Origin of the sequence: Mycobacterium intracellulare ATCC 13950, from assembly GCF_000277125.1 — a bacterium.
Lineage (GTDB): Bacteria > Actinomycetota > Actinomycetes > Mycobacteriales > Mycobacteriaceae > Mycobacterium > Mycobacterium intracellulare.
In genome coordinates this window covers 4339404-4396081 of record NC_016946.1, presented here as the reverse complement: position 1 = coordinate 4396081, position 56678 = coordinate 4339404, and the positions used below count along the sequence as shown (strand labels likewise).

The 56678-nt window shown below is 70.1% G+C and carries 54 protein-coding genes, 1 pseudogene and 1 riboswitch (1 of these 56 only partly in view); of the genes and pseudogenes, 28 read left to right on the top strand and 27 right to left on the bottom strand.

The genetic code is table 11. The features are described 5' to 3' along the window. On the top strand, positions 1–571 hold the 3' portion of the coding sequence (gene yhjD / locus OCU_RS45230; RefSeq protein ID WP_014381027.1) for an inner membrane protein YhjD. The gene continues 467 nt to the left of window position 1, outside the view; 571 of the gene's 1038 nt are visible here — the last part of the coding sequence; its start codon lies beyond the left edge, outside the window; the stop codon is at positions 569–571. Here yhjD and OCU_RS45225 read toward each other — a convergent pair. From OCU_RS45225 to OCU_RS45210, 4 genes are all read right to left on the bottom strand, one after another. After that, positions 568–882, bottom strand: a complete 315-nt coding sequence (locus OCU_RS45225) for a DMT family transporter (RefSeq protein WP_008260036.1) — start codon at positions 880–882, stop codon at positions 568–570. The two genes, yhjD and OCU_RS45225, sit on opposite strands and share 4 nt — an antisense overlap. Positions 883–895: 13 nt before the next feature. Further along, positions 896–958, bottom strand: a riboswitch (guanidine-III (ykkC-III) riboswitch). Between the two features lie 12 nt (positions 959–970). After that, on the bottom strand, positions 971–2074 hold the full coding sequence (nagA, locus tag OCU_RS45220) for an N-acetylglucosamine-6-phosphate deacetylase (protein ID WP_263650307.1): 1104 nt from the start codon (positions 2072–2074) through the stop codon (positions 971–973). Positions 2075–2088: 14 nt separating this feature from the next. Then, positions 2089–3441 carry a sugar porter family MFS transporter gene (locus OCU_RS45215; RefSeq protein WP_014381025.1) on the bottom strand — a complete coding sequence of 451 codons (1353 nt, stop codon included), beginning with the start codon at positions 3439–3441 and terminating at the stop codon, positions 2089–2091. A 6-nt stretch (positions 3442–3447) separates the two neighbouring features. Beyond that, on the bottom strand, positions 3448–4689 hold the full coding sequence (locus OCU_RS45210) for a D-alanyl-D-alanine carboxypeptidase family protein (protein ID WP_014381024.1): 1242 nt from the start codon (positions 4687–4689) through the stop codon (positions 3448–3450). 171 nt (positions 4690–4860) lie between these two features. Here OCU_RS45210 and OCU_RS45205 point away from each other — a divergent pair, with 171 nt between their 5' ends. Then, the gene (locus OCU_RS45205; protein WP_014381023.1) at positions 4861–5145 is read left to right on the top strand and encodes a hypothetical protein; all 285 of its coding nucleotides are present in this window, start codon (positions 4861–4863) and stop codon (positions 5143–5145) included. Positions 5146–5203: 58 nt separating this feature from the next. Here OCU_RS45205 and OCU_RS45200 read toward each other — a convergent pair whose 3' ends face one another. Next, positions 5204–6535: an aspartate aminotransferase family protein gene (locus OCU_RS45200; RefSeq protein ID WP_014381022.1), complete on the bottom strand. Its 1332-nt coding sequence runs from the start codon at positions 6533–6535 to the stop codon at positions 5204–5206. Positions 6536–6691: 156 nt separating this feature from the next. On the opposite strand from OCU_RS45200, the gene OCU_RS45195 reads away from it, so the two are divergent. Together OCU_RS45195 and OCU_RS45190 are read left to right on the top strand one after the other, a co-directional pair. Then, a complete protein-coding gene (locus OCU_RS45195) occupies positions 6692–7624 on the top strand; it encodes a sigma-70 family RNA polymerase sigma factor (protein ID WP_009954095.1) in 933 nt (310 codons plus the stop codon). 34 nt (positions 7625–7658) lie between these two features. Further along, positions 7659–8153 (top strand): PPOX class F420-dependent oxidoreductase, encoded by a 495-nt coding sequence (locus OCU_RS45190; RefSeq protein WP_014381021.1) that lies wholly within the window; start codon positions 7659–7661, stop codon positions 8151–8153. 130 nt (positions 8154–8283) lie between these two features. Here the strand turns inward: OCU_RS45190 and OCU_RS45185 are convergent. From OCU_RS45185 to sdhC, 5 genes and pseudogenes are all read right to left on the bottom strand, one after another. Next, positions 8284–8952 (bottom strand): annotated as a pseudogene (locus OCU_RS45185) (carboxymuconolactone decarboxylase family protein); the annotation flags it as partial. A gap of 11 nt (positions 8953–8963) precedes the next feature. Beyond that, the gene (locus OCU_RS45180; RefSeq protein ID WP_008260012.1) at positions 8964–9761 is read right to left on the bottom strand and encodes a succinate dehydrogenase iron-sulfur subunit; all 798 of its coding nucleotides are present in this window, start codon (positions 9759–9761) and stop codon (positions 8964–8966) included. Next, entirely contained in the window at positions 9761–11515 is a 1755-nt protein-coding gene (gene sdhA / locus OCU_RS45175; protein ID WP_008260011.1) for a succinate dehydrogenase flavoprotein subunit, read from the bottom strand. The genes OCU_RS45180 and sdhA overlap by 1 nt, the downstream gene beginning before the upstream one ends. Before the next feature lie 17 nt (positions 11516–11532). After that, positions 11533–12003 (bottom strand): succinate dehydrogenase hydrophobic membrane anchor subunit, encoded by a 471-nt coding sequence (locus OCU_RS45170; RefSeq protein ID WP_009954090.1) that lies wholly within the window; start codon positions 12001–12003, stop codon positions 11533–11535. Further along, positions 12000–12338, bottom strand: a complete 339-nt coding sequence (sdhC, locus tag OCU_RS45165) for a succinate dehydrogenase, cytochrome b556 subunit (protein ID WP_009954089.1) — start codon at positions 12336–12338, stop codon at positions 12000–12002. Before sdhC ends, OCU_RS45170 begins: the two co-directional genes overlap by 4 nt. Before the next feature lie 272 nt (positions 12339–12610). Between sdhC and OCU_RS45160 the strand changes: the two genes are divergently transcribed. From OCU_RS45160 to OCU_RS45150, 3 genes are read left to right on the top strand one after another with little or no spacing between them, the layout of a single operon-like run. Beyond that, complete coding sequence (locus OCU_RS45160; protein ID WP_009954087.1) at positions 12611–13012, top strand: cytidine deaminase; 402 nt, start codon at positions 12611–12613, stop codon at positions 13010–13012. Then, on the top strand, positions 13012–14295 hold the full coding sequence (locus OCU_RS45155) for a thymidine phosphorylase (RefSeq protein ID WP_009954086.1): 1284 nt from the start codon (positions 13012–13014) through the stop codon (positions 14293–14295). The genes OCU_RS45160 and OCU_RS45155 overlap by 1 nt, the downstream gene beginning before the upstream one ends. Then, complete coding sequence (locus OCU_RS45150; RefSeq protein ID WP_008260006.1) at positions 14292–15380, top strand: adenosine deaminase; 1089 nt, start codon at positions 14292–14294, stop codon at positions 15378–15380. The genes OCU_RS45155 and OCU_RS45150 overlap by 4 nt, the downstream gene beginning before the upstream one ends. 18 nt (positions 15381–15398) lie before the next feature. Here OCU_RS45150 and OCU_RS51540 read toward each other — a convergent pair whose 3' ends face one another. Continuing rightward, a complete protein-coding gene (locus OCU_RS51540; protein ID WP_041787104.1) occupies positions 15399–15842 on the bottom strand; it encodes a hypothetical protein in 444 nt (147 codons plus the stop codon). 88 nt (positions 15843–15930) lie between these two features. After that, positions 15931–16641, bottom strand: a complete 711-nt coding sequence (locus OCU_RS45140) for a GntR family transcriptional regulator (protein WP_014381019.1) — start codon at positions 16639–16641, stop codon at positions 15931–15933. Positions 16642–16788: 147 nt separating this feature from the next. Between OCU_RS45140 and OCU_RS45135 the strand changes: the two genes are divergently transcribed. Next, on the top strand, positions 16789–17808 hold the full coding sequence (locus OCU_RS45135) for a cupin (RefSeq protein WP_014381018.1): 1020 nt from the start codon (positions 16789–16791) through the stop codon (positions 17806–17808). A 48-nt stretch (positions 17809–17856) separates the two neighbouring features. Further along, positions 17857–18864: a VWA domain-containing protein gene (locus OCU_RS45130; RefSeq protein ID WP_008259993.1), complete on the top strand. Its 1008-nt coding sequence runs from the start codon at positions 17857–17859 to the stop codon at positions 18862–18864. Between the two features lie 32 nt (positions 18865–18896). Here OCU_RS45130 and OCU_RS45125 read toward each other — a convergent pair whose 3' ends face one another. The 3 genes from OCU_RS45125 to OCU_RS45115 all read right to left on the bottom strand — a co-directional run bounded on the left by OCU_RS45125 (position 18897) and on the right by OCU_RS45115 (position 22189). Next, a complete protein-coding gene (locus OCU_RS45125; RefSeq protein WP_014381017.1) occupies positions 18897–19880 on the bottom strand; it encodes a VWA domain-containing protein in 984 nt (327 codons plus the stop codon). A 26-nt stretch (positions 19881–19906) separates the two neighbouring features. Then, positions 19907–21196, bottom strand: a complete 1290-nt coding sequence (satS, locus tag OCU_RS45120) for a protein export chaperone SatS (protein WP_014381016.1) — start codon at positions 21194–21196, stop codon at positions 19907–19909. A gap of 102 nt (positions 21197–21298) precedes the next feature. Next, positions 21299–22189 carry an alkaline phosphatase family protein gene (locus OCU_RS45115; RefSeq protein WP_434555372.1) on the bottom strand — a complete coding sequence of 297 codons (891 nt, stop codon included), beginning with the start codon at positions 22187–22189 and terminating at the stop codon, positions 21299–21301. Between the two features lie 91 nt (positions 22190–22280). On the opposite strand from OCU_RS45115, the gene upp reads away from it, so the two are divergent. Further along, on the top strand, positions 22281–22985 hold the full coding sequence (upp, locus tag OCU_RS45110; protein WP_036459614.1) for a uracil phosphoribosyltransferase: 705 nt from the start codon (positions 22281–22283) through the stop codon (positions 22983–22985). On the opposite strand, the gene OCU_RS45105 is transcribed toward upp, so the two are convergent. Both OCU_RS45105 and OCU_RS45100 read right to left on the bottom strand, forming a co-directional pair. Beyond that, positions 22906–24489: a phospho-sugar mutase gene (locus tag OCU_RS45105; RefSeq protein ID WP_014381014.1), complete on the bottom strand. Its 1584-nt coding sequence runs from the start codon at positions 24487–24489 to the stop codon at positions 22906–22908. The genes upp and OCU_RS45105 overlap by 80 nt on opposite strands. 4 nt (positions 24490–24493) lie before the next feature. Continuing rightward, positions 24494–25321, bottom strand: coding sequence for a purine-nucleoside phosphorylase (locus OCU_RS45100; RefSeq protein WP_014381013.1), 828 nt, complete (start codon positions 25319–25321; stop codon positions 24494–24496). Between the two features lie 170 nt (positions 25322–25491). Here OCU_RS45100 and OCU_RS45095 point away from each other — a divergent pair, with 170 nt between their 5' ends. From OCU_RS45095 to OCU_RS45085, 3 genes are read left to right on the top strand one after another with little or no spacing between them, the layout of a single operon-like run. Then, the gene (locus OCU_RS45095; protein ID WP_026071215.1) at positions 25492–26106 is read left to right on the top strand and encodes a cutinase family protein; all 615 of its coding nucleotides are present in this window, start codon (positions 25492–25494) and stop codon (positions 26104–26106) included. A 47-nt stretch (positions 26107–26153) separates the two neighbouring features. Continuing rightward, positions 26154–27356 carry a M20 family metallopeptidase gene (locus OCU_RS45090; RefSeq protein ID WP_014381011.1) on the top strand — a complete coding sequence of 401 codons (1203 nt, stop codon included), beginning with the start codon at positions 26154–26156 and terminating at the stop codon, positions 27354–27356. Beyond that, positions 27353–28531, top strand: coding sequence for an amidohydrolase (locus OCU_RS45085; protein WP_014381010.1), 1179 nt, complete (start codon positions 27353–27355; stop codon positions 28529–28531). Before OCU_RS45090 ends, OCU_RS45085 begins: the two co-directional genes overlap by 4 nt. Here the strand turns inward: OCU_RS45085 and OCU_RS45080 are convergent. Together OCU_RS45080 and OCU_RS45075 are read right to left on the bottom strand one after the other, a co-directional pair. Next, the gene (locus tag OCU_RS45080) at positions 28528–29361 is read right to left on the bottom strand and encodes an alpha/beta hydrolase (RefSeq protein WP_014381009.1); all 834 of its coding nucleotides are present in this window, start codon (positions 29359–29361) and stop codon (positions 28528–28530) included. The genes OCU_RS45085 and OCU_RS45080 overlap by 4 nt on opposite strands. Positions 29362–29526: 165 nt before the next feature. Continuing rightward, positions 29527–30006: a gamma-glutamylcyclotransferase gene (locus OCU_RS45075; protein ID WP_009954068.1), complete on the bottom strand. Its 480-nt coding sequence runs from the start codon at positions 30004–30006 to the stop codon at positions 29527–29529. An 82-nt stretch (positions 30007–30088) separates the two neighbouring features. On the opposite strand from OCU_RS45075, the gene OCU_RS45070 reads away from it, so the two are divergent. The 8 genes from OCU_RS45070 (at position 30089) to OCU_RS45035 (ending at position 39064) form a co-directional block, all read left to right on the top strand. After that, on the top strand, positions 30089–31504 hold the full coding sequence (locus tag OCU_RS45070) for an NAD(P)H-quinone dehydrogenase (protein WP_014381008.1): 1416 nt from the start codon (positions 30089–30091) through the stop codon (positions 31502–31504). A 59-nt stretch (positions 31505–31563) separates the two neighbouring features. Further along, positions 31564–33318, top strand: coding sequence for a glycerol-3-phosphate dehydrogenase/oxidase (locus tag OCU_RS45065; protein ID WP_036459611.1), 1755 nt, complete (start codon positions 31564–31566; stop codon positions 33316–33318). Continuing rightward, a complete protein-coding gene (locus OCU_RS45060) occupies positions 33315–34196 on the top strand; it encodes a pseudouridine synthase (RefSeq protein WP_026071217.1) in 882 nt (293 codons plus the stop codon). The genes OCU_RS45065 and OCU_RS45060 overlap by 4 nt, the downstream gene beginning before the upstream one ends. Before the next feature lie 57 nt (positions 34197–34253). After that, entirely contained in the window at positions 34254–34541 is a 288-nt protein-coding gene (locus tag OCU_RS45055; RefSeq protein ID WP_009954619.1) for a CDGP domain-containing protein, read from the top strand. A 49-nt stretch (positions 34542–34590) separates the two neighbouring features. Continuing rightward, a complete protein-coding gene (locus OCU_RS45050) occupies positions 34591–35397 on the top strand; it encodes an MBL fold metallo-hydrolase (protein ID WP_014381005.1) in 807 nt (268 codons plus the stop codon). A gap of 225 nt (positions 35398–35622) precedes the next feature. Next, positions 35623–36753 (top strand): PPE family protein, encoded by a 1131-nt coding sequence (locus tag OCU_RS45045; RefSeq protein WP_014381004.1) that lies wholly within the window; start codon positions 35623–35625, stop codon positions 36751–36753. 142 nt (positions 36754–36895) lie between these two features. Next, on the top strand, positions 36896–38044 hold the full coding sequence (locus OCU_RS45040) for a PPE family protein (protein ID WP_014381003.1): 1149 nt from the start codon (positions 36896–36898) through the stop codon (positions 38042–38044). 12 nt (positions 38045–38056) lie between these two features. Beyond that, complete coding sequence (locus OCU_RS45035) at positions 38057–39064, top strand: magnesium transporter CorA family protein (protein WP_014381002.1); 1008 nt, start codon at positions 38057–38059, stop codon at positions 39062–39064. A 308-nt stretch (positions 39065–39372) separates the two neighbouring features. Here the strand turns inward: OCU_RS45035 and OCU_RS45030 are convergent, their stop codons facing one another. Continuing rightward, entirely contained in the window at positions 39373–39732 is a 360-nt protein-coding gene (locus OCU_RS45030; RefSeq protein WP_009954626.1) for a DUF732 domain-containing protein, read from the bottom strand. A 191-nt stretch (positions 39733–39923) separates the two neighbouring features. Between OCU_RS45030 and OCU_RS45025 the strand changes: the two genes are divergently transcribed. Further along, positions 39924–40841, top strand: coding sequence for an extracellular catalytic domain type 1 short-chain-length polyhydroxyalkanoate depolymerase (locus OCU_RS45025; protein WP_014383210.1), 918 nt, complete (start codon positions 39924–39926; stop codon positions 40839–40841). Here OCU_RS45025 and nei2 read toward each other — a convergent pair. The 5 genes from nei2 to hglS are packed head-to-tail and all read right to left on the bottom strand — an operon-like array spanning position 40838 to position 49703. Further along, positions 40838–41593, bottom strand: coding sequence for an endonuclease VIII Nei2 (nei2, locus tag OCU_RS45020; protein ID WP_014381000.1), 756 nt, complete (start codon positions 41591–41593; stop codon positions 40838–40840). The two genes, OCU_RS45025 and nei2, sit on opposite strands and share 4 nt — an antisense overlap. Position 41594: 1 nt before the next feature. Further along, entirely contained in the window at positions 41595–46199 is a 4605-nt protein-coding gene (locus tag OCU_RS45015; RefSeq protein ID WP_014380999.1) for an ATP-dependent helicase, read from the bottom strand. 36 nt (positions 46200–46235) lie between these two features. Beyond that, positions 46236–46895, bottom strand: a complete 660-nt coding sequence (locus OCU_RS45010; RefSeq protein WP_026071218.1) for a TetR/AcrR family transcriptional regulator — start codon at positions 46893–46895, stop codon at positions 46236–46238. A gap of 55 nt (positions 46896–46950) precedes the next feature. After that, positions 46951–48471 (bottom strand): L-piperidine-6-carboxylate dehydrogenase, encoded by a 1521-nt coding sequence (gene amaB, locus OCU_RS45005; protein ID WP_014380997.1) that lies wholly within the window; start codon positions 48469–48471, stop codon positions 46951–46953. Then, positions 48468–49703 carry a 2-oxoadipate dioxygenase/decarboxylase gene (hglS, locus tag OCU_RS45000; RefSeq protein ID WP_014380996.1) on the bottom strand — a complete coding sequence of 412 codons (1236 nt, stop codon included), beginning with the start codon at positions 49701–49703 and terminating at the stop codon, positions 48468–48470. The genes amaB and hglS overlap by 4 nt, the downstream gene beginning before the upstream one ends. A gap of 30 nt (positions 49704–49733) precedes the next feature. Between hglS and OCU_RS44995 the strand changes: the two genes are divergently transcribed. From OCU_RS44995 to OCU_RS44970, 6 genes are all read left to right on the top strand, one after another. Further along, on the top strand, positions 49734–50186 hold the full coding sequence (locus tag OCU_RS44995) for an Lrp/AsnC family transcriptional regulator (protein WP_008259938.1): 453 nt from the start codon (positions 49734–49736) through the stop codon (positions 50184–50186). 63 nt (positions 50187–50249) lie between these two features. Next, on the top strand, positions 50250–51602 hold the full coding sequence (lat, locus tag OCU_RS44990; RefSeq protein WP_041787223.1) for an L-lysine 6-transaminase: 1353 nt from the start codon (positions 50250–50252) through the stop codon (positions 51600–51602). Between the two features lie 151 nt (positions 51603–51753). Beyond that, entirely contained in the window at positions 51754–52137 is a 384-nt protein-coding gene (locus OCU_RS44985) for a hypothetical protein (protein WP_014380994.1), read from the top strand. 54 nt (positions 52138–52191) lie between these two features. Beyond that, positions 52192–52503: a protein UsfY gene (gene usfY, locus OCU_RS44980; protein ID WP_008259932.1), complete on the top strand. Its 312-nt coding sequence runs from the start codon at positions 52192–52194 to the stop codon at positions 52501–52503. 431 nt (positions 52504–52934) lie between these two features. After that, positions 52935–53372: an ATP-binding protein gene (locus OCU_RS44975; RefSeq protein ID WP_008259930.1), complete on the top strand. Its 438-nt coding sequence runs from the start codon at positions 52935–52937 to the stop codon at positions 53370–53372. Beyond that, positions 53369–54157 carry an RNA polymerase sigma factor SigF gene (locus OCU_RS44970; RefSeq protein WP_008259929.1) on the top strand — a complete coding sequence of 263 codons (789 nt, stop codon included), beginning with the start codon at positions 53369–53371 and terminating at the stop codon, positions 54155–54157. Before OCU_RS44975 ends, OCU_RS44970 begins: the two co-directional genes overlap by 4 nt. Here OCU_RS44970 and OCU_RS44965 read toward each other — a convergent pair. Together OCU_RS44965 and OCU_RS44960 are read right to left on the bottom strand one after the other, a co-directional pair. Beyond that, the gene (locus OCU_RS44965) at positions 54128–54562 is read right to left on the bottom strand and encodes an STAS domain-containing protein (RefSeq protein WP_029384334.1); all 435 of its coding nucleotides are present in this window, start codon (positions 54560–54562) and stop codon (positions 54128–54130) included. The genes OCU_RS44970 and OCU_RS44965 overlap by 30 nt on opposite strands. Positions 54563–54755: 193 nt before the next feature. Then, positions 54756–56558, bottom strand: coding sequence for an acetyl/propionyl/methylcrotonyl-CoA carboxylase subunit alpha (locus OCU_RS44960; protein WP_009953248.1), 1803 nt, complete (start codon positions 56556–56558; stop codon positions 54756–54758). Positions 56559–56678: the final 120 nt, after the last annotated feature.

Below are 56678 nucleotides of genomic sequence, written 5' to 3'. Positions count from 1 at the left end.
GTTCGCGGTGATCCTGGCCACCGTCGCGCTGACCACCGTCGGCCACGCCGCGCCGATGGCCGCGTTGCTGAAATGGCTTGGCGTGCCGCAATTCGCGGTGTTCGATTGGCTGTTCTGGCTTTTCTCGATCCTGATCGCGACCTTGGTGTCGTGGCTGCTGTTCACGTGGATGATCGCGCGCCTGCCCCGGGAGAAGGTCAGCTTCGTCGATTCGATGCGGGCCGGGCTGATCGCGGCCGTCGGCTTCGAAGTGTTCAAGCAGGTGGGGTCGATCTATTTGAAGACGGTGTTGCGCAGCCCCGCGGGCGCGGCGTTCGGCCCGGTGCTGGGGTTGATGGTGTTCGCTTACATCACCGCCTATCTCGTGTTGTTCTGCACTGCGTGGGGGGCGACGGCATCCACCGACCCGCGCGACCGCCCTGTGGAGCCCCCGGCCCCGGCGATCATCGCGCCGCGGGTGCACATGGACGAAGGTCTGAGCACCCGCCAGACGCTGACCGCAATGGGGCTGGGAGCCGTTGGGGCGCTGGCACTTTCGCGGATCGCAGGGTTGGCCCGCCGTGGCCGCTAGCTGACCAACTTCAAGCCCGCGATGCAGGCCACGATGCCGCCGATCAGCAACAGCTTGGTCAACGACGCCGGTTCCTCGCCGATCAGCGCCGCGTAGCCCACCGTCAGCACGGCCCCGACGCCGACCCAGACCGCGTAACTGGTTCCGACCGGCAGCGTGCGCATCGCGGTCGCCAGCCCGGCCATCGAAAGCGCCAGTGCGACAACGAAGACCAGCGAAGGGCCGAGCCGGGAGAAGCCGTCGGACTTGTTCAGGGCGGTCGCCCACACCGCCTCCAGGACGCCCGACGCGATCAAGACGAGCCATGCCATTGCGCACCTCCACGGCGCCCGTCTTGTCGCTGGCCGGGTACGGGGCCCCTCGTCCGGTGTCAGGTGCTGACGTCTCCGATGTTAACGCTCAGAGCCAGTCGCCGCGCACCATGACGTCGCTCACCCGCAGATCACGGTCGAGCACCACAAGATTGGCGTCGTAGCCGGGCCGCAGGCTACCGACCCGTTCGAGCCCGAGCGCGCGCGCCGGGGTCGCCGACGTCACCTGAACCGCCGCGGCCAGCCCGGCGTCGCGGTTCGCGCCGAACCCGGCCACGGCGCGAAAGAGCCGATCCATGGTGGCCGTGCTGCCCGCGATCGTCGACGTCCCCTGCACCCGCGCGACGCCGGAGACCACGTCGATGCGCACCGCGCCGAGCCGATACGCGCCGTCGGCGCGGCCCGCCGCGGCGATCGCGTCGGTGATCACGGCGACGCGGTCCGCGCCGGCGGCCTCGATCACCGCGCGCGCCACGTCCGGGTGTAGGTGCACGCCGTCGGCGATGAGCTCGACGGTCACCCGTGGGTCCCGCAGCAGCGCGAGCGCCGGGCCGGGCTCCCGATGGTGCAGCGGCGGCATGGCGTTGAACAGATGCGTGCCGACCGTGGCGCCCAGCTCGATGGCGCGGCGGGTCTGCTCGTAGGTCGCGTCGGTATGGCCCACCGCCACAACGACTCCCGCGTCCAGGAAACGCCGGATGGCGGCGTCGGCACCGGGCAGCTCCGGCGCCAGGGTGACCATCTTGATCGCGTCGCCGGCGGCGGTCAGCAGCGCATCGATCTCGTCGGGGTCCGGGTCGCGCATCTGGGTGCGGTCGTGGGCCCCGCACCGTGCCCGGCTCAGCCAGGGGCCTTCGAGGTGGATCCCCGCGATCGTGCCACTCCTGGTGGCGTCGGTGAGCGCGCGCACCCCACTGAGCAATTCCGGGGGAGCGGCGGTCACCAGGCTGGCCAGCGTCGTGGTGGTGCCGTGACGCAGGTGGAAGGCGGCGGCCTTGCCGATGCCGTCGGCGTCGGTGTAGGAAGCGCCCCCGCCGCCGTGCACGTGCATGTCGATAAATCCCGGCACCACAGTGCAATCGGGGTAGTCGCGGTCGGGCGGGCGCGGCGGCGGCCCGGGCGCGGCGGCCGCGATCCGCCCGCCAGCGGTCTCGAGCCAGCCCGGTCGGCAGAGCCGCCCGTCCACGACCATGGTTCCCGCGGCGATCAGTCCCACCGGCCGCCGTTCTCCCAGAAGTGGCGGATGTCCTCGAGCTGGCGGCCCTTGGTCTCCGGCGCATACCGATAGACGAAGACGAACGCGATCAACGCGAGCGCGGCGAACGCCGCGAAAGTCCCTGCGCCGCCCAAGGAATGCAGCATGGTCAGGAAGACGGCGGCGATGATGGCGTTGGCCACCAGGTTGGAGGTCAACATGGTGCTCGACCCGATCGAGCGCAGCCGGGACGGGAAGCTTTCGCTGGCGTACACCCAGCCCAGGGAGCCGAAACCCATGGTGTAGCCGAAGATGAACAGCAACACGCCGGCGAACCCGGCGACCGCGCCGCCGATCCCACGGCCGAACACGGCCATCAGCACGACATCGGCGCCGATCATCATCGCGGTGCCGCACAACAGGATTGGCCGCCGGCCCACCCGGTCGACCAGCAGCAGCGCCGTGCCGACGGCGGCCAATCCGGCCACCTGGACCAGCGCCGGCAGACCCAGCAGCGCGAAATTTCCGGTGAAGCCCATGGCCTCGAAGATCCGGGGGCTGTAGTAGATGATCGCGTTGATGCCCGTGATCTGGATCAGGAAGCCGAGAACGACGACGAAGACAGTCGCCCGAAGATAGGGCCTGCGAACCATTTCCGGCAGCATCTCGGAGAGCCGGCCGCCACCTTCGCTGACCGCCCGGCCGATATCGGCCAGCTCGTCGTCCACCCGCGCGTCGGGCTCCACCCGCAGCAGCGCCCGCCGGGCGTCGTCGACCCGGCCTTTGAGCACGTACCACCGGGCCGTATCGGGCATCCGAATCACCAACGGCGCCAACAGCAGTGCGGGCACGCACGCCAACCCCAGCATCCACCGCCAGCTGTGCGTGCCGGCCAGCAGGTAGCCGGTCACGTATCCGACAATGAGCCCGCTGACGATCGCCAGCTGGTAAGCCGTCAGCAGCGAGCCACGCACCGCCGTCGGCGCCGATTCCGCCACGTACACCGGGACGACCACGACCGTCACGCCGATGGTCAGCCCGACGAGCAGGCGCGCCCCCAGCAGCATCGTCAGCGACACCGAGAACGCGGCCAGCAGCGCGAAAGCCGCGTAGGCGAACAGGATCAGCACGACCGAGCGTTTGCGGCCGATCACGTTGGCCAGCACACCGGCGCCGAGCGCCCCGATGATCTGGCCGATCACCACCATCGTCGTCAGCAGTTCCTGTTGCCGCGTGGACAGCCCGAAATCCTCGGTGACGAACAACTGCGCACCGGCGATGATGGACAGGTCATAGCCATAGATGACGCCCACGCTGGCGGCGGTCAGCCCGACCAGCAGGCCGCGCCGCGATCCGGTGCCCACCGGCGCTCAGCGGTGTTGGGGTCGGCGGTTCATCGAGCGTGCGGCCATGATCAAGCTAAACACGATGATGGCGCCGATGACAGCGACGCCCACCCGGACCGGCATGGCGTCCGCCGAGCCGATGATCGCGCCGGCCGCGGCGTTATTGGCGAGCCGGTCGGCGGCGGTGTCGCTCTTGGCGGGCGCCAGCGACGGGTCGGGAGCGACCAGCGAGCCGACCTGCGTGCCCTGCGGGGTGGCGAACCCGTAGTCCAGCAGATGGGCGGCCTGTTCCCACGGCGCGATCGGTTGCCGCGTCCCGTGCAGCAGCACCGCCACCAGCCGCCGCCCGTCATGGTTGGCCGCGCCCACGAACGTCTGGCCCGCGTCGTCGGTGTAGCCGGTCTTGCCGCCCAGGGCGCCGGGATACTTGTAGAGCAGCTGGTTGTCGTTCTCCAGCTCGTAGCCGGGGTGGTCGCCGTGGCCGGGGAAGTCGAACGTCCGGGTCGCGACGATGTTGGCGAACGTGGGGTTCTGCCACGCGTAGCGATAGAACAGCCCGATGTCGTAGGCCGAGGTGCTCATGCCGGGCGCGTCCAGCCCGGACGGCGTCGCCACCCGGGTGTCCTGGCCGCCGAGCTTGGCGGCCAGCACGTTGATCTTCTCCAGCGCTTGCTGCATGCCGCCGAGCTGCATGGCCAGCGCGTGGGCGGCGTCGTTGCCGGAGTGCATCAGCAGCCCGTGCAGCAGCTGGTTGACGGTGAACACGCCGCCTTCCTGGACGCCGACCTTGGTGCCCTCGGCGGCCGCGTCGTCGGCGGTTCCGGCGACCGACTTGTTCAGGTTGAGCGTGTTGATGGCGGCCATCGCCACCAACACCTTGATGATGCTGGCCGGGCGGTGCCGGCCGTGCGGGTCTTTGGCGGCGATGACCGCGCCGCTGTCTAGGTCGGCCACCAGCCAGGCCTCGGCGGACACGTCGCCCGGGAGCGGCGGCGTGTTGGGCGCGGCGACAATGCCGCAACTGGCCAGGGCGTCACCCCCGACCGGCTTGGCGGGCACCGCCAGCGGGATCGGGGGATCCCCGGCCGTGGGGACCTCCGACGAGTCCACCGCCGGCGGGGTGTTCACCTTGTACGGGCAGCTCGCGGGCGCGGCGTTGGGTTCGGCGCCGGGTTCGGCCTTGGCGGGGGGCAAGGCAATCGTGGCGGGAGCCCAGGCCACGAAACCCGCTGCGACCAGGCACGACATCGAACGTAGGAAGCTCATCGTCTGTGCACATTAAGCGATCGGGGGCCCGAATTCGGGGAGCCGCGCTGTGACTGATGAGACGGAAGTTACTCAGCCTGGGCGGCCGGCACGGGATACGCTGGGCGCGCGGTCCGCGGGAAAGCGCCCGCCCGCACCGACTTCAGAGGATTCGCCATTCCCGACGACCGATTGTGGGCCAGGCTGCGGCGCCGGCGCGACGGCGCGGCCGGTGTCGCCCCGCGCGCGCTGAAGGATCTGCTCAAACAGGTGGAGAAGGCGACCCAGGTGCGGCGTTCCGGGCTCGATCAGGTGCTGGCGGAACTCACGCTGCATCGTGATGCTGCCACCGAGCCGGAGCTGCGCTCGGCACTGGCATGGTTGTGCAACGCCGTCTCGCGGTTCGGGCGCAATCCGAGCGCCCCGCACGTCCGCGAGGTGATGCTGGCCGCCGACGCGGTCAGGCGCGCGGGCTAGTGTCTGGTGGCGATCGCAAGCGCGGCGAAGCCGGGCGCAGCGGGTCGCCACCATCCGGCTAGAGCCGCGCCGACTCCTCGTGCAGCACCTCGCGCAGGATGGCCTCGATGGTGTCGAACTCGGCCTGGCCGCTGATCAGCGGCGGCGCCAGTTGAATGACCGAATCGCCACGGTCGTCGGTGCGGCAATACAACCCGGCATCGAACAGTGCCGAGCCCACCCGCGCCAGCAGCGGCCGGCGCTCGTCGTCGCTGAACGTCTGCTTGGTCGCCTTGTCCTTGACCAGTTCCACGCCGTAGAAAAACCCCTCGCCGCGCACGTCGCCGACGATCGGCAGGTCGTAGAGCTTTTCCAGGGTGGCGCGCAAGGCCGGCGCGTTGGCCCGGACGTGATCGTTGAGCCCCTCGCGCTCGAAGATGTCGAGGTTGGCCAGCCCGACGGCCGCCGAAACCGGGTGGCCGCCAAAGGTATAGCCGTGCGGGAACATCGTCGCGCCGTCGTTGAACGGCTCGAACAGGCGCTCGCTGGCGATCATTGCGCCGATCGGTGAGTAGCCCGACGTCATTCCCTTGGCGCAGGTGATCATGTCGGGCACGTAGCCGAAGTCGTCACAGGCGAACATCGACCCGATGCGGCCGAACGCGCAGATCACCTCGTCGGAGACCAGCAGCACGTCGTATTCGTCGCAGATTTCCCGCACGCGCTCGAAATAGCCTGGGGGAGGCGGGATGCTGCCACCGGCGTTCTGCACCGGTTCCAGGAATACCGCCGCCACGGTGTCGGGGCCCTCGAACTCGATGGCCTCGGCGATGCGGTCCGCGGCCCACTGCCCGAAGGCTTTCGGGTCGGTGCGCAGCGGTTCCGGTGCCCGATAGAAGTTGGTGTTGGGCACCCGGAATCCGCCGGGCGTCACCGGTTCGAAGGGCGCCTTGTACCGGGGCAGCCCGGTGATCGCCAGGGCGCCCTGGGTGGTGCCGTGGTAGGCGACCGATCGCGAAATCACCTTGTGCTTACCGGGTTTGCCGGTGAGCTTGAAGTACTGCTTGGCCAGTTTCCACGCGGTCTCGACGGCCTCGGTGCCGCCGGTGGTGAAGAAGACGCGGTTGAGGTCACCCGGGGTGTAGCCGGCGAGGCGCTCGGCGAGCTCGATCGCCGTCGGGGTGGCGTATCCCCACAGCGGAAAGAACGCCAGCGTGCCCGCCTGCCGGACGGCGGCCTCGGCGAGCTCGGCGCGGCCGTGACCGACCTGCACGGTGAACAGCCCGGATAGGCCGTCGAGGTAACTCTTGCCGCGGTCGTCGAAGATGGTGACGCCGTCGCCGCGGGTGATGATCGGCGGCGTGATTCCCGGGCCGTGCCGGGAGAAGTGCAGCCACAGGTTGTCGGTCATTGGTGGTGAGCGTAGCGCCCGCTTCGGGCTCGGCTGGATTGCCCGACTCCTCACTCGCGCCGTTTCGGCGCTCGCCGTCGCCGGGCTTGGTTGGATTGCCCGACTCCTCACTCGCGCCGTTTCGGCGCTCGCCGTCGCCGGGCTAGGCTCGGCGATATGACCTCAGCGCAACAGGTCAGCGAATTCGAGTCGTTGCGACCGCATCTCATGTCGGTCGCCTACCGGCTGACCGGCACGATCGCCGACGCCGAGGACATCGTCCAAGATGCCTGGCTGCGCTGGCACCGCCAGGACCCCGACAAGGGAACGCAGATCACCGACCTGCGGGCGTGGTTGACCACGGTGGTGAGCCGGCTTGGTCTGGACAGGCTGCGCTCGGCGGCGCACCGGCGCGAGACCTACACCGGAAACTGGCTGCCCGAGCCCGTCGTCACCGGATTCGGCCCGCCTGCTTCCGAAGCCGACCCGCTGTCCGCGGTGGTGGCCGGCGAGGACGCCCGGTTCGCGGCGATGGTGGTGCTGGAGCGCCTCTCGCCCGACCAGCGGGTCGCGTTCGTCTTGCACGACGGGTTCGACGTGCCGTTCGCGGAGGTTGCGGAGGCGCTGGGTACCAGCGAGGCCGCCGCCCGGCAGCTGGCCTCGCGGGCCCGCAAGGCCGTCGCGGCCGAGCCACCGCCCGAACCCGACCCATCGCACAACGAGGTGGTGGGAAAGTTGTTGGCCGCCATGGCCGCCGGCGATCTGGAGGCCGTGGTCTCCTTGCTGCACCCGGACGTCATCTTCACCGGCGATTCAAATGGCAAGGCGCCCACGGCCGTTCACGTCATCCACGGCCCGGACAAGGTGGTCCGGTTCATGCTCGGCCTGGCAAACCGCTACGGGCCCGCCTTCTACACGTCCTATCAAGCAGGACTGGTCAACGGCGAGCTGGGCATCTACACCGCCGGCTTCCCCGCTGCCGACGGCTACCGCGAGATGTGCCCGCGGATCATGGCGATGACGGTGCGCGACGGAAAGGTTTGCGCCTTATGGGATGTCGCCAATCCCGAGAAGTTCACCGGCTCTCCGCTGCGGCGCGAGCAGCCGTAAGTCAGTCGAGTCAGGCGCAGATTGGAGAGAGCACATGGGCGGCAGCGTCACCGAAACGATGGGCAAATTGATGTTCCGCGGTATGGACATGATGCGCCACCGCAGCGCCTTCGACGTCGGCGCTGCGACCCCGCAAGGTAAGGACTTCACCGGTTTCGACAAAACGCGGCAAATCTTGTTGGTGACGTTCAAGCGTTCCGGCGAGGCGATGCCGAGCCCGATCAACCACGGTGTCGCCGACGGAAAGATCTACGTGCGAACGGATGCGTCCACCGGAAAGGTGAAGCGGATCAACAACAATCCGCGTGTCGTTGTGGTGCCCAGCAGTCTTCGCGGCAAGCCAAAAGGGCAAGCGGTCGCCGGAAAGGCCAGGATCTTGCCCGAGTCCGAACACGCCCACGCGTACAAGGTGATTGCGGCGAACTGGAGCCTGCCGATGAAGTTATTCGAGCGCGGTCTGGACAAGGGCAGCGCGGCGCTCAGTATTCCGACCACCTATATCGAGATCGAGCCCGCCCAGGAGGGCTGATCAGCCCACGCCCTGGTTTGCTAGCCAACGGGCGACGACCCGCTGCGCCCGGCTACGCCGCGCTTGCGATCGTCGCTAGCCAACGGGCGACGACCCGCTGCGCCCGGCTACGCCGCGCTTGCGATCGTCGCTAGCCAACGGGCGACGACCCGCTGCGCCCGGCTACGCCGCGCTTGCGATCGTCGCTAGCCCAGGGAATCCGGCACGCGTCACCCGAATTGAAGCCTTGCTCGGTGATGCCCAGCGCGGTGTTCACCCGCGCCCGCATGTTCTCCAATCCAATTTGATAGGTCAGCTCGAACACCCCGGCATCGCCGAAGCGGGCCCGCAGGTCGTCGACCTGCTCGTCGGTGACGGTGTGCGGATCTGTGGTCATCGCGTCGGCATAGGCGATGGCGGCACGCTCGTCGTCGGTATAGGCCGGCGAGGTGGCGTAGTTGTCGATCTCCTTGAGCCGCTCCACGTCCAGGCCGTCCAGGCGCTGCAGCATCGATCCGAAGTCGACGCACCACGAGCAGCCGATCTGGCGCGCGGTCCACAACACCGCCAGCTCACGCACGCTGGCCGGCAGGGTTTTCGACGCCCGCTCGACCATCGTTTCGTGCATGGCGCTCGCGGTCATCAGCTTGCGATGATGCGCGGCCACGGCGAACGGCTCGGGAACTTGGCCGTAGCGACGCTTGGCTATCCGGTACATGGCCCGGATCAGCAATCCGGCGCGCTTGGGGGGCAGGGGCTCGATGCGGGTTTTCTGTGTCATACCCCTCAGACGAGACAGCCCGGCGATGTGTGACGAGCAGACGCGGCAGGTCAGCGCGAGAACATGATCGCGCGCTTGACCTCCTGGATCGCCTTGGTGATCTGGATACCGCGCGGGCAGGCCTCGGTGCAGTTGAACGTGGTGCGGCACCGCCACACGCCGTCGACCTCGTTGAGGATGTCCAGGCGCTCGGCGGCCGCCTCGTCGCGGCTGTCGAAGATGAACCGGTGGGCGTTGACGATCGCGGCCGGGCCGTAGTAGCTGCCCTCGTGCCAGAAGATCGGGCAGCTGGTGGTGCACGCCGCGCACAGGATGCACTTGGTGGTGTCGTCGTAGCGGGCGCGGTCGGTCGGGCTCTGAATGCGTTCGCGCGTCGGCGGGTTGCCGGTGGTGATCAGGTACGGTTTGACCGCGCGGTAGGCGTCGAAGAACGGCTCCATGTCGACCACGAGGTCCTTCTCGACCGGCAGCCCGCGGATCGGCTCGACCGTGATGGTCAGCGATTTGCCCGCCTTCTTGGGGAGCAGGTCGCGCATCAGCACCTTGCAGGCCAACCGGTTGACACCGTTGATCCGCATGGCATCCGACCCGCACACCCCGTGCGCGCAGGAGCGCCGGAAGGTCAGCGTCCCGTCCAGGTAGCTCTTGATGTAGATCAGCAGGTTGAGCATCCTGTCGCTGGGCAGGCAGGGCACCCGAAAGCTTTGCCAGCCACCGGTTTCCGCGTAGGCATCGGGCTGGTCGGGGTTGAACCGGGCGATCTTGACGGTCACCATCACCGCCTCGTCGGGAACCGGCGGAAGGGGCGGTTCCAGACTTTCGGCCTGCGGCTCTGCAACGTCCGTCATCAGTACTTCCGTTCCTTGGGTTCGTAGCGCGTCTGCACCACGGGCTTGAAGTCCAGCGCGATGTCGCTCAAAAGGTCGGTGCCCTGCTTATAGGCCATGGTGTGGCGCATGTAGTTGACGTCGTCGCGGTTGGGGTAGTCCTCGCGGGCGTGCCCGCCGCGGGACTCCTTGCGGTTCAGCGCGCCGACCACGGTGACCTCGGCCAGCTCGAGCAAGAAGCCCAGCTCGATGGCCTCCAGCAGGTCGCTGTTGAATCGCTTCCCCTTGTCGTGCACGGTGATTCGCGAATAGCGCTCCTTCAGGGCGTGGATGTCGGTCAGCGCCTGCTTGAGCGTCTCCTCGGTGCGGAACACCGCGGCGTTGTTGTCCATCGACTGCTGCAACGCGTTGCGGATGTCGGCGACGCGCTCGTTGCCGTGCTCGGAGAGGATGTCGCCCACCCAGCCGACGACCATCGCCGCCGGATCCGGCGGCATGTCCACGAAGTCGTGTCCCCGTGCGTAATTGGCGGCGGCGATGCCGGCCCGGCGGCCGAACACGTTGATGTCCAGCAGCGAGTTGGTGCCCAGCCGGTTGGCGCCGTGCACCGACACGCACGCGCATTCGCCCGCCGCGTACAGGCCCGGGACCGTGGAGGTGTTGTCCCGCAACACCTGTCCGGTGACGGTGGTCGGGATGCCGCCCATCACGTAGTGACACGTCGGGTACACCGGGACCAGCTCCTTGACCGGGTCCACGCCCAGATAGGTGCGGGCGAACTCGGTGATGTCGGGCAGCTTGGCCTCGAGCACGTCCTCGCCGAGGTGCCGGACGTCGATGTATACGTAGTCCTTGTGCGGGCCGGCGCCGCGGCCCTCCAGGACTTCCAAAACCATTGAGCGAGCGACGATGTCGCGCGGTGCCAGGTCGACGATCGTCGGTGCGTAGCGTTCCATGAACCGCTCACCCTCGCCGTTGAGCAGCCGGCCACCCTCGCCGCGCACGGCCTCGGAGATCAGGATGCCCAAACCGGCCAGGCCGGTGGGGTGAAATTGGTGAAACTCCATGTCCTCCAAGGGAAGTCCCTTGCGGAAGACGATGCCGATGCCGTCGCCGGTCAGCGTGTGCGCGTTGGAGGTGGTCTTGTACATGCGGCCCGAACCGCCGGTGGCGAGCACGATCGCCTTCCCGTGGAAGACGTGGATCTCGCCGGTGGCCAGCTCGTAAGCGACCACGCCGGTGGCCACCGGCCCGCTCGGCGTCTGCGTCAAAACCAGGTCCAGCGCGTAGAACTCGTTGAAGAACTGCACGTCGTGCTTTACGCAGTTCTGGTACAGCGTCTGCAGGATCATGTGGCCGGTGCGATCGGCGGCGTAACAGGACCGGCGCACCGGGGCCTTGCCGTGGTCGCGGGTGTGTCCGCCGAACCGGCGCTGGTCGATGCGGCCCTCGGGGGTGCGGTTGAACGGCATCCCCATCTTTTCCAGGTCGAGCACCGCGTCGATGGCTTCCTTGCACATGATCTCCACCGCGTCCTGGTCGGCGAGGTAGTCGCCGCCCTTGACGGTGTCGAAGGTGTGCCATTCCCAGTTGTCCTCTTCGACGTTGGCCAGCGCCGCGCACATGCCGCCCTGGGCGGCGCCGGTGTGGCTGCGGGTGGGGTAGAGCTTGGTCAGCACCGCGGTGCGCACCCGGGGACCCGCTTCCACCGCGGCGCGCATCCCTGCGCCGCCCGCGCCGACGATCACCACGTCGTACCGGTGTTGCTGGATCACGGGTCAGCCTCCCTCCGTCAGGCGTGAATGTTGGGGTCGAACGTCAGCAGCACGTAGGTGCCCAGCACCAACGTGAACCCCATCGACAGCAACAGCAGGCTGTTGAGCCAGAACCGGGTGCTGTCCTTGCGGCTGTAGTCGTCGATGATCGTGCGCAGGCCGTTGCCGCCGTGCAGCTGCGCCAGCCACAGCAGCGCGAGGTCCCAGAATTGCCAGAACGGCGACGCCCAGCGCTGCGCCACATAGTTGAAGTCGATGCGGTACACGCCGTTGTCCCACATCAGCATGATGAACAGGTGGCCGATCGCCAGCACGAACAGCGCGATGCCCGAGAACCGCATGAACAGCCAGGCGAACTTCTCGAAGTTGGGGATGCCGGCCCGGCGCCGCGGCGAGCGGGGATTGTCCAGGCTGGCGGGCCGGTCGTAGCTGCGTTGTTTGACCGGCGCCGTCTGGCCGCGGGTCAGCTGAAGGTCGGGGCTGCTCATCGGAAGTGCTCCATCATGTGGATGACGGTCACGACGCCGGCCGGGACCATCAGCAGCAGGAACACGACGCCGACGACCCAGAACATCAGGCGCTGGTAGCGCGGGCCCTCGGACCAGAAGTCGATCAGGATCACCCGGATCCCGTTCAGGCCGTGGAAGAGCACCGCGGCGATCAGGCCGTATTCCATCAGGCCGACGATGGGCATCTGATAGTCGTGGATCACCGCGTTGTAGGTCTGGGGGCTGATCCGCAGCATCGCCGCGTCCAGGACGTGCACGAACAGGAAAAAGAAGATGGTCGCGCCGCTGATGCGATGCAGCACCCACGACCACATGCCGGGATCGCCCCGGTAGAGGGTCCGCGGCGGCCTGCGTTTGCGCGAGGTCGCCGGTGCGGGTGCCGCCGGATCCGCGGTTGTCGGTTGTGTAGTCACCCCAGTCCTCACCAGCCTTCTTGCGACCTTCTTGCGACGTTGCGCGACAGTCACGCCGGGCACTTGAGCTTAGCTCGCGCACGGTGTGGCTTGCGTCAATGTCCGTCAAGCGAAATGCCGTTTTGCGGCTAGGGTGACTGTCGGAAACGGCCACCGACGAGCGGGGTTGCGCGATGCCGGAGATCGACTGGAAAAGGTTGCGGGACAAGGCAATCCAGGTATCCGAAGGGGCCTATGCGCCGTACTCGCGGTTCGCAGTGGGTGCGGCCGCGCTGGTCGACGATCACCGCGTGGTCACCGGGTGCAATGTGGAGAACATCTCATATGGCCTTGGTCTCTGTGCCGAGTGCGCCGTGGTGTGCGCCCTGCATTCCACCGGCGGCGGCCGGCTGATCGCGCTGGCGTGCGTGGACCAGCGCGGATCGGTGCTCATGCCGTGCGGGCGATGCCGCCAGGTGCTGCTCGAACACGGCGGTCCCGAGTTGCTGATCGACCATCCGCGCGGGCCGCGCCGGCTCGGCGACCTGCTGCCGGATGCCTTCGGTCCCGACGACGTGGCCGCCGGGCGTCGCTGATGCCGCCCGCCTTTGATGCGCCCACGGTGATCAGGACCAAGCGCGACGGCGGCCGGTTGTCCGACGCCGCCATCGACTGGGTCGTCGACGCCTACACCGCCGGCCGGGTGGCCGAGGAGCAGATGGCGGCCCTGCTGATGGCGATCCTGTTGCGGGGCATGGATCGCGGCGAGACGGCCCGGTGGACGTCGGCGATGCTGGCCTCGGGCGAGCGGCTCGACTTCGGCGACCTCGGCGTGCCCACGGTCGACAAGCACTCCACCGGCGGGGTGGGGGACAAGATCACCCTGCCCCTGGTGCCCGTCGTCGCCGCGTGCGGCGCCGCGGTGCCGCAGGCGTCGGGCCGCGGGCTCGGCCACACCGGCGGCACGCTGGACAAGCTGGAATCCATCGCCGGATTCACCGCCGCGCTGTCCAACCGGCGGGTGCGCGACCAACTGCGCGACCTCGGCGCGGCCATCTTCGCCGCCGGTGACCTGGCCCCGGCCGACGCCAAGCTGTACGCGCTGCGCGACATCACCGCCACCGTCGAGTCGCTGCCGCTGATCGCGAGCTCGGTGATGAGCAAGAAGCTGGCCGAGGGGGCCGGCGCGCTGGTGCTCGACGTGAAGGTCGGTTCCGGGGCGTTCACCGACTCGGAAGCGCAGTCCCGCGACCTGGCGAGCACCATGGTCGCGCTGGGCGCCGCGCACGGGGTGCCCACCCGCGCGCTGCTGACGGACATGAACACCCCGCTGGGCGCGACCGTCGGCAACGCCCTCGAGGTCGCCGAGTCGCTCGAGGTGCTGGCCGGGGGCGGGCCGCCCGACGTCGTCGAGCTGACGCTGCGGCTGGCCTCCGAGATGCTCGAGCTGGCCGGGGTCGACGGCCGCGATCCCGCCGAGACACTGCGGGATGGCACCGCGATGGACCGGTTTCGCCAGCTCGTCGCCGCCCAGGGCGGCGATTTGTCGGTGCCGCTGCCGATCGCTCGGCATGCCGAGACCGTGACCGCCGCCCGGGGCGGCACAATGGGCGATATCGACGCGATGGCAGTGGGGCTGGCGGCTTGGCGGCTCGGAGCGGGCAGATCCCGTCCGGGCGATCGCGTGCAGTTCGGCGCCGGCATCCGGCTGCATCGCCGCCCCGGCGAGCCGGTCACGGCCGGTGAGCCGCTGTTCACCCTGTACACCGACACCCCGGAGCGCTTCGGCGCGGCGCTCGCCGAGCTGGACGGCGCCTTCGGCGTCGGCGACGCCGCCCCGGCTTCGCGTCCGCTGATCATCGATCGGATCGCGCAATGACCGCGCCGCTGGGCCTCGAGCAGATCCGCAAGGCCCCCAAGGCCCTGCTGCACGACCACCTCGACGGCGGGCTGCGCCCGTCGACCGTGCTCGAGATCGCCGGGCAGACCGGCTACGACGAGCTGCCCGCCACCGACGTCGACGAGCTGGCGACGTGGTTTCGCACGCGTTCGCACAGCGGCTCGCTGGAGCGCTACCTGGAGCCGTTCTCCCACACCGTCGCGGTGATGCAGACCCCCGAGGCGCTGCACCGCGTCGCCTACGAGTGCGTCGAAGACCTGGCCGCCGACTCGGTGGTCTACGCCGAGGTGCGGTTCGCACCCGAGCTGCACATCGACCGCGGGATGTCCTTCGACGCGATCGTCGATGCCGTGCTGGCCGGATTCGCCGACGGCGAGAAGGCCTGTGCCGGCGCGGGCCGTCCGATCGTGGTGCGCCTACTGGTCACCGCGATGCGGCACGCGGCGGTGTCCCGCGAGATCGCCGAGCTGGCAATCCGGTTCCGGGACAAGGGCGTTGTCGGCTTCGACATCGCCGGCGCCGAGGCCGGCAACCCGCCGACGCGCCACCTGGACGCCTTCGAGTACATGCGAGACCACAACGCGCGCTTCACCATTCACGCCGGCGAGGCGTTCGGCCTGCCGTCCATCCACGAGGCGATCGCGTTCTGCGGTGCCGACCGGCTGGGGCACGGGGTGCGGATCGTCGACGACATCGACGTGCTGCCCGACGGGCAGGTCCGGTTGGGCCAGCAGGCGGCGATCCTGCGGGACAAGCGAATTCCGCTGGAACTGTGTCCGAGCTCGAACGTGCAGACCGGCGCCGTCAAGAGCATCGCCGAGCATCCGTTCGACCTGCTGGCCCGCGCCCGGTTCCGGGTGACCGTCAACACCGACAACCGGTTGATGAGCGATACCTTCATGAGCCGCGAGATGCTCCGCCTGGTGGAGGCGTTCGGCTACGGCTGGAGCGACCTCGAACGGTTCACCATCAACGCGATGAAGTCCGCGTTCATCCCGTTCGACGAGCGGCTGGCCATCATCGACGAGGTGATCAAGCCGCGATACGCGGTGCTGATCGGCTGAGCCGCCGGTGCGACGTTCTCAGATGTGCCCGGGCATCCCCATCGACGGGTCGGCCGCCGGCATGGGTGGTGGCTCCACCATCGGCGGCGGGGCCATCGGCGGTGGTTCTACGGGGGCCGCGGCCATGGGCGCCGGCGGTTCCGGCGGCGGCGCGATGGGCGGCGGGGGTGGCGGCGGGGCGTACGGGCCACCCGCGCACACCGGGTCGCTGGGCATGCTGATGCAGCTCAAATCCGCGGGGCCGGTGGGCGCCCCGCCCATGGCGTACGGGCCGCCCTGGCACTGCGCCAGCCCCGGCATCCCCGCACATCGGGGATCCGACGGGTTGGTGGGAAGGCCGGGATCGGGATCGTCGAGCGGCGCGGCGGGTGTGCGCGCGAAGCCGGGTGCCGCGTTCGCCGGGATCGTCGCACCCGCCGTGGCCGCCCCCAAAATCGACAGGGCCACAACCGTTTTCGTCATCGTGCCGCGCAACCTCGAGGCCGTTACCCAGGTCATCGTTCCCCCCGATACATGCGGACCGGGAGCGCTGCGCCCCCGCGTTATTCGATCAGTCTGCTCCATCGCGGCCAAATCCGGTAGCCCATAACGGATCCGGGTCGACGGACAAGCCGATGGCGCGCACCGTGCCGGCCAGGTGGGTCTGCACCGCGGTCGCCGCCCGCGCGCGATCGCCGTCGCGCAGGGCTTCGGCGATACCCCGATGCTCCTCGAGAATCGTGGCCACCCGGTCGGGGTCGCGCAGCGTCGATTCGCCGATCATCCGCATCTGGCGGTCGCGCAGGGACGCGTAGAAGCCGGACAGGATGGCGTTGCCCGACTCCTGCAGCGTGATGGCGTGGAAGGCGCGGTCGGCCTCCACGAATTCTCGCCAGTCCGCCGCGGCGGCCGCGTCGCGTTGCCGGGCAAGCTCGCCGGACAGGCGCCCGAACACGGCGGCGCATGCGGCGGCGCCGCGCCCGATCACCTTGCCCGCCGCGAACTGCTCGAGCACCAGCCGCGCCTCCATCACCGCGCGCACCTCGTCGGGCGACACCGGAACCACCAGGGCCCCCCGCTGGGGATACAGGCGCAGCAGCCCCTCGGCCTCCAGCCGCAAAAACGCCTCGCGCACCGGCGTGCGCGACATCCCCAGCGCGCTGGCCACGTCGCCCTCGCTGATCAGCTCGCCGCCGGGGAACTCGCCGGTGAGCACCCGCGTCTTGACATAGTCCAGTGCGCGGTCCTTGGCCGTCGCCGTCCGCCTGTCCTTCGCAGCCACGCCCGGCCTCTTCTCTGGTAGCTAAGTCGTATCTCAACCGACCAATTGACCGTACACCGACCGCGTCTAGCTGCGACGTTTGACGCTTAGATACAAGATAAATACTATTTAGATACCAGATACACCTGAGCGGCAAGGGAGACCGACATGCAGCAGCTAGCGACCCCGAACCTGGACCCGACGGTCCCCGCGCCGATGGTCAACGTCGCCGAGTACGCGTTCGAGGGGCGGTTCGAAGAGTGGGCCGAGCAGGCCGAATACTTCGAGTACTCCAGGGCCGCCAACCCGATCGGCTCGGGGCTGACCCCGCGGGTGCCGATCCGGCGGTTCGGTCCCGAGCTCTACCTCGACGCGCCGACCGGCGTGATCCCGCTGGACCTGTCGGCCGAGCTGGGCGGCCCGGCCGGCGCGGCGACCAGCCCCGCGCTGCTGGCCAACTTCGTGTCCATTCGTGCGAACGAGCACGTCGACACCCACCCCAACGCCACCTCGCAGCTGTATTACGTGCTCTACGGGCGGGGGTTCGCGGCGGTCAACGGCCGCCTGATCGAGTGGGAGAAGGGCGACTTCGTGACGCTGCCCGCCGGCGCGCACTCGGTGTTCTATGCCGGCGCTGACACGGCCATGTACTGGGTGCACGACGAGCCCCTGATGCGTTACCTCGGCGCCGACGCGACCCGGCCCCGCTTCCGGGCGACCAAGTTCCGCCGCGCCGACGCCGTCGCCAAGCTGACCGAGATCGCGTCGCGCCCCGGCGCCAACGAGAAGAGCCGTGTCAGCGTCCTGCTGGCCAACGCCGAGCAGGACCAGACCCTGACCATCACGCACGTGCTGTGGGCCATGTTCGGCGTGCTTCCGCCCCATCAGGTGCAGCGCCCGCACCGGCACCAGTCGGTCGCGCTGGACCTCATCCTGGACGCGCCCGCGGCCGGCTGCTACACGCTGCTGGGCACGCGTCTCGACGAGCGGGGCGGCATCGTCGATCCCATCCGGGTGGACTGGCAGGCCGGTGGCGCCTTCACCACCCCGCCGGGCATGTGGCACGCCCACTACAACGAGACCGACGAGCCGGCCCACCTGATCCCGGTCCAAGACGCCGGGCTGCAGACCCACCTGCGCAGCCTCGACATCAAGTTCACCCAGCGCCGCGATCTCGCCGCGGGCTGAGCCGGGGCCCGATGCGGGGCCCGGATTCGACGCCTAGTGTGGCTCGACATGAAGGTGCCGCTGCTGGGCCCGGTGTCGCTGACTGGATTCCAGAACCCCTGGTTCTTCCTCGCGCTGCTGGCCGTGCTGCTGGTGATCGGCCTTTATGTCGTGCAGCAATTCGCCCGCCGTCGCCGGGTGCTGCGGTTCGCCAACATGGAGGTGCTGGAGCGCGTGGCCCCGCCGCACCCGAGCCGGTGGCGGCACGTGCCGACCATCCTGCTGGCCACGTCGCTGGTGCTGCTGACCACGGCGATGGCCGGGCCGACGTCGGATGTCCGGATCCCGCTCAACCGCGCGGTCGTGATGCTCGTCATCGACGTCTCGGAATCGATGGCCTCCAACGATGTTCCGCCCAACCGCCTGGCCGCGGCGAAGGAGGCCGGCAAGCAGTTCGCCGATCAGCTGACGCCGGCCATCAACCTGGGGCTGGTGGAGTTCGCGGCCAACGCCACGCTGCTGGTGCCCCCGACGACGAACCGCGGCGCGGTGAAGTCGGGCATCGACAGTCTGCAGCCCGCCCCGAAAACCGCTACGGGAGAAGGCATTTTCACCGCGCTGCAGGCGATCGCGACGGTCGGCTCGGTGATGGGCGGCGGCGAAGGCCCGCCGCCGGCGCGGATCGTGCTGGAGTCCGACGGCGCCGAGAACGTGCCGCTGGACCCCAACGCCCCGCAGGGGGCGTTCACCGCCGCCCGGGCCGCCAAGGGCCAAGGGGTGCAGATCTCGACGATCTCGTTCGGCACCCCGTACGGGACCGTCGACTACGAGGGCGCCACCATTCCGGTCCCGGTGGACGATCAGACCCTGCAGAAGATCTGCGAGATCACCGACGGCGAGGCGTTCCACGCCGACAGCCTGGACTCGCTGAAGAACGTGTACACGACGCTGCAGCGCCAGATCGGCTACGAAACCGTCAAGGGCGACGCGAGCCTGGCGTGGATGCTGCTCGGTGCCGTCGTGATGGCCGGCGCCGTGCTGGCCGGCCTGCTGCTGAACCGCAGGCTGCCCGCCTGACCCGCCGGGCGGGCTCGGTCGGTGGACGGGCGCTAGGTCGGCAGGCGCCGGTTGATCAACAGCGCCAACGCCGTCGCGATGAGCGCCGCGAGCACCCCCATGCGCAGCCAGCCGGAACTGCCGGGTCCCGGCACGGTGCGGTAGCCGATCTCGTTCTCGATCGCGTTGTAGCTCTTGTTGAGCTCGCCGATGTTGGTGGCGGTGTAGGGCTGCCCGCCGGAGAGCCGGGCGATCGTCTTCATCTGGTCGGTCGACACCGGGACCGCGACGCGCTGCCCGTCCATCTCGATCTCGCCGCCTTTGGTGCCGAACGAGATCGTCGAGATGGGCACGCCCTCGTCCTTGGCCAGGCGCGCCGCGGTGTAGACACCGTCGTGCGGATCGCTGGGGTTGGACGGCTTGTTCTCGCGGCCGTCGGAGAGCAGCACGATACGGGCCGGCGGCGGATTGTCGCCCCCGGTGACCGCCGTGGCGCCGATCGCGTGCAGGGCGGTGAAGATGGCCTGGCCGGTGGCCGTGCTGTCGGCGAAGTCCAGCTTCTTGAGTGCGTCGATGGTCGCCTGGTGCTGCGGCGTGGGCGGGACCAGCAAGTAGGGCGTGCCGGCGAAGCCGACCAGCCCGAGGTTGATGCCGGGCGTCAGCTGGCTGGCGAACTGGCTGGCCGCTTGTTCGGCGGCCTTGAGCCGGGTGGGTTCGACGTCGGTCGCCCGCATTGACTGCGACATGTCGATGACGAGCATGATGACGGCGCGGTTGCGCGGGATGCGCATGTCGTGGGTGGGGGTGGCCAGCGCGATCGTCAGCAACGCCAGGCTGAGTAGCGACGCGGCGATCGGCAGGTGCCGCCACGGCGACTGCGCCACGGGGGCGTCGGTGTAGCGGTGCAGCCGTCGGTTGCGACGGGCCTGCACCACGACGTAGACGGCCAGCAGGGCCAGGGGCACCAAACCGAACAGCAACATGGCCGGGCGCTGGAACCCGTACAGCGGCAGCGGGCCGATTCCGGGAAGCGACACGTCACCAACCTAGCCCGTGAAACGCCCTACTCGCGGCGGAGCCGGCCCTCGACGAATTGCTCCAGCTTCTCCCACTCGCGCACCGCCGCGGCGTACGGCGGCGACGGCTTGGTGACCGAGCCGGGTTCGAGCACGGCGGCCACCAATTTGCCCAGCGGCCGGTTGGTTTCGAGCGCCTTGTCCACCGCGGGATCCTCGGAGTAGTCGCCGATGTCGCGGAGCACCTCGACGGCCAGTTCCAGTTGCTCCCGGTCCACGGCCTCGGGCCCGTCGGCCAGGTCGTCGGCCAGGCCGGTGAGCACGTAGATGTTGTCGTCGGTGACCTCGACCGTGAGCGACCCGTCGGTGGCGGCGGTGCGGATGTCGTCGTAGGTGCTCAGATCGGACAGGTCGTGGTCGTGCTCGTCGGCCAGGTAGCGGGCCAGCGCGCGCTCGGACGGGAACACGCTGATCCGTCCGTTGCGGCCCAGGAAGATCGGCTCGTCGTCGAGGTAGCAGCGCAGGGTGAAGAAGGTGCCCGAGCTCGTCATGATCCGGATCGGATCGATGCCGACCTGCAGCCAGAAGTCCTTGTCGCCGCCGAGCACCGCGGTGTCGCCGGCCGCCCGGGCTTCGGTGTCGTCGTCCTCGTCGTCTTCGTCAACTTCGTCGTCAATGTCGTCGTCAATGTCGTCGGCCGCGGATTCCTCGACGGCGTCTTCGGTCTCGTCCTCTTCGCGCTCCTCGGCCAGTTCGTCTTCGGCCTTGGCCGACAACTTGGCGTCGACGTCGGGGGTGGTGGCGATGTCATCGATCGCGCCCAGCACGTCGTCCCAGCTGCGCCCGATGATCTCGGCGATCGCATGCCAGCGTTTGGCGCCGGCCTTGCCGGTGAAGTGCTCGACCCCGCCCGACACCGTGCCCAGGCTGGGGTTGCCGTTGAAGAACTTCGACACCGCCGCCAGCTCGCACACCGATCCGATGGACGACACGATGGCCAGCGTGCCCGCCAGCGCGGACACCGATTCCGCGGTGGGCTTCTCGGAGACCAGTTCCTCGACCGCGACCAGATCGAACTGCTTGTCCTCGGCGGGCTCGAAGTCATGCGCGTGCGCCGACGTCAGGGCCTTCCACGCCGGGTGGTCGGTCAGGTCGTTGTCGGTGTCGGACCGCACGAACGCCACCAGGTCGGCGACGGAGGAGAAGACGAACAGGTCCTCGTCCTTGCCCAGGAAGGCCTCCCACTCGTCGCCGGAGTCACGCCAGCGGGGCGCCCACACGGTGTAGCGGTCGCCGGCGGACAGGCTCAGGCGAATGGGCACGAGGTCAGCAGCCATGCGGCACAGAATAGCGACGACCGGCCAAGGCGCCGCCGGGCAGTGGTGATCGCGAGCGCGGCGGAGCCGGGTGAAGCGGGTCGCCACCATCAGCCCAGTGGTCTAGTCCCAGATGTCGGTGATGGGCGCGGCGCTGGCGGCATAGCCCGTCTTGGGTAGCCCGTACATCTGCTCCACCGTGGAAAGCACGTTGTAGTGGTTGATCTGCTCGCTGTAGTTGCCGGGGCGGACGTGGGCGCCGTAGAACACCGTGGGGATCTGGTTGTGGCTGCCGTTGTCGTCCTCGTCGAACGTCAGGATCAGCAGGCTGTTGTTGGCCACCGCCCAATTGGCGTAACCGGACAGCTGGCGATTCAGCCAGGCGTCGGCCTGCGCGATGGACCCGTCGTGCATGTTGTTGTCGTTGTTGGGGATGACGAACGACACGGTCGGCAGGCTGGCGTAGTTGCCCATCGGGAACGCGGAGAACGGCATCGAGTTCGCCGCCGGCACGTTGGTGAAGTTGGCCCACGGCACGTGCTTGCGCGCGTACTTGCCCGCGGTGCACACCGGCGAGCCTACGGTTGGCAGGCCTTCGGCGAAGCCGACGAACGTGTGGCCCGCGGCCAGCAATTCGGATCCGAGATTGGGGGCCGCGCCGGCGTTGATCGGGCACAGGTCCTTGGTCACCCCGAAGGTGTTGCCCGCGAACAGCGCCAGGTAATTCGGTTCGCTGGGGTGGGTTTCGGCGTATGACTGCGTCATGTTGGCGCCATTGGCGGCCAGGGAGGTGATGAAGGGCGCCGACTTGTTGCCGATGATGCCGTTCTCGGAACGGTTTTCCTCCACCACGATCACGATATGCGCCGGTTGCGGAATGGCCGCTGCCGCAAGGCCTATGCGCGGGGTCAGCGGACTTGCCGCCAGTGCCACCAAAGCGACCACCCCGAGCGCCAGCAGGAGGCGATGCGCCCTGCCGAGTAGGCTTCTCGGACTTCGATTTTCGCGCGACACCCCGGGAGTATACGAACGCGCGTGCGCTGTGGCCGGACGAACGCAAGCGTGTCAGAAGGGCTTTGCCCGATCGTTATATACCCTTCATGGGATGGACGTGCGCGTGATCGACCACCCGCTGGCCGCGGCCCGGCTGACGGTGCTGCGCGACGAACGCACCGACAATGCCGGGTTTCGGGCCGCGCTGCGCGAGCTCACGCTGATGCTGGTGTACGAGGCCAGCCGGGAGGCGCCGCGAAAGTCGGTCAGGATCCGCACCCCGGTGGCCGCGACGGCCGGGACGCGACTGGTCAACCCGCCGCTGCTGGTTCCGGTGCTGCGGGCCGGGTTGGGCATGGTCGAGGCCGCCCAGGCCGCGATACCCGAGGCGGAGGTGGGTTTCGTCGGTGTCGCCCGCGACGAGGAAACCCACCTGCCGGTCCCGTATCTCGAGGCGCTGCCCGACAAACTCGCGCGCCGGCCGGTGATGGTCCTCGACCCCATGCTGGCCACCGGCGGGTCGATGGCCCACACCATCGGCCTGCTGCAGCGCCGCGGCGCCACCGACATCACCGCGCTGTGCCTGGTCACCGCGCCGGAAGGCCTTGCGGCCGTGCAGAAAGCGGCGCCGGACGCGCGAGTGTTCACCGCCGCGGTCGACAAGGGGCTCAACAAGTCGGCCTATATCGTGCCTGGCCTCGGCGACGCGGGGGACCGCCAGTTCGGGCCGAACCTGTTCACCAGCCCCGCATCGCAGCGACCAGCTCGGCGCGCAGGGCACCGGCGCGCCGCCGCGAAGAATCCAGATCGTCGCTAGGCGTGCAGCGAATCTCCAAGTAGCACTTCAGTTTCGGCTCGGTCCCGGAGGGCCGCACCACCACCCTGACCGACGTGTGGTCGTCACCGCCGGTGAAGATCAGCGCATCGGTGACGTCGGTGAGTTCGGCGGGGAACCCGGCTAGCGTCGCCGGCGGAGTGGTCCGTAGCCGGTGCATCAGCGCGGCCGCCTCGGCGGGGTCGGCGACCCGGCGCGAGACCGCGGCGACGTCGTGCACGCCGTATCGGCGCGCCAGCTCGTCGAGCAGGTCGACGACCGAACGGCCTTGGCGCAGCAGCGTGGCCACCAGGTCGCACACCAGGACCGCGGCGCTGATGCCGTCCTTGTCGCGTACAGCGTCCGGGTCGACGCAGTGCCCGATCGCTTCCTCGTAGGCGTATACCAGGGTGCCGCCGGGGACCTCGGCATCGGCGCGCGCCAGCCATTTGAAGCCGGTGAGGGTTTCGACGTGGACGGCGCCGCGGTGCGCGGCGATGGCCGACAGCATCCGCGAGGACACCAGGGTGCTGGCCACCACGGGCGTTTCGGCGCGCTGCGGCTGGGAAAGAATGTAATCTCCTAGCAGCCAACCGGTTTCGTCGCCGGACAGCATCCGCCACCCCGCTTTGTCGGGAATGCCGACGGCGCACCGGTCGGCGTCGGGATCCAGCGCGATCGCCACGTCGGCGCGCACGTCGGAGGCCAGGGCCAACAGAGCGTCGGCGGCACCCTGCTCCTCGGGGTTGGGGAACGCGACGGTGGGGAAGTCCGGGTCCGGAGCGAATTGTGCTGCGACGGTGTGCACTTGGGCGAACCCGGCGCGGCGCAGCGTCTCCACGGCCACCGCGCCGCCCACCCCGTGCAGGGCCGTCAGGGCGACCCGCGCCGAGCCCGCCCCGCTCCGCAGCCCGGACGCGCGCTCGACGTAGCGCTCGACCAGATCGGCCTGGCCCGGTTCGACGGGGGCCCTGCCGATCTGGTCGGCGGGCGGGGCGTCGGCCATCGCGGCCTCGATCTCGCGGTCGGTGGGGGAGACGAGCTGGATGCCGCCGTCGACGTACACCTTGTAGCCGTTGTCGGCCGGCGGGTTGTGCGACGCCGTGATCTGGATCCCGGCCAGCGCGCCGGTGTGGCGCACCGCGAACGCGACCACCGGGGTCGGCACCGGACCGGGCAGCAACAGCACCGAAAACCCTTGATCGGCAAGGACTTCGGCGGCCACCGTTGCGAATACCGCCGAACCGTGCCGGGCGTCGCGCCCCACGATCACCCGCGCACCGGCCGGGGCGCGCCGCTTGAGCACCTGCGCCACCGCCCAGGTGGCGTGCGACACCACCGCGACGTTCATCGCGTCGGGCCCGCCGCGCACCGGGCCGCGCAGGCCCGCGGTGCCAAACCTCAGGGGACGGGCGAACCGCGCGGCTAATTCTCCCGCGTCGCACGCGGCGAGCTCGGCGGCCGTCCGCGGGTCGGGGTCGTGGGCGATCCACTCCTCGGGCGTCATGGCCCTAAAACCGGGGCAGCCGCTCGAGGATCAGGGCCAGGAGGGCGCCCATCCGGCTGGCGGACGCGGCCCCCGCGGAGAGCACCTCGGCGTGGCTGAGCGGCTCGCCGCCGATGCCGGCGGCCAGGTTGGTCACCAGCGACACCCCGAGCACCTCGGCGCCGGCCGCCCGCGCCGCGATGGTCTCGTGCACCGTCGACATGCCGACCAGGTCGGCGCCCAGCGTGCGCAGCATCCGGATTTCCGCGGGGGTCTCGTAGTGCGGGCCGGGCAGGCCGGCGTAGACGCCCTCGGTCAGCGTCGGGTCGGCCTGGCGGGCGAATTCGCGCAGCCGCGGGGAGTAGGCGTCGGTCAGGTCCACGAATTGCGGGCCGACCAGCGGGGAACGCGCGGTCAGGTTGAGGTGGTCGCTGATCAACACCGGTTCGCCGACGGCCATGTCCGGGCGCAGTCCGCCCGCCGCATTGGTGAGCACGACCGCGCGCACGCCGGCCGCGCAGGCCGCCCGCACCGGGTGCACGACGTGGCACAGGTCGTGGCCCTCGTAGGCGTGGATGCGGCCGACGAGCACCAGCACCCGGTGTTCGCCGATGCGCATCGACAACAGCTCGCCGGTGTGCCCGATCGCGGTGGGCGGCCGGAAGCCGGGCAGGTCGGCCTGGGGCAGCACGGCGGTCTTCCCGATCGCCTCGGTGCCGAGCGCGGCGACCGCCGGCGACCATCCCGAGCCGAGCACGATGGCGACGTCATGCTCGTCGATTCCGGTGCGCTCGGCGATGACCGCGGCGGCGCGGCGCGCGAGGTCGCCTGGGTCGGACGAGGTTTGGGTCACAGCGGGAGCCTAGCCCGGGGACGGCGAGCGCAGGTGAGGCGCGAGTGAGGAGCCGGGCGATCGAACCTGGCCCGGCGACGGTGTCGCCGGTATGTGTCAAGATCTGGCGTATGAGTCTTCGTAGGTGGCCGGTGGTTGGCCCGGTCATTGCAATCGCCGTTGGTGTTGTGCTGTCAGTGGTTTCGGTCACATTCGGCCCGGCGCCGTCGGCCAAGGCGGACTGTCCGAACGTCCAACTGATCTTCGCCCGCGGCACCGCCGAGCCGCCGGGCCTGGGTGTGGTGGGCGACGCGCTGTTCGCCGCCCTGCAGCCCGCGCTGGGGTCGCGCACCGTCGATTCCTATGCGGTGAACTATCCGGCCAGCTACAACTTCCTGACGACCGCCGACGCCGCCAACGACGCACGCGACCACATCGCGGAGATGGTCGACCAGTGCCCGTCCACGCGGCTGGTGCTCGGCGGCTTCTCGCAGGGCGCCGCCGCGATCTCGATGCTCGCCGGGGTGCCGCCCGTCGGCCAGCGCATCGGGAACTTCGGATCGGCGCCCCCGCTGGATCCCGCGCTGGCCAACAAGATCAGGGCCGTCGCGGTGTTCGGCAATCCCGGCAACCGCTTCGACACACCCCTGTCGTCGACGGGCGCGTTCGCCGGCCGCACCATCGACCTGTGCAGCGAAGGTGATCCCGTCTGCGTCGTCGGCGGTCGCGACCGGGATGCGCACCACGACTACTCCGCCCCGCCCTACCCGGGCCAGGCGGCGAGTTTCATCGCCGGGCTGGTGTAGCCCTCAGGGCCTCAGGGCCGTAGGCCGGTGAGTGACATACTGCGAGAGTGCCCACCGCCCCGTTAGACAGCCTGCTGGACAGCGTCGAAGCTGTCGTGCGGCGGCGCGGCGGCGACCTCGTCGAGTTGTCGCACGCCATTCACGCCGAGCCCGAGCTGGCGTTCGCCGAGCACCGCAGCTGCGCCAAGGCGCAGGCACTCGTCGCCGAGCGTGGCTTCGAGATCACCGCCGCCCCCGGCGGTCTGGACACCGCCTTCCGCGCCGACTACGGCAGCGGGCCGTTGACCGTCGGGGTGTGCGCCGAATACGACGCGCTGCCCGAGATCGGGCACGCCTGCGGCCACAACATCATCGCCGCCTCGGCGGTGGGCACCGCGCTGGCGCTGGCCGAGGTCGCCGACGAGCTGGGCCTGCGGGTGGCGCTGCTGGGGACTCCCGCCGAGGAGGCCGGCGGCGGCAAGGCGCTGTTGTTGCGGGCGGGGGTGTTCGATGACATCGCCGCCGCCGTCATGCTCCATCCCGGGCCGACGGATATCGCCGCGGCCCGCTCGCTGGCCCTGTCCGAGGCGACCATCACGTACCGCGGCACGGAATCCCACGCCGCCGTCGCGCCGCACCTCGGGATCAACGCCGCCGACGCCGTGACCGTCGCGCAGGTGGCCGTCGGGCTGCTGCGCCAGCAACTGGCGCCCGGGCAGCTGGTGCACGGGATCGTCACCGACGGCGGGCAGGCGGTCAACGTCATCCCCGGGCGCGCGACGCTTCAGTACGCGATGCGCGCGGTCGAAGCCGACTCGCTCCGGGAACTCGAGGGCAGGATGTACGCCTGCTTCGCCGCGGGCGCGCTGGCCACCGGTTGCGAATACGACATCGACAACCCGGCACCCGCCTACGACGAACTCACCCCCGACCAATGGCTGGCCGACGTCTTTCGCGAGGAGATGCGCCGGCTCGGCCGCGAGCCGGTGGCCCGCGAGTACGAGGCGGCGCTGCCCATGGGCAGCACCGACATGGGCAACGTGACCAAGGCGCTGCCGGGGATCCACCCGGTGATCGGGCTCGACTCCGGCGGGGCCATGGTGCACCAGCGCGGCTTCGCCGAGGCCGCCACCAACCCCAGCGCCGACCGCGCCGTGATCGAGGGCGCGATCATGCTGGCACGCACGGTGGTCCAGCTGGCCCAGACGCCCGCCGAACGCGACCGGGTGATGGCGGCGCACGAACGCAGACGCGGCGAGGAGCGCGCATGAGACTCGCCGACGCCGCCGAATCCTGGCTGGCCTCTCATCACGCAGACCTGGTCGAATGGCGCCGGCACATCCACCGCTACCCCGAGCTGGGCCGCCAGGAGTACGCCACCACCCAGTTCGTCGCCGAGCGGCTGGCCGAAGCGGGGCTCAACCCGAAGGTGTTGCCCGGCGGCACGGGACTGGTCTGCGACATCGGCCCCGAGCACGAGCCCCGGATCGCGCTGCGGGCCGACATGGACGCCCTGCCGATGGCCGAACGCACCGGCGCCCCCTACACGTCCACCATGCCCAACGTCGCGCACGCCTGCGGCCACGACGCGCACACCGCCATCCTGCTGGGCACGGCCCTGGCGCTGGCGTCGGTCCCCGAGCTGCCGGTCGGGGTGCGGTTGCTCTTCCAGGCCGCCGAGGAACTCATGCCCGGCGGGGCGATCGACGCCATCGCGGCCGGCGCCATCAGCGGGGTATCCCGGATCTTCGCGCTGCACTGCGATCCCCGGCTGGAGGTCGGCAAGATCGCGGTCCGGCACGGCCCCATCACCTCGGCCGCCGACCAGATCGAGATCACGCTGTACTCACCCGGCGGCCACACCTCGCGCCCCCACCTGACCGCCGACCTGGTGTACGGGCTGGGCACGCTGATCACCGGCCTGCCCGGGGTCTTGTCGCGGCGCATCGACCCGCGCAACGGCACCGTGCTGGTGTGGGGCGCGGTCAACGCCGGCGTGGCCGCCAACGCCATCCCGCAGACCGGCGTGCTGGCCGGCACCGTGCGCACCGCCAGCCGGCAGACCTGGGTGGGGCTCGAGGAGATCATCCGCGAGACCGTGGCCGGGCTGCTGGCGCCGCTGGCCATCGAGCACACGCTGCAATACCGCCGCGGCGTGCCGCCGGTGGTCAACGAGGACGTCTCGACGCGCATCCTCACCCACGCGATCGAGGCCGTCGGCCCCGACGCGCTGGCCGACACCCGCCAGTCCGGGGGCGGCGAGGACTTCTCCTGGTACCTGGAGGAGATCCCCGGCGCGATGGCGCGGCTGGGGGTGTGGCCGGGGGTGGGGCCGCAGCTGGACCTGCACCAGCCGACGTTCAATCTCGACGAGCGGGCCCTGGCGATCGGGGTGCGGGTGCTGGCCAACATCGTCGAGCAGTCGGCGGCGTTCGAGCGGTCTTAGCGGGCGCCACCGCGGTTGGTGGCGCGCACGACGTGGCCGGCGATGTGGGCGTACGCGCGGCGCGTGACCTCGCCGGCCCGGCTCATGATGTTGTATCCGTGGTCGACGCCGGCCACCTCGTAGTACTCCGCCAACGCGCCTGCCGCGTCCAGCTTTTCCGCGTACCGGCGGGCTTCGCCGCAAAGGCGGTCGTGCTCGGCCGTCACGACCAGCGCCGGCGCGATGCCGGCGATGTCGTCGGCGTTGTTCCCCCAGGCGGGCGAGGCCAGGCGGTCGCGCCGCTGCGCCCGCTCGGGTATGTAGGCGGTGTCGAAGACCTCGCCCATCCACGGCTTCATGATCGCCCGGCGGCCGAGCGTGGACGGCTTGTCGCGGGTGGGCGTGACCAGGTCAAGCGGGGCGTAGTGCAACACCTGCAACGCGATCGGCGGGCCGCCGTTCTCCCACGCGAGCCGGGCCGCCGCGGCGGACAGGTTGCCGCCCGCGCTCTGGCCGCCGACGCACAGCCGGGCACCGTCCCAGTCGGGGTGCGGGCCGGCCGCCCAGCGCACCACGTCATAGATCTGGTGCACCGCGGCGGGAAAGCGGTGACGCGGCGCCAGCACGTAGTCGGGGTTGATCACCACCACGCCCGCGCTGGCGGCCAGGTAGCGGCACCACGGGTCGTCCTGTTCGGGGTGCCCGACCACGAACCCGCCGCCGTGCACGTTGACATAGACGGGCGGGTCGGTGGTGCCGGCCGGCGGGTGATAGACGGTCGCGCGGGTGGGGCCGTGCCGGGTGGGGACGGTGATTTCGCTCGTGCGGCCCGAAACCTCGGGGAAGCGCACGGCGGCCCTGGGGGCCGGGTTGACCGCGGCGGCGAACGCTCGCGCCAGTGCGTCGGCGACCGGCGGTGCGGACAGGATTGACAGTCGAATTTCCTTCCGTGGAAGTACGCGTAGGTTTTCGGTCTGTCTGTCTACACTCCTGATCGCCCAGAGGCGAGTGATTTTTCAGGCGCTGGTGCCCGGGCCGATGTTGCGGGCCGGGCGAGTGCGCAGGCTGTGCACGTAATCGCTTGGCGCACCGGCAATTTCGGCGGCGTCCGCCATGACCCCGAGGTACCGGGCCGACGGTAGTCCGCCCTCCCACGCGTCCAGCACGTACAGCCACGCCAGGACCGGGTCGGTGGTGGTGTCCGACGAGATGCGCTCGACCCGGCAGCGGATCTTCTGGTGGACGCCGAACTCCGAGCCCTCCCAGCGGTCCAGGTTGATCTCGTCGGCCGGTGTCATGTCGTAGAGGACGACGAACACCTTGGAGTCCGGATCCTCGACCACGGTCGCCAGCGCGCCCTCCCAGCCGATGTCCTCGCCGCCGAACGTCAACCGCCACCCGTGCAGCCAGCCCGTTCCGGCCATCGGCGAATGGGGTGCGCGCTTCAGCATCTGTTCGGGGTCCATGTTCGACCCGTACGCGGCGTAGAGCGGCACGGGGAAAGCTTAGACGTCCGAGCTGGCCCGGTCTTCCCCCGAGCGTTGGGCGGCGTGCGCCCGGCTTCGTTAGGTTAGGGCTGTGGCGACGCGCATCGTGATCCTCGGTGGCGGCCCGGCCGGTTACGAAGCCGCGCTGGTGGCCGCCACTTCCCACCCCGACACGACGCACGTCACCGTCATCGAGTCCGAGGGCATCGGCGGGGCCGCCGTCCTGGACGACTGCGTGCCGTCCAAGACGTTCATCGCGTCGACCTGGCTGCGCACCGAGCTGCGCCGCGCGCCGCGGCTGGGCTTCGAGATCGACATCGACGACGCCAAGCTCTCGCTGCGGCAGATCCACTCCCGCGTCAAGCAACTCGCCACCGATCAGTCGGCCGACATCGCCGATCAGCTGCTCGGCGTGGGCGTGCACGTGGTGGCCGGCCGCGGCGAGCTGATCGACCCCACGCCCGGGCTGGCCCGCCACAACATCAAGGCAACCGCCCGGGACGGCACCACCAGCGAGTACGAGGCCGACGTGGTGCTGATCGCCACCGGCGCCAGCCCGCGGGTGCTGCCGTCGGCCCAGCCCGACGGCGAGCGCATCCTGACCTGGCGCCAGCTCTACGACCTGGAGGCGCTGCCCGAGCACCTCATCGTGGTCGGGTCGGGGGTCACCGGGGCGGAGTTCGTGCACGCCTACACCGAATTGGGTGTGCCGGTGACGGTCGTCGCCAGCCGCGACCGGGTGCTGCCGTATGAGGACGCCGACGCCGCCCGGGTGCTGGAGGCCGCGTTCTCCGAGCGCGGCGTGAAGCTGGTGAAGAACGCCCGCGCCGCGTCGGTCACCCGCACCGGGGACGGCGTGCTGGTCACCCTGGCCGACGGGCGCACCGTGGAAGGCAGCCACGCGCTGATGACCATCGGTTCGGTGCCCAACACCAACGGCCTGGGCCTCGAACGGGTCGGCATCGAGCTGGGCCGCGGCGGCTACCTGACCGTGGACCGGGTGTCGCGGACCTCGGTGTCCGGCATCTACGCCGCCGGCGACTGCACCGGCCTGCTGCCGCTGGCCTCGGTCGCGGCCATGCAGGGCCGCATCGCGATGTATCACGCGCTGGGCGAGGGCGTCAGCCCGATCCGGTTGCGCACGGTGGCGGCGACGGTGTTCACCCGCCCCGAGATCGCCGCCGTCGGGGTGCCGCAGACCATGATCGACGACGGTTCGGTGTCGGCGCGCACGATCATGCTGCCGCTGCGCACCAACGCGCGCGCGAAGATGTCCGGGCTGCGGCAGGGGTTCGTGAAGGTGTTCTGCCGCAAGTCCACCGGCGTGGTGATCGGCGGCGTGGTGGTGGCGCCGATCGCGTCCGAGCTGATCCTGCCGATCGCCGTGGCCGTGCAGAACCGCATCACGGTCAACGAGCTGGCGCAGACGCTGGCGGTGTATCCGTCGCTGTCCGGCTCGATCACCGAGGCGGCGCGGCGGCTGATGGCGCACGACGATCTGGACTAGCGGTTAGCCTTGGTGCAGCACGCCCCTACTGATGAGTAACCCAGTGAGGAGTCCAGGTCGTGACTGATCCCATCCACGCGTCCACCCAGCGAAGCTCGCCGGTGTCCGTGCTGGGTCCGGAACAGCGGCAGGCGGCCTGGGACCGGCTGGGCGCCGAGCAGTTCGACGTGGTCGTGATCGGCGGCGGCGTGGTGGGTTCGGGCTGCGCGCTGGACGCCGCGACCCGCGGGCTCAAGGTGGCGCTGGTGGAAGCGCGCGACTTCGCCTCGGGCACCTCGAGCCGCTCATCGAAGATGTTCCACGGCGGCCTGCGCTACCTCGAGCAACTGGAGTTCGGCCTGGTCCGCGAGGCGCTCTACGAGCGCGAGCTGTCGCTGACCACGCTGGCGCCGCACCTGGTCAAGCCGATGCCGTTCCTGTTCCCGCTGACCAACCGCGTGTGGGAACGGCCCTACATCGCAGCCGGCATCTTTCTCTACGACCGGATGGGCGGCGCGAAATCCGTTCCGGCACAAAAGCATTTGACCCGTGCGGGCGCGTTGCGGTTGAGCCCGGGCCTCAAGCGCAGCTCGTTGATCGGCGGAATCCGTTACTACGACACGGTCGTCGACGACGCCCGGCACACGATGACCGTCGCGCGCACCGCAGCGCATTACGGCGCGGTGGTGCGTACCTCCACCCAGGTCGTTGCCCTGCTGCGCGAGGGCGATCGGGTGACCGGGGTGCGGGTCCGCGATTCCGAGGACGGCGCGGTCACCGAAGTCCGCGGCCACGTGGTGGTCAACGCGACCGGGGTGTGGACCGACGAGATCCAGGCATTGTCCAAGCAGCGCGGGCGATTTCAGGTGCGGGCCTCCAAGGGCGTGCACATCGTGGTGCCGCGCGACCGCATCGTCAGCGACGTCGCGATCATCCTGCGCACCGAGAAGTCGGTGATGTTCGTCATCCCGTGGGGCAGCCACTGGATCATCGGCACCACCGACACCGACTGGAATCTCGACCTGGCCCATCCCGCGGCCACCAAGGCCGACATCGATTACATCCTCACCACGGTCAACACGGTGCTGGCCATCCCGCTGACCCACGCCGACATCGACGGGGTGTACGCCGGGCTGCGGCCGCTGCTGGCCGGGGAGAGCGAGGAAACCTCGAAGCTGTCCCGCGAGCACGCCGTGGCGGTGCCCGCGCCGGGATTGGTGGCCATCGCGGGCGGCAAGTACACCACCTACCGGGTGATGGCCGCGGATGCGATTGACGCTGCGGCCCAATTCATTCCGGCGCGGGTGGCGCCGTCGATCACCGAGAAGGTCAGCCTGCTGGGCGCCGACGGTTACTTCGCGCTCATCAACCAGGCCGAGCACGTCGCCGAGCTGCAGGGGCTGCACCCCTACCGGGTGCGCCACCTGCTGGACCGCTACGGCTCGCTGATCGGCGACGTGCTGGCGCTGGCGGACGACCGCCCCGACCTGCTCGACCCGATCAAGGAGGCGCCGGGCTACCTGCGGGTCGAGGCGCTCTATGCCGTGACCGCCGAGGGGGCCTTGCATCTGGAGGACGTCCTGGCCCGCCGGATGCGCATCTCCATCGAATACTCACACCGCGGTGTCGACTGCGCCCGCGAGGTCGCGGATGTGGTTGCGCCGGTGCTGAATTGGTCCGCGGCGGACATCGACCGCGAGGTCGCCAACTACACCGCCCGGGTGGAGGCCGAGGTGCTGTCCCAGGCCCAGCCCGACGACGTGTCGGCCGACGAATTGCGGGCCAGCGCGCCCGAGGCCCGCGCCGAGATCCTCGAGCCGGTCCCGCTCAAGTGAGGCCCGCCCCGCTTCCCGTGCGTGACGGGCTCGGCCCGGCGCGGGTGCGGCTGCGGGGCGGACCGGTGCTGGCCGAGCTGAGCGCCCGGTTCGGCGCGCCGGCCCGCGCCAAGGTGCTGGCCGGGGAGGTGGTGGGCGCCGACGGCGCGGTGATCGATGCCAAGACCGTGCTGCCCGCCGGGGCGAGCGTCTACCTCTACCGCGAGCTGCCCGACGAGGTGCCGGTGCCGTTCGAGATCCCGGTGCTCTATCGCGATGACGACATCGTGGTCGTCGACAAGCCCCACTTCGTGGCCACCATGCCGCGGGGACGACACGTCGCGCAGAGCGCGCTGGTGCGGCTGCGCCGGGAGCTGGAGCTGCCCGAGCTGAGCCCGGCGCACCGGCTGGACCGGCTGACCGCCGGCGTGCTGGTGTTCACCGCGCGCCGCGAAATGCGGGGCGCGTTCCAGACGCTGTTCTCGCGGGGCCTGGTGGACAAGACGTATCTGGCCCGCGCCGCCGTGGACCCGGCGCTGCGGTTGCCCCGCGTGGTGAAAAGCCGCATCGTCAAGCGCCGGGGTCAGCTGCAGGCGGTCTGCGAGCCGGGAGCGGCCAACGCCGAGACGCTGGTGGAGCTGGTGAGCGCGGACGGCCTCTACCGGCTGACCCCGCGCACCGGGCGTACCCACCAGCTGCGCGTGCACATGGCCTCGCTGGGGATACCGATCGAAGGGGATCCGTTGTACCCCAACGTGATTGACGTTGCGCCCGACGACTTCAGCACACCGCTGCGGTTGTTGGCACGGCGCATCGAGTTCACCGACCCGCGCTCGGGCGTGCGGCGCGAGTTCGTCAGCCGCCGTGATCCCTACGCGGACAGGGTGCGCAAGCGGTAGCGTCACAAGCAGTCGGCAACGCCGCAGGGCCCCAGGGCGAGGTGACGGGAGGCGACCATGAAGCGCGGCATCGTGTCGGGATCGGCGGCCCTGCTGACGGCCGCCGGGCTCATCGCCTGGGCACCGCCGGTGAGCGCCGGCTGCCAGTACGGGGGAGGCGTGCTCAGCAAGTGCGACGGGCCCGTCCAGCCCGACGGCACCTGGCAACGCTGCGTGGCCGTCACCCGCCTGATTCCCAACGGCGCCAGTTCCTACCTCGTGCCCGACGGGCACTGCGACGTGATGGGTCCCGACCAGCGCCCGTCGGACCTCGCGTTCGCCGACCCCCCGTCGCACATCGACTGAGGCGGGCAACCCGCGGCGTGGACCGCCCGGGATCGGGTAGCCCGCGCGTATGGACATCGCCGTCACGTTCGTCGGCAACGCCACCACGCTGATTTCCGTCGGCGGGCTGACGCTGCTGACCGACCCGAATTTCCTGCACCGCGGGCAACGCGCCTACCTCGGCCACGGGCTGGTGTCCAAGCGCCTGAAGGAGCCGGCGTTGGGCATCGACGAACTTCCGCGCCTCGACGCCGTCGTGCTCTCCCATCTGCACGGCGACCACTGGGACAGGGTGTCGCAGCGGGGTCTCGACCACGACCTGCCCATCATCACGACGCCGCACGCCGCCAAACGCCTGCACCACCGCGGTTTCGCGCACGCGCGCGGCCTGCAAACCTGGCAACAGCACACGATCACCAAGGGCGACACCACCGTGACCCTCACGTCGCTGCCCGGGCGCCACGCGCCGGGGTGGAGCCGGCGCCTGCTGCCGCCGGTGATGGGCACCATGCTCGAAATCGGCTCCGCCGACCGCTCACCCCGGCGCCGGCTCTACATCTCCGGGGACACCCTGCTGATCCAGGAGCTCGACGAGATCCCGGCGCGGTTCGACCCGATCGACGTCGGCATGCTGCCCCTCGGCGGCACCCGGCTGCCGGCCGGCCGGCGGCTTCCGTTCGGGCTGACCGTAACCATGGACGGTCGCCAGGGGGCCGAACTCGTCGCGATGCTGGGCCTGCCGAAGGCCATCCCGGTGCACTTCGACGACTACGCGGTGTTCGCGTCGCCGCTGTCCGACTTCACCCGGCAAATGCAGCGTCGCGGGCTGGGCGACCGGATCGTCACGGTGAACCGCGGCGACTCGGTGACCGTCTGATAGACGGCCCCGCTCCCGACCAGCGGCGGGTGCCAAGTCCCCGGCTCGATTAAATGGGAAGAGGAGGCCGTTGCTGGGGGTATAGGGTGTCCTAGCGGCTTGCGGTCGAACTGGGAGGTACCGACGGCAGGTAGCAGGCATCGACGTACAGAGTTTGGGGCTTTTTCGCGGCCTGGTTAACGGAAATTTGCTGAGGCGTTCTCAGCGTGGGCATTGTGAGACGAGATGGATCTACTAGCACCCCCCGAGGTCACCTCGACACTCATCCACACCGGGCCCGGAGCGGGCTCGCTGATCGAGGCCGCCGGCGCCTGGCAGCGCCTGGCCGTCGAACTGGAGAATTCCGTCTCCACCTATACCTCCACGTTGACCTCGCTCATCGAATCGTGGGACGGCCCGTCCGCGACGGCCATGCTGCAGTCCGTCCAGCCTTACCTGCTGTGGTTGCGCGAGACCGCGCTGCAGTCCGCGCAGATGGCCACCTCGGCGGAGGCGGCGGCCTCGGCCTTCAGCGCCACTCGCGCCACGGTGGTCCACCCCTCGGTCGTCACCGCCAACCGGACGCGCCTGCGGCAGTTGCTGGCGACCAACCGGTTCGGGACCAACACCGCGGCGATCGCCGAGGCCGAAAACGAATACCAGACCATGTGGGCGAACAACGCCGCGGCGATGACCCGCTATCAGGCGACGACGTCGCAGGCGACGGGGCAGCTGTCCCGGTTCACCTCGCCGGTCCCCGACACCAATCCCGACGGGACGGCCAACCAAGAGGCCGCGGTGATGAACGCCGAAGTAGACGCCGGCGGTTCGCAGGGTTCGAACATTCTCGACGGCCTCAACAGCTTTGACCCCAACGCCGGCTGGTTCGGCTGGCTCAGCACATGGGGCAACCAGGAAATTTCGTCCGGTTTCCCGGTCAACATGCTCGGCGTGTGGGCGCAGTTGGCGACCGCGCAAGGCGTCGCGTCCGTCGGTGGCGACATCGGCTCGGGCCTGTCGGAGGGCCTGGGACTGACCTCAGCCACCCTGGCCAACGCGATCAAGGGCATCGGCGCGGGAGCGTCGGCGGCCCCGACCGGCGCGCTGGGCGTCGGGGTATCGCTGGGCAAGTTGACCGCGCCCCCCGCCGTGGTCGGCCTGCTGCCGGGCACACCGACCGGGGTACAACTCGCGTCCGCGGCGTCCCCGCTGCCCGCCGCGGAATCCGGATTTCCCATGATGCCGATGATGGTGCCGCCGCCGACCGCCTCGGCGGGCACCGGCTGGCGAAAACGCAAACAGCAAAAGTACGAGGACGTTGCCGTGGGCCGGGAGGTCAAAGGCAAAGTGATGCCTCGAAACCCGTCGGCCGGATGACATTGACGGTGGCGCCGCACGACTGCGGGCGCCGATCGCATGCACCGGGTAGGCCGGGTCTGACAGGTCCCTCAGCGGCCACCAGCACCCGCGCCGACGCGCGGCGCTCGCCCCACCCACTTCTTCCCCAAGGTAAAGGTTCATGGATTTTGGGATACTGCCGCCCGAGATAATCTCGGCGCTGATCCACTCCGGACCCGGCGCTTGGTCACTTATCGAAGCCGCCGGCTTCTGGCAGGAATTGAGCGCCGAGCTGGAGCAATCGGCGAGTAGCTACACCGCGGAGCTGTCGTGGCTGTCCACGACGTGGCACGGTCCGTCGTCGATGGCGATGGCCCAGGCGCTGGAACCCTATCTCGCCTGGCTGCGCCTCACCGCGCAGCAGTGCCAGCAGACCGCGGCGTCGGTGCAAGTCGTTGCCGCTGCGTTCGAATGGACCCACTGGACGGTGGTTCATCCCTCGCTGGTGGCCGCCAACCGGGCGCGCCTGGCGATGTTGTTGGCCACCAACTTCTTCGGGGTCAATTACCCGGCCATCGCCGAAACCGAGGCCGAGTACCACACCATGTGGGTGAACAACTCCGCGGCCATGTATCGCTACGCCGCGACCTCGGCGGGCGCGGTCAAGCTGCCGCAGTTCTCGCCGCCGCCCGAGGTGGCCAACCCCTCGGGGGCCACGACACAGGCCGCCATGGTGCACGCGGCGACCACGGGCAATTCCGGGGCGCAGCTCCTGGCCGCCGACTCGATCGGCCAAGGGTCAAGCGCCGCAGACGCTTTCGACCCCAACGAGGGCTGGTTCGGGTACTGGAGCACCTGGGGGAATCAGTTCATCGCGGGCGGGGTGCCCGTCAACATCCTGGGTGTGTGGGCCCAATTGGCCACCGCCCACGCGTTTGCGTCGCTGGGCGAGGACATCGGTCCGGGGTTGGCGGACGGCGCCGCGGCGCTGGCCTCGGCGGAGACGCGGCTCGTCAGCGCGGTCGGCGCCGCGGGGTCGTCACTGGCGCCCCGGGCGGCGCTGGGTGTGGGAATTTCGCTGGGCCACCTGACCATGCCGCCCGCGACGGTGGGAATGCTGGGAACCTCGCAGGCGCCGGTGCAGCTCGCCTCGGCGGTGTCGCCGCTCCCCCCGGGCGGCGCGGAGCCGCCCATGCTCCCGATGACCCCGGTGCGCCCCGGCTCGGGTGCGAGCGGCGCTCGCCGCCGCAAGGGCCGCGACTACGACGACATCGAGTACGGCGCGGAGCTTCCGGGCACGGTGATGCACCGTCCGCCGTCGGCGGGCTGAGAAGATCGCCTGGTGCAGACCGCTCCGCAGATCCAGGGCCGCGTGTGGCGCGGCGGCAAGGCGCAGGACGACTTCGAGTTCGGCAAGATATCGGACTACCTCGCCGAGCCCGACACCCTGGTGTGGGCCGACCTGTGCAATCCCGACCACGACACCCTGGGCGGCCTGGCCGGCGAGCTCGGCCTGAACCGTTGGGCGGTGGAAGACGCCGTGGCGGCGGCCGAACGGGTCAAAGCCACCGGCTACGAGACCCACACCTTCTTCACCGTGTACGCCGCCGAGATCGCCGGCGCCGCAACGAACGTCGTCGACGCCCCCGGTCGCACGCTGTCGATGCGCCGCATCTCGGCGTTCGTGCTGCCGCAGGGGTTGATCACCGTGCGCCTGACGCCCGACTTCGACATGGCGCTGGTGACCCGGCGGTGGGAGGAGATCGGCGGCCAGGCCTACGGCGTCGGTGCCCTGGTGCACGGCCTGCTCGACGTCGTGGTCGACAGCCATTTCGCCGCCGTCGAGGCCCTCGACGACGGCATCGAGGGCATCGAGGACGAGTTGTTCGACGGCACGTCGCGCAAGGGCGACTTTGCGCGCCGCACCTTCGGGTTGCGCCGGGACCTGGTGAACCTGCGGCGGGTGGCGTTACCGATGCGCGACGTGGTCAATTCGATTCAGCACCACCGCATTTCGGACGGCGCCGACCGCCAGCTCGACCCGCTGTACGCCGACCTCTACGACCACGTGCTGCGGGTGTCCGAATGGACGGAGTCGCTGCGCGACATGGTCACCACGATTTTCGAGACCAATCTGTCGCTGCAGGACGCCCGGCTGAACACCGTCATGAAGAAGTTGACGGGATGGGCGGCCATCATCGCCGTGCCGACGGCGATCACCGGGTTCTACGGGCAGAACGTTCCCTACCCGGGCTTCGGTACGGCGGCCGGATTCGCCGCCAGCACCAGCGTGATAGCCGTCCTGATGGTGGTGCTGTACGTGATGTTCAAACGTCGCGACTGGATCTAGACCGCGCTCACTGTGCGACCGGGGGTGCGGCGGAAAGACCGTGTTGGATGCCCTGGCTGATTTTGTCCCGCTGGGCGGAGCCGCCCGGTGGATCCAATTCCTTGCAGGCGCAGCTGAGATGACTGAAGGGATTAGGGTCGGTGCTGGCCGATGCTGCGGTCCAACCGGAAGCGCCAAGAACGATGGCGGCACCCGCAACACCGACCAAAAGTTTCGGAATCATTTTGGCCTTGTGGTCGTCACATTAGTTTCGGATGTTCCAACTTTAGCCGCGAATTGGTCACCAGTCTGTCAACCGGCTGTAAATTTCAGGACCCGGATGCAGCCGCCGCGTACTTGGGGCAGTACGCCTTGATGCTGACGCCGACGAAGTAACCTGCGTGATAGCTGTCCAGCGAACTGCTGGACAGCACGTTGTTGGCAACCTGTTCCGGCGTTTGGCCCGAATCGAGTTCGTGGCACACGGTATGACCGGAGTTGACCACCGCCTCGGGCGACTCGAAATTGATCCCCTTGGCTTTCAGCGCGGCGAGGAACGCGTCATCGGCGGAGGTGGCGTGCGCGCTCGCCGGTGCCGTCATCGCGCTGAGTAGGCCGGCGACCGGCACGGCGCCGATAGCCAGGAGCGACCGCGCCCGGCCGGGCTTGCGGATCTGGGTGCTCGTCATCTGTGATACTCCCGTGGAACAGAAGAGCCGTAGCTTGCTGAGGGCGGGGCCAGTTCGAATGCTCGCACGCCGCGGCGTTACCCGATGGAGGATCGCCGATAATGCGGTCCGTGCCACATCAATGTTTGCTCCGTTTTCGGCGGCGCGTAACCGTTCGTTGTCCGTCGCTGCGCCGTCGGCGACCTGACAACATGCCGTACGCGCGATGGCTGTGGCTCGCTGTGGTGGCGATATGCGTGGCCGGCTGCGGGGTGCGGCACGTGTCGGCGGCAAGCGCTCGAGACGTTTCCGGTACGTTCCGATCCGGCGGCATGGACCGAACCTACATGTTGCACGTGCCGGCGGGCGACCCCATCGGCCTGGTGCTCAGTTTGCACGGCGGCGGCGGAACCGGGATCGCGCAGCGCGCGCTGACGGGGTTCAACTCCGTTGCTGACGCCCACGACCTGTTGGTCGTCTACCCCGACGGGTACGACAAGAGCTGGGCCGACGGGCGCGGCGCGTCACCCGCGGATCGCCGCCACATCGACGACGTGGCCTTCCTCGTCGGGCTGGTGGGCAAGCTGCGAAACGACTTCAACATCGCGCCCGGACACGTTTTCGTCACGGGGATGTCGAATGGCGGCTTCATGTCCAACCGGCTGGCCTGCGACCGGGCCGACGTCTTCGCCGCCGCGGCGCCGGTGGCCGGCACCCTGGGCGTGGGTGTGGCCTGCAACCCGTCGCGGCCGGTGTCGGTATGGGAGGCGCACGGGACCGCCGACCCGCTGGTGCCGTTCAAGGGTGGCGCGGTCCGCGGCCGTGGCGGGCTCAGCCATTCCATCTCGGCGGATGCCATGGTGGCCAAGTGGCGCGCGGCGGACGGGTGCGCCGGCGAACCGTCGATGGAGCTGCTGCCCGACGTCCGCGACGGCACGGTCGTCCGCCGGTTTGTCTCCGCGGCGTGTGCGGCGTCCACCGAGGTGGTGTTCTACAAGATCGACAAGGGCGGGCACACCTGGCCGGGCGGCAAGCAATATCTGCCCGCGGCCGTCATCGGGCCCACCACGCACGCGCTCGACGGGTCGGAGGCCATCGCCCAGTTTTTCCTCGCCCACGCACGGGACTAGCGCTGACACGACGGGCACCAGTAGGCCACCCGCTCTTTCGTGTCGTCGACGTTGATGGGGGTGGCGCAGCGACGGCAGCGTTGCCCGGCGCGCCCGTATACCCAGAGCTGGCGCCCGCTGCGGGTGTCGCCGGTGGTGCACCGATTCCACCGAAAGCGGTTGAGCCACAGCATTTCTCGTGCGCGGGAGACCAGCCGGAGCGGATCGGCGATGGCGCCCACCGGCGCGGTGGGCAGATGCCCGCTGACAAAACACAATTCGTTGCAATAGACGTTGCCGATCCCGGCCAGCACCCGCTGGTCCAAGAGCGCCTCGGCGATCGGCCGGTGCGGGTCGGCCGTCAGGTTGGCCGCGGCACGCGCGGCGTCCCAATCCTCGCCCAGCAGATCGGGTCCCAGGTGCGCGACGGCCTCGCCGTCCCGGTCGCGGTCCAGGATTTCCAGCACGCCCAGGTCGACGCCGACGGCCCGGACGGTGCCGGTCTCCAACACGATGCGCGCCCGATGGTCGACCCGCACCGGGCGCTCGCCGACCCGCCAGCTGCCCTCCATCTTCAGATGCGAGTGAATGCTGGCCCGTCCCACCCGGATGAACAGGTGCTTGCCGCGGCTGACGACCTCGTCGACCACCTCGCCGGTGAGGTCGACGGTGGCGAACCGCGGCACCCGAACGTCGCATCGGGTCAGCGTCGCGCCGACCAGGTGCTCGCGCAGCACGGCGGCGGTGTGCCAGACGGTGTCACCTTCGGGCATCTCAGCGCAGCCGCAGTCCGCGTGGCGTCGTGTGGAATCCGGCCTCGGAGAGCGCGCCCAGCGGGCCGGACGCCTCGGCGCGGGGGGCCAGGGCCGGCACCCCGTCGATGCGCTCCACCAGCATCCCCGCCACGCGGCGGGAGGTAACCAGGTTGGCCAGGGCCGCCGCCGCCGCGTCGTGGGCCCCGGGATCGTCGGTGAAGGTCAGCAGCGAGCGCCCACCGCGCTCCAGGAACCAGGCCAGCTCGCCGTCGACCAGCACGACGAGCGCGCCGGCCTTGCGGCCGGGGCGCGCGCCCTCGCCGCCGGAGGTGGGCCAGGGCAGCGCCGCGCCGTACGGGTTGGCGGGGTCCGCGGCGGCCAGCACGACCGCCCGGTACTGCGGCCGTTCCGGATCGACCCCCTCGCTGAAGTTGCGCAGCCGATCGACGGTCGACGCGACGGCGAACTGCGCCCCGCCCAGCGACTCGATGAAGTAGCCGCGCTGGCAGCGGCCCGCGTCCTCGAAGGCGCTCAGCACTTTGTACAGGGTGGCGAACCCGCCGGGGACGCCCTCGGTGGCCACCGCGCCCCGGGTCAGCACGCCGTGGCGGCCCAGCAACAGCTCGGCCTGGTAGTGGGCGCGCAGCGTGGAATCCGGCTCGGGGGCCGCCAGGATGGACCAGCGGCCGGCGACGGTGGGGTCGGCGGGCCGGGACTGCGCGTGCGCGACGCTGTACCGGCTCAGCCGGGGCGGGCGTTGCGAGCGGTGCGCGGGCGCCGAGCGCTTGCGCGCGCCGGCGCCGCCGAGGACGGCACGCACCGGGGCGAACGTGTCGCCGGTGATCCAGCCGGCCCAGATCAGTTCCCACAGCGCCGTTTTGAGCGCGGCGTCGGGCACCCCGCTGTGGGCGAGTTGGCGGAAGAAGTAGGCGCCGCCCCCGGCGAGCGTGTCCAGGATGGCGCGGTGGGCGTCGCCGAGCTCGATGTCGGCGGGCCCGGTCAGTGTCAGCGGCGCGGATTCGCCGGCGTGCAGCGCGATCCAGCCGTCGCTACCCGAGATCGACCCGGCGCCCGACCAGGTGACCTCGCCGGTGGCCAGCAATTCGTCGAGCATCGCGGGGGAGTAGTCGCGGACCCGGGGGGCCAGCACCAGCGGCTCGATCGCCGAAGCGGGGATCCGCACGCCGGCCAGCTGATCGATCACCGACATCAGCCCGTCCAGCCCGGAATGGCCAGGGGCGCGCGGCGATTCGGCCGCCCCCACGTGATGCCAGGCGGGCAGGAAGCGCCCGTAGGCGGCGGTGCTGACCGGCTCGACCTGGGCCCGCAGCGCCGCCAGCGACCGCCGCCTCAGGATGCGCAGCACGTCGGCATCGCACCACTGCTCGGCCCCGGCGACACCGCCGGACGGCCCCGGGGTCTCGGCGACGAAGTCGCCGCGCACCAGCCTCCCGTCGGCGGCCAGCCGGCCCAGGACATCGGAGGTCACCCGCAGCCCCAGGCCGAATCGGGCCGCCACTTCGGCCGTGGTGAACGGGGTGTGGGTGCGCGCGTAGCGGCCCAGCAATTCGCCCAGGGGGTCGGCGACCTCCCCGGTGAAGGCCGTCGGCACGCCCAGCGGAACCGGGATGCCGATGCCGTCGCGCAGCCGCCCGATGTCCTCGATGGCCACCCACCAGCCGCGGCCGGCGAACGACACCGTCAGCGCGCGCCGCGCCGCGCGCAGGCCCTCCAGCCAGCCCCCCACGTCGGCGCCACCCGCGCGGGCGGCCACCTCCTCCTCGGTCAGCGGGCCCAACAGCCGCAGCAGGTCGGCGACGCCCTCGGCGTCGCGCGCGGCCCGTTCCGCAGAGAGGTGCTGCAGCTGGCGGGCGGTGGCGGCGATGACCTCGGGGTCGAGCAGGTCGCGCAGTTCCACCCGGCCCAGCAGCTCGGCCAGCAGCGTGCTGTCCAGCGAGAGCGCGGCGGCGCGGCGCTCGGCCAGCGGGCTGTCGCCCTCGTACATGAACGCGCCGACGTAGCCGAACAGCAGCGAGGCCGCGAACGGCGAGGGCCGCGCGGTTTCCACCTCGACAACCCGCACCCTGCGCTGGGCGATGCCGGTCATCAGCGCCACCAGGGCGGGGACGTCGTAGACGTCCTGCAGGCATTCGCGGATGGTCTCCAACACGACGGGGAAGTCGGGGTATTTGCGGGCCACCTCGAGCAACTGGGCCGCGCGCTGGCGCTGCTGCCACAGGGGCGAGCGGCGGCCCGGGTGCCGGCGCGGCAACAACAGGGCGCGCGCCGCGCATTCGCGGAACCGCGATGCGAACAGCGCCGAGCCGCCCACCTCGTCGGTGACGATGGGGTCGATCTCGTCGGCGTCGAAGACGAAAAGGTCCGCGCCGGGCGGGGTTTCGATCCCCGTGTCCGACGCGAAATCGGACACGGTGTCGGGCAGGCGCACCACGACGCCGTCGTCGGAGGCGGTGGGCTTCTCGTCGATGCCGTAGCGTTCCCGCAGCCGCCGTCCCACCGCCAGCGCCAGCGGACCGTTCACCGGCAGCCCGTAGGGCGAGTGCAGGATCACCCGCCAGTCGCCGAGCTCGTCGCGGAACCGCTCGACGAGCAGGGTGGTGTCGGTGGGCACCACCCCGGCGGCGGTACGCTGCTCGTCGAGCAGGCGGGCCAGGTTGTCGGTGGCGTAGGCATCGAAACCCAGTCCGGCGCAGCGGGTTTCGAATTCCTCCCGGGTGAGCCCGGCCAGCTCACCGGTGAACGCGCCCAGCGCGGCGCCCAGCTCGGCCGGGCGGCCGACCCCGTCGCCGCGCCAGAACGGCAACCGGGCCGGCTGGCCGGGCGCCGGGATCACCAGCACCCGGTCGTGGGTGATCTCGGTGATGCGCCAGCTGGTGGCGCCCAGCGAGATGACGTCGCCGGGGCGGGACTCGTAGACCATTTCCTCTTCGAGTTCGCCGACCCGCGAAGGCTTTTCGGCCTCGGAGGCCAGATACACCGTGAACAGCCCCCGGTCGGGGATGGCGCCGCCGGAGGTCACCGCCAGGCGTTGCGCGCCGGGGCGCGCGGTCAGCGTGCCGGTATCGCGGTCGTAGACCAGCCGCGGACGCAGCTCGGCGAAATCGGTGGAGGGGTACTTGCCGCTCAACAAGTCCAGGGTGGCCTCGTACACGCTGCGCGGCAGCGTCGCGAACGGGGCGGCCCGGCGCACCGTGTCGAACCATTTGTCGGCGTCCAGCGGCTCGAGCGCGGCGGCCGCCACGGTCTGCTGCGCCAGGATGTCGAGCGGATTGGCCGGCACCCGCATCGTCTCGATCTGGCCGGCCAGCATGCGCTGCACGCTGACCGCGCAGCCGATCAGGTCGGTGCGGTGCTTGGGGAACAGCACCCCCTGGGAGACCTCGCCGACCTGGTGCCCGGCCCGGCCGATGCGTTGCAGCCCGCTGGCCACCGACGGCGGCGCCTCCACCTGGATCACCAGATCGACGGCGCCCATGTCGATGCCGAGCTCCAGGCTGGAGGTCGCCACCACCGCCTTGAGCAGTCCGCGTTTGAGGTCCTCCTCGACCAGGGCGCGTTGTTCCTTGCTGACCGAACCGTGGTGGGCGCGCGCCAGTATCGCCTCGGCCCCGTAGGTCTGGCCGGAGCCCATGATGTGGGCCGGGGCGCCGCCCGCCACCTTCGGATTGGCCTCCGTGGATAGCTCGACGCCGCTGCGCTCGGCATGAATCTCGTTGAGGCGGGCGGTAAGTCGTTCGGCCAGCCGACGCGAATTGGCGAACACGATCGTCGAGTTGTGCGCCTCGATCAGGTCGACCAGGCGGTTCTCCACGTCGGGCCAGATCGTGTTGTTCGCCAGGTTCGCCATGTCAGGCACCGGCACGGCCACGGTGAGCTCGACGGTCTTGGCCGAGGCCGGCGCGACGATCGTGGTCGGCTGCCCCCCGGACAGGAACCGGGCGAGTTCCTCAGGTGGCCGCACCGTCGCGGACAGCCCGATCCGCTGGGCGGGTTTGTCCTCCCGCAGCGCGTCGAGGCGCTCCAGCGACACCGCCAGGTGCGCGCCGCGCTTGCCCGCGGCGATGGCGTGGATCTCGTCGACGATCACCGTCTGCACCCCGGCCAGGGTTTCGCGGGCGGCGGAGGTGAGCATCAAAAACAGCGACTCCGGTGTGGTGATCAGCACGTCGGGAGGCCGGTTGATGAGCTGGCGGCGGGTGGCGGGCGGGGTGTCGCCGGAGCGCACGCCGACGCTGATGTCCGGCGGCGGCAGGCCCCGGCGTTCGGCGATGCGCGTGAGCCCGGCCAGCGGGGTGCGCAGGTTGCGCTCGACGTCGACGGCCAGCGCCTTGAGCGGGGACACGTAGAGCACCCGGGTGCCCGGCGGGCGGTCGGCCGCGCCGGCGAGGCTGTCCAGCGCCCACAGGAACGCCGCCAGCGTCTTGCCGGACCCGGTGGGGGCGATCACCAAAGTGTGGTGACCGTCGGCGATGGCGTCCCAGGCCTCGGCCTGCGCCGTGGTCGGCGCGTCGAAGGTGCCGGTGAACCACTCGCGGGTGACGGCGCTGAACCGGCCCAGCGGGTCGGCGGGGCCGGGCGGCCCGGAATCAGCGCGAGTGCTCACCCATCCATGGTGCCAACGGGGACCGACATGCCGCGCCTAGAGCCGCGAGGTGGACATCGCCTCGCCGAGCTTCTCCGGGATCTCGGGCACCCGCGCGATCGCGTCGAGCAGCGCGTGCGCGCAGGCGTCGGCGAGCTTGTCGGCGTCGGTGGTGGGGTCGATGATCCGTTGCCGGCAGATCTCGAAGGTCATCGCCAGCCAGCCGTGCAGGATCACCCGCAGGTGCCGCTCGACGTCGGGTTCCATGCCCGTGTTCAGCTCGGTGAGCAGCTGGTTGATCCGGGACATGATGTGTTCCATCTGGCGGTTCTTGGCGTCGTCCTCGACGCCCAGCAGCACCGGGTCGGACCGGCCCAGCCCGACGTACGCCGCCCAGGCGGCCTCCGGGTTCTGCTCGTGGTAGGCCATGTAGGCCAGCACGCCGACTCGGATCTCCTCGTACATGGTCAGACCGGTGACGTCGTCCATGTTGGTGTTCTCGTACAGGCGGTCGGCCTCGTCCTTGACCACCGCTGCGAAGAACGCTCGCTTGTCGGGGAAATAGTGGTACATCAGGGCCCGCGACACCCCGGCGCGTTCCGCGATCTCATCGATGCGGACCTCGTCGTAAGGTCGCTTCCCAAAAACCTCTGCCCCTAAAGCGAGCAGCTCAGCGCGCCGATCCTCGGGGGATAGACGCCTTCGGGCTGTCGGCATGTGTCAGATAGTACTCACACGACATGAGACGACCGCCACAATGGATTCACAGGCTTCATCCGAACTTCACGCCCTGGGCCAGCGGCAACTCACCGGAATAATTGACGGTATTGGTACTTTGGCGCATGTAGGCCTTCCACGAATCCGTGCCGGATTCCCGCCCGCCGCCGGTTTCCTTCTCGCCGCCGAACGCGCCGCCGATCTCGGCGCCCGAGGTGCCGATGTTGACATTGGCGATTCCGCAGTCGGATTCGGCCAGGAACCGTTCGGCCTCGCGCAGGTCCGTGGTGAAGATGGACGACGAAAGCCCCTGTGGCACGGCGTTATTGAGGGCGATCGCGTCGCCCAGCCGGTCGTAGGTCAGCACGTAGAGGATGGGCGCGAAGGTCTCGGTCGCCACGATGGCGGTCTGAGCGGGCATGCGCACCACGGCCGGCGCGACGTAGTAGGCGCTCGGCTGCTCGCGACCCTGCGGGTGCCTGCGGTCGCCGTCGATGACCTCGCCGCCGTCGGCGCGCGCGGATTCCAGCGCCCCCACCATGTCGCGGTAGGCGGTCTCGTGGATCAGCGGCCCGACGAGCGTGCCCGGCGCGGACGGGTCGCCGATGGGCAGTCGCCGGAAGGCGGACACGACGCGGTCCACCACCTCGTCGGCCACCGATTCGTGGACGATGAGCCGGCGCAGGCTGGTGCAGCGCTGGCCGGCGGTGCCGGCGGCGGCGAACACCACGGCGCGCACCGCGAGGTCCAGGTCGGCCGACGGGGTCACGATGGCGGCGTTGTTGCCGCCCAGCTCCAGCAGCACCCGGCCGAACCGCGCGGCGACGCGGGGGCCCACCTCGCGGCCCATCCGCACCGAACCGGTCGCGGACACCAGCGCGACCCGGGGGTCGTCGACCAGCAGCCCGCCGAGGTCGCGGTCGCCGAGCACCAGGGAGCTCACCGCGGGCGGGGCGCCGACGTCGGCCGCGGCGCGGGCGATCAGCGCCTGGGTGGCCAGCGCCGTCAACGGCGTCAGCTCCGAGGGCTTCCACACCACGGGGTCCCCGCACACCAGGGCCAGCGCGGCGTTCCACGCCCACACGGCGACCGGGAAGTTGAACGCGGTGATCACTCCGACCACGCCGAGCGGGTGCCAGGTCTCCAGCAGCCGGTGCCCGGGCCGTTCCGACGCGATGGTGCGCCCGTACAGCTGGCGCGACAGGCCGACGGCGAACTGGCAGACGTCGATCATCTCCTGCACCTCGCCGGCCGCCTCGGAGGTGATCTTGCCGACCTCGACGGTCACCAGGGTGGCCAGCTCGCGCTTGTGTTCGGTCAGCAACTCGGCCAGCCGCGCCACCAGCGCGCCGCGCACCGGCGCGGGCGTGGTTCGCCACACCGAAAACGCTTGGGCCGCTTCGGTGATCGCCCGCTCGGCGCGCTCGGGCGTGGTGGGGGCGACGGTGAAGAGCACCTCGCCGGTGATCGGCGTGCTGGCCGGCAGCCCATGAGCGTCCGGCTCGCCGAGGCTCGCGGTGACGCCGATCGCGTCGAATGCCCCCAGCACCCGGGCGCGTAACTGTTCGGTGGTCATGCGCAGGCCTCCTCGTAGAGCGCGTAGGGGTCAGCGATGTCGCGGCCGATCGCCCCGGCCAGCCACTGCGCGTCGTAGCCGGATTCGTCTGGCGCGTCGGCGGTTTCGGCGTCGCTGTCCAGGTTCGACCGGAAGATGCCCGCCGCCGACGCCGGCAGGAAGTCCTCGTAGACGATCGGAGCCGACGGGTCACCGCCGCGGTAGTAGCCCAGCCCCTCGGCGGCCATCTGCTCGTCGGTGGGCGGAAAGTGCTCCGCCCACACCGCGGCCGGGTCGGCGGCGCTCATCGCGGCGTCGTAGCGCGCGCGGCCCTTCGGGGTCAGCGCGACACCGCGGGCCTCCACCTCGCCGAAGCGCACCCGCAGCGCCCCCTCGGTGATCCGGCCGTCGGCGCCGCGGAACCGGCGGGGTTCGGCCAGGGCGCGAAAAGAGGTCTGGCGCAACAGGACCGCCGGCCCGTCGGTGCGCGGCGGCCCCTGGATGGCGTCGATCATCGTGATGCCCCGCCCGGTCATCCGTCGGTACAGATCGTCGATGTCGAGGACGCGCGGCGTCAGGTGGTTGAGGTGGGTGGAGCCGACGCCGGCGATGTCGGCGGCCACCGCGGACACCCGCGACAACTCGTCGTACCAGGACTTGTCGATGGGCTCGGCCGACAAGGCGAACGCCGCCACCGCCGCCGCGACGAACTCGTGCGCGCAGTCGCGGGCGCAGCCGCCGTCGGCGGCGATGGTGCGCGCGCCGGCGAGCAACGCGGGATCGAACAGCCGGCGGCGCGCCAGGAAGGCCTCGACGCGGCGGCGCAGGTCATGGTCGAAGAAGCGCGCGTCGCGCGTGGCCAGCATCGAGGTGAACACCCGAAAAGGGTTGAGCGACAGCTCGTTTGCATCGACCGGCCGGAAGGCGGTCGACACCACCGGGACGGGGGAGGCCGCGCAGCGCAGGTCGTAGTAGCCGACCGGGAGCATGCCGAACGCGGCGAACAGGTCGGCGACCGCGGCCAATTCGGCCGGGCTGCCGACACGGATGGCGCCGTGCCGCTCGGCGGTGACGCGCCGCAGCGAGCCGAACCGTTCGGCGTCGGGCTGGCGCGCCACGACATCGGCGTTGACCTGCTCGCTCACCGCGACCAGGGTGCCGTAAGCGGGCACCTCGGCGGCGTACATCGCCGAGAGGCCCGCCGCGAACAACGCGCGAAGCTGCCACGTCGGCAGCCATTTCGCGCGGGTCACGGCGCGCCGTTCCTGCGATAGTCTCCGGCCATGAGTGAGACGCTCGACGATGTCGACCGGATCCTGGTGCGCGAACTGGTCGCCGACGGGCGCGCGACGCTGGCGGAGCTGGCGGCCAGCGCCCGGCTGTCGGTGTCGGCGGTCCAGTCGAGGGTGCGCCGCCTCGAGGCCCGCGGCGTGATCGCCGGATACTCGGCGCGCGTCGACCCGGAGGCCGTCGGGCACCTGCTGTCGGCGTTCGTGGCCATCACTCCTCTGGATCCCTCTCAACCCGATGATGCGCCCGCCCGCCTCGAGCACATCGAGGAAATCGAATCGTGTCACTCGGTGGCCGGCGAAGAAAGCTACGTCCTGCTGGTGCGCGTCGCGTCCGCCCGGGCGCTCGAGGACCTGCTGCAGCGGATCCGGACGGCGGCGAACGTCAAGACCCGCAGCACCATCATCCTGAATACTTTTTACGCGGACAGGCAGCATATTCCATAAATTATCCTGGCACAGCGCCATAATAGTGTAAAAATCCGGCGTCTTGCCCGTAGCATGGGCGTCATGACGGCCGCCCTGGAACGCTTCGCCCGCGCCGGTCGCCGCCCGGACGCCGACCGCGATCCCGGCCGCGTCCATGAGGTGCTGGCGCGCAGCATGCTGATCGACGGCTTCGACTTCGTCCTGGATCTGGACCGCTCGCACGGCTCCTACCTCTATGACGCCCGCGACGGCCGGCGCTACCTCGACATGTTCTCGTTCTTCGCCTCCTCGGCGCTGGGCATGAACCACCCGGCGCTGGCCGGCGACGACGCATTCCGGGCGGAGCTCGTCACCGCCGCGCTGAACAAGCCCAGCAATTCCGACGTCTACTCGGTGGCGATGGCCCGTTTCGTCGAGACGTTCGCCCGGGTGCTGGGCGACCCGGCGCTGCCGCACCTGTTCTTCGTCGACGGCGGGGCGCTCGCGGTGGAGAACGCGCTCAAGGTGGCGTTCGACTGGAAGAGCCGGTTCAACGAGGCGCGCGGCCTCGACCCCGCGCTGGGCACCCGGGTGCTGCACCTGCGCGGCGCCTTCCACGGCCGCAGCGGCTACACGCTGTCGCTGACCAACACCAACCCGGTCACCGTGGATCGCTTCCCCACGTTCGACTGGCCGCGCATCGACGCCCCCTATATCCGGCCGGGGGCCGACGTGGCCGCGCTCGAGGCCGCGTCGCTGGCCCAGGCCCGCGCGGCCTTCGAGGCCCACCCGCACGACATCGCCTGCTTTGTGGCCGAACCGATCCAGGGGGAAGGCGGGGACCGCCACTTCCGGCCGGAGTTCTTCGCCGCCATGCGCGAGCTGTGCGACCGGCACGACGCGCTGCTGATCTTCGACGAGGTGCAGACCGGTTGCGGCCTGACCGGAACCGCTTGGGCCTACCGGCAATTCGGCGTGCAACCCGACGTGGTCGCATTCGGCAAGAAGACCCAGGTGTGCGGCATCATGGCGGGCCGCCGCGTCGACGAGGTCGCCGACAACGTGTTCGCGGTGCCGTCCCGGCTGAACTCCACGTGGGGCGGCAACCTGGCCGACATGGTGCGCGCCCGCCGCATCCTGGAGGTGATCGAGGCCGACGAACTCTTCGATCGCGCCGCCGCCCAGGGCGCCTACCTGCTGGGCTGCCTCGAGCAACTCGCCGCCGAGTTCCCCGGCGTCGTCCTCGAGCCCCGCGGCCGCGGGCTGATGTGCGCGTTCAGCCTGCCGAGCGCCGCCGACCGCGACGAGCTGATCCGCCGGCTGTGGCGGCGCGCGGTGATCGTGCTGCCCTCGGGCCGCGACGGCGTCCGGTTCCGCCCGGCGCTGACCGTCACGCGCGCCGAGATCGACGCCGCGATGCGGGCCATTCGCGGCGCCCTGACCGACCGGCCCTGACGGCCTGACCAGATCCCCGGGCCGTTTGCCCCGGTTTGTCCGGGGGTATTTATTAGACCCGCCGCCGGGGGGCGTAGCCGCGAGGGTTGTAACCAAAACGACGCGGCTAGCGATGAACGTAGGCGGGGCCGAATCCGGGGAGGTGAGGACGATGCAGAAAGCAGGCCAGCGACCAGGCGGTGACCGCCTGGGACAGGAAGACCGCGAGGTGCTCGCCGCCGTCCGGTTCGCCGCCGCGGCGACGGCCGCCGCCGTCGGCTTCCTGCTGATCGCCGCGGTGTGGGTGAGCACGTGTCCGGCCGGGAGCGTCGACACGGTGGCCTGCGGCCCGCCGCAGCGCACCCTGCTGGCGATCGGCGGTCCGATGATCGCGCTGGCCGGCGGGATCTGGGCGTTCGTGCGCACGTACCGCGTGTGGAAGGCCCGCGGAACCTGGTGGGGATGGCAGGGCGCCGGGTGGTTCCTGCTGACCGTCATGGCGCTCATGGTCGCCATGGGCGTCGCCCCGATCGCCGGTCCGGTGCTGGCTCTTTAGGTTTGCCTCCCCGCGATCTAACGTTGATGGTGCGCTGAGGAGCAGGGAGCAGCCATGGGAGACACCTATCACGACCCCGTCGACCATCTCAGGACCACGCGGCCGCTCGCCGGCGAGTCGCTGATCGACGTCCTGCACTGGCCGGGGTACCTGTTGGTGGTCGCGGGGGTGATCGGCACCTGCGGGAGCCTGGCGGCCTTCGCGACCGGACACCACCACGAAGGCATGACCGCGGGCGTCACCGCCGTCGTCGCCGCGGTGCTGGGTCTGATCTGGCTGGGCTTGGAGCACCGGCGGATACGCAGGCTCGCGGATCGCTGGTACTCCGAACATCCCGAGGTGCTGCGGCAAAGGCCCGCCAGCTAGGGGGCCGTCCGCGCATGCGGCGCCCCGCTTTTCCCGGGTGACCTGCCACGACGTCGCCCGCGGTCAGATCCTGCCGGAAACCCGAATCCGAGATTACGGGCGCCGTCGAGTGGGTATCAGGTGTGCACCATGATGAGTGCCGAAACGGTTGCGTTTGCTTGGACAAAAATGGCGTCACCCCATCATGGGGGACAGAAACACGAGCACATCGACATAAATGCCCACTGCGACCACCAGCAAGACGATCAGCGTGACCCCGGCGATTACTGCGACGCGCCTAAGCCGGCGCGTCCGGTCTGTATCGGTCGCGTCAGGCCCGTCCATGGCGGGCCGGATACCCGGCGGCGATCATGACTGACCGGCTCGAACGCACGGTCCACGGCGGGCTGCGGAGCAGTAGTAGTGTCAGTCAAACCATGCCGGGAGACCATATGAACGATGCTGGATCGCACGCTAACAAGCGTCCGCGCGGCCATCGCGCCGTCGAACTTCACGTCGCAGCTCGGCTGGAGAACCTCGCGATGCTGCGCACCCTGGTCGGCGCGATCGGCACCTTCGAGGACCTGGATTTCGATGCGGTGGCGGACCTGCGACTCGCGGTCGATGAGGTGTGCACCAGGTTGATTCGCTCGGCCACTCCCGACGCGACGCTGAGCGTCGTGGTCGATCCGCAGGACGACCAATTGGTGGTGGAGGCTTCCGCGGCATGCGACACCCACGATGTGGTGTCGCCCGGCAGCTTCAGTTGGCATGTGCTGACGTCGTTGGCCGACGACGTGCAGACTTTTCACGATGGTCGCGAACCCAATGAAACCGGCAGTGTTTTCGGCATCACACTGACGGCGCGACGGGCGGCCTCCAGCAGGTGACACCGCGAGCTGCCGGCGGTTCGGTCTCGCGTCCGAACGAGTACGCCGATGTTCCGGACATGTTCCGTGAGTTGGCCTCCGTCGCGGCCGATTCCATGGAACTTCAGCGCCAACGGGACAAGATCGTCGAGCGCTGCCTTCCGCTGGCCGACCACATCGCGCGCCGCTTCGAGGGCCGCGGCGAGCCGCGCGACGACCTCGTCCAGGTGGCGCGCGTCGGGTTGGTCAACGCGGTGGTGCGTTTCGACGTCGACGCCGGCTCCGACTTCGTTTCGTTCGCGGTGCCCACGATCATGGGCGAGGTCCGCCGCCACTTCCGCGACAACAGCTGGTCGGTCAAGGTGCCACGGCGCCTCAAGGAACTGCACTTGCGGCTCGGCACCGCCACCGCCGATCTGTCCCAACGGCTGGGCCGTGCGCCCACCGCGACCGAACTCGCCGCCGAGCTCGAGATGGACCGCGAAGAGGTGGTCGAGGGCCTGGTCGCCGGCAGCTCCTACAACACCTTGTCGATCGACAGTGGGGGCGGGGGCGAGGAAGAGGAAGCTCGCGCGATCGCCGACACCCTCGGCGACGTGGACACCGGCCTGGACCGCATCGAAGACCAGGAATCGTTGCGCCCGTTGCTCGAGGCGCTGCCCGAGCGGGAACGAACGGTGTTGGTGCTGCGGTTCTTCGAGTCGATGACGCAGACGCAGATCGCCGAGCGGGTCGGCATCTCACAGATGCACGTCTCGCGCCTACTGGCGAAATCGCTAACGCGGCTGCGGGACCAATTGCAATAGCGGCCGGGGGTTTTCGCCCTCATCGACCCGCAGCGGCTCGAGCAGCGGCTCGGCCTTCGGCGTCGTCACCGGGAGCGTGCCGTCCGGATCGCAGACGCGCAGCAACCTCGACACCGCCGGGCTCGGCGCCATGGCCCACGACACCTGCGCGGCCGAGCACACCACGTTGATCCGGTGCAGGGTCGAAAAGCCCGCGGTGCCAATGAACTTCAGGCCGCGCAGGTCGAGGATCACCCGCCGGGAGCGGTTGACGCTCTGTTGGACGTACGCGGCGAGCTGATCCGCATTGGCCGCGTCGAGCTCACCGTCGACCGTGATCAGGGTGCCCGTCGGGCCCCACCGGGCGGTGAACTGCGCCGTGCGGCTTTGTTGCCACGATTGCGCCACAGACATTGCTGACTCCATCCGTGCGGAGGATTCCTGCTGTGGAATACGTCAGCCGACTGCAAAAAGTTCGCAGAAGCAGGGAGTTTCGCCTGTCCCCACGCCAACAACGTACCCCGGGCGGCGGCTGTGAACTCAACCTTGCCCGCCACCCTACTCGTGGTGGCCAGGGGCGACAACGCTCCCGGTGATCCCGGTGAAGTCCGTCGGGCCGCTACTTGATCTCGGCCAGCACCGTGCCCTGCGTGATGGCCGCACCGGGCTCGACCGCGAGCCCGGTGATGACGCCGTCCTTGTGCGCGGTGACCGGGTTCTCCATCTTCATCGCCTCGAGGACCACCACCAGGTCGCCGGCGGCAACCTCCTGGCCCTCCTCGACGGCGACCTTGACCACGGTGCCCTGCATGGGCGCGGTGACCGCGTCGCCGGAGGCGGCCGCACCGGCGTGCGCCCCCCGCTTACGGGCCTTGGGCTTCTTGCGGATGACACCCGCCTCGCCGCCGCCGGAGCCCCCGCCCGACAGCGCCAGGTCACCGGGCAGCGACACCTCGAGCCGGCGGCCGCCGACCTCCACGACGACCTTCTGGCGGGGCCGGGCGTCGGCTTCGTCGTCGAGGGGCTCGCCGGCGGTGAACGGTTCGATGGTGTTGTCCCACTCGGTCTCGATCCAGCGCGTGTGGACCGAGAAGCTCTCGCCGTCACCGATGAACGCCGGGTCACTCACGACGGCGCGGTGGAACGGGATGACCGTGGCGAGCCCCTCGACGTGGAATTCGTCCAGGGCGCGACGGGAGCGGGCCAGCGCCTCCTCGCGGGTGGCGCCGTACACGATCAGCTTGGACAGCATGGAGTCGAACTGCCCGCCGATGACCGAACCGGCCTCGACGCCCGAATCCAGCCGGACCCCGGGCCCGGTCGGGATGTCGTAGCGGGTGACCGGGCCGGGCGCCGGCAGGAAGCCTCGCCCGGCGTCCTCGCCGTTGATCCGGAACTCGATGGCGTGCCCGCGCGGGGTGGGGTCCTCGGTGAGGTCCAGCTTCTCGCCGTTGGCGATCTTGAACTGCTGCAGCACCAGGTCGATGCCGGCGGTCTCCTCGGTGACCGGGTGCTCGACCTGCAGGCGCGTGTTGACCTCCAGGAAGGAGATCAGGCCGTCCTGGCCGACCAGGTATTCGACGGTCCCGGCGCCGTAGTAGTGGGCCTCCTTGCAGATCCGCTTGGCCGACTCGTGGATCTCCTTGCGCTGCGCGTCGGTCAGGAACGGCGCGGGCGCCTCTTCCACCAGCTTCTGGAACCGGCGCTGCAGCGAGCAGTCGCGGGTGCCGGCGACGATGACGTTGCCGTGCTGGTCGGCGATCACCTGCGCCTCCACGTGGCGCGGCTTGTCCAGGTAGCGCTCGACGAAGCACTCGCCGCGGCCGAACGCCGCGACGGCCTCACGCACGGCCGACTCGTAGAGGTGCGGGATCTCCTCGATGGTGCGGGCCACCTTCATGCCGCGGCCGCCGCCGCCGAAGGCGGCCTTGATCGCGATCGGCACGCCGTACTCCTTGGCGAATGCCACCACCTCGTCGGCGTCCTTGACGGGGTCGGGGGTGCCGGGCACCAGCGGCGCCTGGGCGCGGGCGGCGATGTGGCGGGCGGTGACCTTGTCACCGAGGTCGCGGATGGACTGCGGGCTGGGGCCGATCCAGATCAGGCCTGCGTCTAGCACAGCCTGAGCGAAATCGGCGTTCTCCGAGAGGAATCCGTAGCCGGGGTGCACGGCGTTGGCGCCGGACTTGGCCGCCGCGTCGAGGAGCTTGCCGAAGTCCAGGTAGGACTCCGCGGACGTCTGACCGCCCAACGCGAACGCCTCGTCGGCCAGCCGCACGTGCGGCGCGTCGGCGTCGGGTTCGGCGTACACCGCCACGCTGGACAGGCCCGCGTCGCGGGCCGCGCGGATCACCCGGACAGCGATCTCGCCGCGGTTGGCGACGAGGACTTTGGAGATCCTCGAGCTGGCGTGACTGGCCACAGCGCCTCCTGTATGGCATCGGTCGCAGACGTATTTCTGCGGGGCTTCTCTAAGAGAATTTCTTACAACGAGTTCTCGGGAAGTCTAAGCGCCGCGCCGTTGGGCCGACGAGGCGGTCCG

Excerpts from the sequence above, each read along its gene's own strand:
- OCU_RS45135 (WP_014381018.1), top strand. The coding sequence starts at position 16,789 with ATGCAGCAGCTAGCGACCCCGAACCTGGACCCGACGGTCCCCGCGCCG.
- usfY (WP_008259932.1), top strand. The coding sequence starts at position 52,192 with ATGGGAGACACCTATCACGACCCCGTCGACCATCTCAGGACCACGCGG.
- OCU_RS45045 (WP_014381004.1), top strand. The coding sequence starts at position 35,623 with ATGGATCTACTAGCACCCCCCGAGGTCACCTCGACACTCATCCACACC.
- OCU_RS45150 (WP_008260006.1), top strand. The coding sequence starts at position 14,292 with ATGACCGCGCCGCTGGGCCTCGAGCAGATCCGCAAGGCCCCCAAGGCC.
- amaB (WP_014380997.1), bottom strand. The coding sequence starts at position 48,471 with ATGACCACCGAACAGTTACGCGCCCGGGTGCTGGGGGCATTCGACGCG.
- OCU_RS45050 (WP_014381005.1), top strand. The coding sequence starts at position 34,591 with ATGGACATCGCCGTCACGTTCGTCGGCAACGCCACCACGCTGATTTCC.
- OCU_RS45200 (WP_014381022.1), bottom strand. The coding sequence starts at position 6,535 with ATGACCGACAACCTGTGGCTGCACTTCTCCCGGCACGGCCCGGGAATC.
- OCU_RS45190 (WP_014381021.1), top strand. The coding sequence starts at position 7,659 with ATGGGCGGCAGCGTCACCGAAACGATGGGCAAATTGATGTTCCGCGGT.
- nei2 (WP_014381000.1), bottom strand. The coding sequence starts at position 41,593 with ATGCCCGAAGGTGACACCGTCTGGCACACCGCCGCCGTGCTGCGCGAG.
- sdhC (WP_009954089.1), bottom strand. The coding sequence starts at position 12,338 with ATGTGGTCGTGGGTGCTGCATCGCATCAGCGGCGCGACCATCTTCTTT.
- nagA (WP_263650307.1), bottom strand. The coding sequence starts at position 2,074 with ATGGTCGTGGACGGGCGGCTCTGCCGACCGGGCTGGCTCGAGACCGCT.
- OCU_RS45160 (WP_009954087.1), top strand. The coding sequence starts at position 12,611 with ATGCCGGAGATCGACTGGAAAAGGTTGCGGGACAAGGCAATCCAGGTA.
- OCU_RS45155 (WP_009954086.1), top strand. The coding sequence starts at position 13,012 with ATGCCGCCCGCCTTTGATGCGCCCACGGTGATCAGGACCAAGCGCGAC.
- OCU_RS45030 (WP_009954626.1), bottom strand. The coding sequence starts at position 39,732 with ATGACGAGCACCCAGATCCGCAAGCCCGGCCGGGCGCGGTCGCTCCTG.
- OCU_RS45180 (WP_008260012.1), bottom strand. The coding sequence starts at position 9,761 with ATGACGGACGTTGCAGAGCCGCAGGCCGAAAGTCTGGAACCGCCCCTT.
- OCU_RS45130 (WP_008259993.1), top strand. The coding sequence starts at position 17,857 with ATGAAGGTGCCGCTGCTGGGCCCGGTGTCGCTGACTGGATTCCAGAAC.
- OCU_RS45085 (WP_014381010.1), top strand. The coding sequence starts at position 27,353 with ATGAGACTCGCCGACGCCGCCGAATCCTGGCTGGCCTCTCATCACGCA.
- OCU_RS45055 (WP_009954619.1), top strand. The coding sequence starts at position 34,254 with ATGAAGCGCGGCATCGTGTCGGGATCGGCGGCCCTGCTGACGGCCGCC.
- OCU_RS44975 (WP_008259930.1), top strand. The coding sequence starts at position 52,935 with ATGAACGATGCTGGATCGCACGCTAACAAGCGTCCGCGCGGCCATCGC.
- OCU_RS45225 (WP_008260036.1), bottom strand. The coding sequence starts at position 882 with ATGGCATGGCTCGTCTTGATCGCGTCGGGCGTCCTGGAGGCGGTGTGG.
- satS (WP_014381016.1), bottom strand. The coding sequence starts at position 21,196 with ATGGCTGCTGACCTCGTGCCCATTCGCCTGAGCCTGTCCGCCGGCGAC.
- lat (WP_041787223.1), top strand. The coding sequence starts at position 50,250 with ATGACGGCCGCCCTGGAACGCTTCGCCCGCGCCGGTCGCCGCCCGGAC.
- OCU_RS45195 (WP_009954095.1), top strand. The coding sequence starts at position 6,692 with ATGACCTCAGCGCAACAGGTCAGCGAATTCGAGTCGTTGCGACCGCAT.
- OCU_RS44965 (WP_029384334.1), bottom strand. The coding sequence starts at position 54,562 with ATGGAGTCAGCAATGTCTGTGGCGCAATCGTGGCAACAAAGCCGCACG.
- OCU_RS45105 (WP_014381014.1), bottom strand. The coding sequence starts at position 24,489 with ATGACGCCCGAGGAGTGGATCGCCCACGACCCCGACCCGCGGACGGCC.
- OCU_RS45025 (WP_014383210.1), top strand. The coding sequence starts at position 39,924 with ATGCCGTACGCGCGATGGCTGTGGCTCGCTGTGGTGGCGATATGCGTG.
- OCU_RS44995 (WP_008259938.1), top strand. The coding sequence starts at position 49,734 with ATGAGTGAGACGCTCGACGATGTCGACCGGATCCTGGTGCGCGAACTG.
- OCU_RS45040 (WP_014381003.1), top strand. The coding sequence starts at position 36,896 with ATGGATTTTGGGATACTGCCGCCCGAGATAATCTCGGCGCTGATCCAC.
- upp (WP_036459614.1), top strand. The coding sequence starts at position 22,281 with ATGGACGTGCGCGTGATCGACCACCCGCTGGCCGCGGCCCGGCTGACG.
- OCU_RS51540 (WP_041787104.1), bottom strand. The coding sequence starts at position 15,842 with ATGACGAAAACGGTTGTGGCCCTGTCGATTTTGGGGGCGGCCACGGCG.
- OCU_RS45170 (WP_009954090.1), bottom strand. The coding sequence starts at position 12,003 with ATGAGCAGCCCCGACCTTCAGCTGACCCGCGGCCAGACGGCGCCGGTC.
- OCU_RS44985 (WP_014380994.1), top strand. The coding sequence starts at position 51,754 with ATGCAGAAAGCAGGCCAGCGACCAGGCGGTGACCGCCTGGGACAGGAA.
- OCU_RS45210 (WP_014381024.1), bottom strand. The coding sequence starts at position 4,689 with ATGAGCTTCCTACGTTCGATGTCGTGCCTGGTCGCAGCGGGTTTCGTG.
- OCU_RS45010 (WP_026071218.1), bottom strand. The coding sequence starts at position 46,895 with ATGCCGACAGCCCGAAGGCGTCTATCCCCCGAGGATCGGCGCGCTGAG.